The organism is Streptomyces rectiviolaceus (genome assembly GCF_039533825.1).
GTDB lineage: Bacteria > Actinomycetota > Actinomycetes > Streptomycetales > Streptomycetaceae > Streptomyces > Streptomyces rectiviolaceus.
On the sequence record NZ_BAAAUG010000038.1, the window covers coordinates 50796 to 95608 of the forward strand.

The window sequence follows — 44813 nt, forward strand, 5'->3', positions numbered from 1 at the left end:
CCCGCCCACCCGCCCGTTTACCCCGCAGCTCGCCGATGCGGGGTAAACGGGCGGGTGGGCGGGGAGGTCTGCGCGGAGCGCGGGAAGTCGCACTGCGGGGCAATCGGGTGGGTGGGCGGGAAAGATCCGCGCGGAGCGCGGCAAGGCGCACCGCGGGGTGATCGGGTGGGTGGGCGGGAAAGATCCGCGCGGAGCGCGGCAAGGCGCGCCGCGGGGTGATCGGGTGGGTGGGTGGGGGAGATCCCGCGCGGAGCGCGGGCGGAGAAGCACGGTCAGCCCCGCCCGCAGGGGCACGGCAGCCCGCCCGTAGGGGGTAACCCCAGGATCCGGCGCCCCCAGCGGGAGCTCAGGAGTGGCCGAGGTCCTCCGCCGTCCCCTCCAGGGGGACCGAGCCCGAGTCGGGGGCCGGGCGCAGCGGGAGGACGTCCACCCGGGTCTCGTCGAGGACGGGCGCGGCAGGTCGCGACGGCTTCGGCATCACGGCCGCCTCCGAGTGGCCCCCGCAGCCGTACGCGAGGGACACGACATGCCCGTCCGCCGGACCGAACTCGTTCGCGCACACACCGAACGCCTGGCCGAGCGATCCGCCGATCGGGGCGAGGAAGCCACAGCTGACGCAGGACGCGGGCGCCGCCTGGGCCATCGCCGTCTTCGCGCCGTGCGACTCCTCCCAGCGGTCGGCCGCGGCATGCAGGCCGTAGCGGGAGAGGACACGCGCCCTGCGCATGCCCAGTTCGTCGGCGATCGCGGCGATCGAGCCGCGCGCGGGCGCCGCCGGCAGCTCGGCGGGCGGACCCGCCGTCACTTCCGCGTCCTCCGCCTCGACCAGCTCCGCCATCTCCTCCGAGAACACGGAGTTCGGCGGCGGCTCCTCCTCGCCCGAGTAGCCGGGCTCCAGGCGCAGGTCCTCCGCGTCCGTGGGGAGCAGGTCCCCCGGGCCCATGTCACCGGGGCGCAGCCGCTCGCTCCACGGCACCCACTCGGGGGCAAGGAGTGCGTCGGGGCCGGGAAGCAGCACCGTCTCGTCGAGCGTGACGACCTTGGCGCGCGAGGCGCGGGCCACCGTCACGGCCCAGCGCCAGCCCCGGTAGCCGAAGTCCTTGCACTCGAACAGGTGCGTGACGACGCGGTCACCCTCGACCACGGCCTCGACATGCTCACCGACCACACCGGGCGCGGCGGCTTCTTCGGCCGCGTCCCGGGCCAGTCCCACCGCCTCGGCGCACAGGCGGTCGGGAGTACGCGGGGTACGCGGGGTACGGCTTCGCGTTGTCGCTGCGCTCACAGGTATCGCTTCTCTCCTACGCCGTCTCACGAGTGCGCCACCCATACGCGGGGGTGCGGACGGAGCGGACCGGAGGGCCGCGTCGACGTCCGCGCCCGAACGTCCTCGGGCGCACCTACGTCATCCATTCTGCGGGATGACCGAGAGGCGCGCGGCCAAGAACAACCGCCGCAGGCGCGCTACGCACGCTACCTTCTCCTGGCCCCTGGGCCTACACCGGCGTGCCCGCCCCTCTGCCTCGGGGCCGCTCCGTCGCCGCTTCGCGGCGGATTTCCCGTCCGCCCACCCGATTGCCGGGAGCTGCCCCGGAGCGGATTTTGTGCCCCCGCCCGATTGCCCCGCAGCGTATGCGCGCTAGTGCGCCCCTTTAAGGGGCACTATGACGAGGTGGCTGCCGCAAGGTCGTCGTCCCATGGGGTCAGCGGACGCAGTCCGGTACTGAACCGGGCCGCCCGCTGGGTCGGCCGCGCCCTGCACCTGCCCTTCACCGGCACGGCCCGCGGCATCCGCAAGGCCACACACGCGCACGGCGCGGGCGAGTCGGGGCTCGGCAAGCTCATCGAGCTGCACGCCGTGAACGGCGCGGGCGACGTCATGATCACCATCGCGCTCGCGTCGACCGTGTTCTTCTCCGTACCGACGGACGAGGCGCGTGGCCGCGTCGCCCTCTATCTCGCCATCACGATGGCGCCCTTCACTCTGCTCGCCCCCGTCATCGGCCCCCTCCTGGACCGCCTCCCGCACGGCCGCCGCTACGCGATGGGCGCCGCGATGCTGGCCCGCGCCCTGCTGGCCCTGCTGCTGTCCGAAGCGGTGATCACCGGGAGCCTGGAGCTCTATCCCGCCGCGCTCGGCGTCCTGGTCGCGTCCAAGGCGTACGGAGTCGTACGGAGTGCCGTGGTGCCCCGGCTGCTTCCCAAGGGCTTCTCCCTGGTCAAAGCCAATTCCAGAGTCACGCTCGGTGGGCTGCTCGCGACCGGTATCGCCGCTCCCATCGGCGCGGGGCTGCAGGCGCTCGGGCCGCGCTGGCCGCTGTACGGCGCCTTCGTGCTCTTCATCGTCGGGATGTTCCTCTCCCTCTCGCTGCCGCCCAAGGTCGACTCGGCGAAGGGCGAGCACAAGGCGCTGCTCGCGGCCGACGAGGAGCATCTGCATCTGCACGCCCGCGCCGAAGCCGCGGCGGACACGTCCAAGAAGCGGCGCCTCGGACTGCGTACGGTCGGGCCCGCCGTCACGCACGCCCTCACGGTGAACGCGTCCCTGCGGTGTCTCTCCGGCTTCCTCATCTTCTTCCTCGCCTTCCTGCTGCGCGAGGAACCGCTCGGCGGCCAGAGCGCGGCGGTGTCCCTGGGGATAGTGGGCGTCGCGGCAGGCGTGGGCAACGCGCTCGGCACGGCCGCCGGTGCCGGGCTGAAGTCACGGGCGCCCGAAGTCATCATCGTGACCGTCGTCGCCGTCGTCCTCGGCGTGGCGATCGCCGCCGCGGTGTTCTTCGGGGCGGTGGGCGTCGCCTGCCTCGGCGCGGTGGCGGGCTTCGCGCAGGCCATGTCGAAGCTGTCCCTGGACGCGCTGATCCAGCGGGACGTGCCGGAAGAGGTGCGGACCTCCGCCTTCGCCCGCTCGGAGACCATCCTTCAGATGGCGTGGGTGGTGGGCGGCGGGATCGGCATGGCCCTGCCGCTGATCGGATCACTGGGGCTCTCGGTGGCCGCGACGATCGTCGCCATCGGCTGGCTGACGACCGCGCGGGGCCTGCTCTCGGCGGCCCGGCACGGCGGGAAACGCCCACGGGTGGCGTGAACCCGACAAATCAAGGAGAGCGGCACGCCGCGACCCCCACGTGGCGGGACGGCACGGGGTGCCCGATAGCCTTCGCCCATGACCTCCCTGCTCCGCGGCGGAGCCGCACTCGTTCACAGCTCGGCGCGCCGTCGCCGTTCCGTGGCCGCCATTGGCGCTGTCTCCGCCGGACTCCTCGTCCTGTCGGCCTGCGACAAGCCGACGCCGCTCGCCACCGTCACGGTCGGCAGCAACTCGGTGAACTCCGAGGCTTCCTGCTACAACGACGGCAAGGAGCTCGAGCAGTCCCAGCTGCAGGGCTGCCTCAAGGACACGGACGTCAAGTCCATCAAGGTCGACCCCGACGAGAAGGTCCGCTTCGGCGTCGACCCCGAGGTCGCCGAGAAGGGCTGGACGCTCCTGATGAACGGTCAGCCGCTCACCGAGGCCAGCAAGAAGACGTACGTCGTCATCCCCGGCAGCGTCTTCTTCAACCAGCAGTACGGCGGCGGCGCCAACGCCACCACCGTCAGCCTCCTTGAGGGCGGCAAGGGCTCTTCGGCCAAGGCGACGGGCCTGTGGTCGTTCAAGCTCAAGAAGGACTCCTGACCGCTCCCTCGCGGTCCTCGCTCCGCGTACTGGTAGCCACCGCGGTCCCCGCCGAACGGGACGCGGTGGCTGACCTGCTGCCCCCGTACGCCGACGCCGTCGCCGTCGGTGTCGGGCCCGCCGCCGCCGGGGCGCACACGGCAGCCGCCCTCGCGCGCGGCACGTACGACCTGGTGATCTCCACCGGAATCGGCGGCGGCTTCCAGCCCGACGCGCCCATCGGTTCCCTCGTCCTCGCCGACGAGATCACCGCGGCCGATCTGGGCGCCGAGACGCCCGACGGGTTCCTGCCCGTCACCGAACTGGGGTTCGGCGCCGTCACCCACCAGCCTCCCCTTTCCCTCGTACGGGAATTGGCCGCTGCCTGTGGCGGTCTCACCGGCACCGTCCTGACCGTCTCCACCGTGACCGGCTCCGCCGAGCGCGCCGCCGAGCTGCGGCGGCGCCATCCCCGGGCGCTCGCCGAGGCCATGGAGGGGTTCGGCGTCGCCGAGGCCGCCGCCGCGTACGCACTGCCCGTCCTGGAGATACGCGCGGTCTCCAACGCCGTCGGTCCTCGGGACCGCGGAGCCTGGCGGATCGGCGAGGCGCTCGGCGCGCTGGGAGGCGCGTTCGGGAAATTCGCGCCCGTACTGGAGAGTTGGAAACGGCATGACTGAATCGCCCGCGACGCAGGACGCGAACCCGAACCCCCTGCAGATCGCTTACTCGCCCTGCCCGAACGACACGTTCGTCTTCGACGCCTGGGCGCACGGCCGGGTGCCCGGCGCCCCCGGCCTTGACGTCACGTTCGCCGACATCGACATCACCAACAGCATGGCCGAGCGCGGCGAGTTCGACATCCTGAAGGTGTCGTACGCCGTGCTGCCCTGGGTCCTCGACGAGTACGCGCTGCTGCCCTGCGGTGGGGCGCTCGGGCGCGGCTGCGGGCCGCTGGTCCTGACCCGGGAGGCCGGGGTCGACCTGACCGGCAAGACGGTCGCGGTGCCCAGCGAGAAGTCGACGGCGTACCTGCTGTTCCGGCTCTGGGCAGCGGACACCCTGAGCGGTGGCGTGGGCGAGATCGTGGTGCTGCCCTTCGACCAGATCATGCCCGCGGTGCGGGACGGCAAGGTCGACGCGGGCCTCGTCATCCACGAGGCACGCTTCACCTACCAGAACTACGGCCTCAACTGCCTTGCCGACATGGGTGAGCACTGGGAGCGCACGACGGGTCTGCCCATTCCGCTGGGCGCGATCATCGCCAAGCGGTCCCTCGGGGCCGAGCGCCTGCGGCAGCTCGCGGACACCGTCCGCACCTCGGTGCGGATGGCCTGGGACGACCCCGAGGCCTCGCGCCCCTACGTGCGGGAGCACGCCCAGGAGATGGACCCGGCCGTCGCCGACCAGCACATCGGCCTGTACGTGAACGAGTTCACGGCGGACCTCGGCGAGAACGGCTACGCGGCGATCCGCGGGTTGCTGACGCGCGCCGCGGCGGAGGGGCTCGTACCGCCCCTCGCGCCGAATGCGCTCACCTTCGACTGAGGACTACACGTCCAACTGGTCCGCCACGGCCCGGAGCAAGCCGGCGATCTTCGCGCCCGACGCCTTGTCGGGGTAGCGCCCCTTCTCCAGCATCGGCGTGATGTTTTCGAGGAGCGTCGTCAAGTCCTGGACGATGGACGCCAGTTCATCGGGCTTGCGCCGCTGGGCCGCCGCGACGGACGGCGTCGGGTCGAGGATCGTCACCGACAGGGCCTGGTCACCGCGCTGGCCCGCGACGACGCCGAACTCGACGCGCTGGCCGGGCTTGAGTGTGTCGACACCTGAGGGCAGTACGGAGGAGTGCACGAAGACGTCGCCGCCGTCATCGCGGGAGAGAAAGCCGAAGCCTTTCTCACTGTTGAACCACTTGACCTTGCCGGTAGGCACCTGAAGTCCTCGTCCTCGTACTTGTCGTCGAACGCGTCTATGCCGCGGAAAACGGCTCTGGATAGCACTACAGCGGGTCGCCCGACCCGCCGGCACCAAGACTATTGGTCCGGGGGCCGGTGACAAGACGTCCCCGGATTCTTCCTTCGCGCTGGGAACTACCCTGGTCGGGTGCGTGACAAAACCCAAGCGAATTCCGCCGGGCCGGGCGATGGCCTGGTCCGGACCGGAGCCATCGTTTTCTTCGTCGGAGCCGTGGCCACTCTGGTCACGGTGGCCCCGCTGTTCCTCGGCACCGAACCCTTCCCTTCCATCGCCTACGCGGTGTGCATGCTGATGGGCGTCGGATTCCTCATCGCCGTGGCGGGAGTGCTGCGCGGTATCGCCGTTCAGCGCCGTCAGGCGAAATCCGCGGCTACTTAGCGGCTTCTCAGCGGCTACTTGACGGCGCCGCCCGCGACGTACGCGTCGAGCCAGGCCGGGAACTCCGTCAGGTCGGTGAGCACGACATCCGCCCCCGCCGCGCGCAGTTCCGCTGCGTCGCACGGCCCGGTCGCCACCGCGACGGACTGCGCGCCCGCCGTACGCGCGCCGCGTACATCACCGGTGTGGTCACCGACGTACACCGCAGCGTCGTGCTCGCGCAGCGCATCCGCCTTCGCCTCGGCCCAGAGCCAGCCGATCACCGCGTCCGCCTCGATGCCGAGGTGCGCCAGGTGGAGCTTCGCGTTCGGCTCGTGCTTGGCAGTCACCACGATCGCCCGGCCGCCGTGGGAGCGCACGGCCGCGACCGCGTCGCGGGCGCCGTGCATGGCGAGGGTGGGGGCGATGGCGTATGTGGGATAGATCTCACGGTAGCGATCAGCCATCTCCTGGATCCGCTCCTCGGGGAACCAGTGGCGCAGCTCCTGCTCAAGCGGCGGGCCGAGGCGGGAGATCGCGAGATCGGCGTCTATGTGCGTCCCGGTCTCGGCGGACAGGGCCAGAAAGGCCTGCTTGATGCCGGGCCGGGAGTCGATCAGGGTCATGTCGAGGTCGAAGCCGACCGTCAGAACGCGTGAGGTCATGGGGCCATTGTGCCGAGGCCTCCGGCCGGGTCCGGGCGCCGAGGTGCCCCCCTTAGACTTAGCCAAGCCTTACCGCACCTGTGCCCTGCGCCCTGCTCTCTACTCCCTGCTTCCCACTCCCTGCTGCGCCTGCTCAGCCCTACCGACCCGAAACGAGCTCAGCCGATGCGTGTGCCAGCCAGACGCGCTGTCGCGATGACGGCGGCCGTCGTGGCCCTGCTGCTCGCGGTCCTGCTCAGCCTCTCCGTCGGCGCCCGCGCCATCGCGCCGTCCGCCGTCATCGACGCCCTGCTGCACGGCGGCCACAGCGACGCCGCCGAAGTCATCCGCGAGATGCGGGTGCCGCGCACCCTCATCGGCCTGATGGTCGGCGCCGCGCTCGCGCTCGCCGGCACGGTCCTGCAGGGCATCACCCGCAACCCCATCGCCGACCCCGGCATCCTCGGCATCAGCCAGGGCGCCTCGGTGGGTGTGGTCATGGCGATCGCGTTCGCGGGCGTGCACACCCTGACCGGATACGTCTGGTACGCCTTCGTCGGCGCGGGCATCGCGTCCGTCGCGGTGTACGCGATCGCCGCGAGCGGACGGGGCGGGGCGACCCCCGTGAAGCTCGCACTCGGCGGCGCCGCGATCAACGCGCTCCTGGTCTCCCTGACCACCGCGGTCCTCACCACCAGGGCATCCGCCCTGGACGAGTTCCGCTTCTGGCAGGTGGGCTCGCTCTCCGGGCGCGACGCGGAGATCGTCGGACAGATATGGCCGTTCCTGCTTGTGGGGCTCCTGCTCGTACTGTCCGTGGCGCGCGGGCTCGACGCGCTCGCCCTCGGCGAGGACGTGGCCAAGGGGCTCGGGCAGAAGGTCGCGACCGTGCGGATCGTCGGAGGGCTCGGGGCGACCGTGCTCACCGGCGCGGGGGTGGCGGCCGCCGGGCCCATCGCGTTCATCGGCCTCGCGGTCCCGCACATCGCTCGCGCGATCGTGGGCAGCGGGCATCGCTGGGTGCTTCCCATGGCCGCTGTCCTCGGGCCCGTCATGCTTCTCGTCTCCGACACCGTGGGGCGGATCGTCTTTCCGCCGAGTGAGGTTCCCGCCGGGGTGATGACCGCGCTCATCGGGGTGCCGTTCTTGGTGACCTTGGTGCGCCGGAAGGCGGTGGCGGCGTGACCTCGGTATCTCCTGAACCGCCGCTTCGCGGCGAAACTCTCCCTCCCACCCACCCGATTACCCGCATCCGACCCGCCGGGTACGCAGTGGTGCGGTTCGGGAAGGCTGCCTTCCTGCTCCACCGGCGTGCAGCCGTGGCCGCAGTCGGTCTAGCCCTGCTCCTCGCCGCGAGCTGCCTCGCGTACCTCTGCATAGGCGAAGCCTTCGTGCAGCCCGCCGAAGCCCTGAAGGTCGTCTTCGGGCAGCCGTCCCCCGACGAACTGGTCGTGGGAACGCTGCGCGAACCCCGCATGGTCGTCGGCCTCCTCGTCGGCGCCGCCTTCGGCGTCGCGGGCGGGCTCATCCAGACCGTCGCCCGCAACCCCCTGGCCAGCCCCGACATCATCGGCATCAGCCAGGGAGCGAGCGCCCTTACGGTGGGGGCGATGACCCTCGGGGTCACGTCCGCCGGCGTCCTGCCCTACCTCTCGGTGCTCGGCGGCATCGCCGCCGCCGCGCTCGTGTACGTCTTCGCCTGGCGGGGCGGCCTGCACGCCACCCGCTTCGTACTCATCGGCATCGGCTTCGCGATCGCCCTGCGGTCCATCACCACGCTCTTCATGACCAAGGGCGACTATCTCGTCGCCCAGCAGGCGCAGATCTGGATGACGGGCTCGCTCAACGGCCGCGGCTGGACGGAGGCGACGCCGCTCGCCTGGACCCTGCTCGTCCTGCTCCCGTTCGTGTTCTGGGCCGCCCGCGCCCAGCGCTCGGTGACCATGGACGACGACACGGCGACCGCGCTCGGGGTGCGCCTCGGGCACGTACGCCTCGGTCTCGTGCTGCTCGGCGTCGTCCTCGCCTCCGTGGCGACCGGCGCCGCGGGGCCCGTCGACTTCGTGGCGCTGCTCGCCCCGCAGATCGCCCGCCGGATGACCCGCACCGCGCAGATCCCGCTGCTCTGCTCGGCGCTGCTCGGCGCGCTGATCGTGGTCCTGGCGGACCTGCTTGCCCGGCGTCTCTTCTCGCCCACCGAGCTGCCGGTCGGCGTCCTCACGGCGGCCGTCGGAGCCCCGTACCTGATCTGGCTGATCGTCCGAAGCCGTTCCGTCCGCAATGGAGGCACCTCGTGACCGCCCCCGCCGCCCGCCTCAGCGCCCGCGAGCTGACCCTCGCCTACGAGGACCGCGAAGTCGTGCACGAGCTCGAACTCGCGGTCCCCGACGGCAAGGTCACGGTCATCGTCGGCCCCAACGCCTGCGGGAAGTCGACCACCCTGCGCGCGCTGGGCCGCCTCCTCAAGCCCAAGAGCGGCGCGGTCCTGCTCGACGGCGAAGCGCTCGCCAAACTCCCCACCAAGAAGATCGCCCAGCAGATCGGACTGCTCCCCCAGACGCCCGTCGCGCCCGAGGCGATCACCGTCGCCGACCTCGTCGCACGCGGACGCCAGCCGCATCAGCACTGGTGGCAGCAGTGGTCCGACGAGGACGAGCGGGCCGTGACGGAGGCGATGGAACGTACCGATGTCGCCGCGCTCGCCGAACGGTCCGTGGACGAGCTGTCGGGCGGTCAGCGGCAGCGGGTGTGGATCGCGATGGCCATCGCGCAGGAGACGGACATCCTGCTCCTGGACGAGCCGACGACGTACCTCGACATCTCGCACCAGGTCGAAGTGCTCGACCTGGTGCGCCAGTTGGCCGCCGACGGACCGGACGGTGAACGCGGCCGGACCGTGGTCGTGGTGCTGCACGACCTCAACCAGGCCGCCCGGTACGCCGACCACCTCGTCGCCATGAGGACGGGCCGGATCGTCGCCGAGGGCGCGCCCGCCGATGTCGTCACCGAGGATCTCGTGCGCGAGGTGTTCGGTCTGGAGTGTGTGGTGGTACCGGATCCGGTGACAGGGTCGCCCCTGGTCGTTCCCGGGGCCCCGTGGGCCGCCGAGCCGCGTACGCAATCCCCGTCCGACCGAAAGGTGGCCCACAAGCCATGACCACCAAGACCAGTTCCACGAACCGCCGCCGCGCGCTCGCCGCCGGGGCGCTCGCCCTCAGCGGCGCGCTCGCGCTCTCCGCCTGCGGCTCGTCGGACTCCGACAAGGACTCCGGCTCCGGCTCGGGCTCGGGCTCCGGCAAGACGCACGTCGTCAAGACCGCCATGGGTGACGTGAAGGTCCCCGTCTCCCCCAAGCGCGTCGTCGTCCTGGACACGGCCGAGCTGGACTCCGCGATCACGCTGGGCGTGAAGCCGGTCGGCTCCACGCACGTCGAGGCGTCGTCGGGCTTCCCGAGCTACCTGCCCAAGGACGAGGTCAGCGGCATCAAGGACGTCGGCGAGATGCTGAACCCGAACATGGAGGCCATCGCGGCCCTCAATCCGGACGTCATCCTCACCAGCAAGATCCGGCACGCCGCGAAGTACGACCAGCTCAAGCAGATCGCGCCGACCGTGATGACGGAGAACACCGGCTACCCCTGGAAGCAGAACTTCCAGACGCACGCCGACGCGCTCGGCAAGAAGCCCGAGGCGAAGAAGGTCGTCTCCGCCTACGACGCGCACGCCAAGAAGGTCACCACCGCCGTCGGCGGCCCGGCGAAGGCCAAGGCGACGGAGGTCAACGTCGTCCGCTTCGTGGAGGGCGCGGACATCCGCATCTACGGCGAGCAGACGTACATCGCCACGCTCCTCAAGGACGTGGGTCTGGGCCGCCCGGCCATCGCGGCGAAGGCCAAGGACGGCTTCTCGTACGACGTGTCGCCCGAGAAGATCGACCTCGCCGACGCGGATGTCATCTTCCGGTCCACGTACGGCGATCCGAAGAAGTCCAAGCAGACGCAGACCGTCGGCAGCAGCCTGTGGAAGAACATGGGCGCGGTGAAGAAGGGCAACGTCCACACCGTCGACGACGAACTGTGGATCCAGGGCATCGGCTACACGGCGGCGAACAAGATCCTGGACGAGATGCAGAAGTCCCTCACGAAGCAGTAACCCCCGTCCGGCTCAGGGCCGTTGCCGTTGCGATCTCCACAACAGGTAGAGCGCGGAGGCGACGGCCGCGCCGCGCACCACCCACGGCCAGGTCTCGGCCATCGCGTCGCTCATGTGTCCGTCGCTGATGGGATCGCCCCAGCGGCCTTCGTTCCTCCCCCACAGCCAGGTGATCCCCGCCGCCACGGAAAGCCCCGGCAGCCCGATGACGGCCCACTTCGCCTCGGCACGGCTCAGCCTGCGCGAGACGTAGGCAAGGAGCCAGCCACCGCCCAGGGCAAGCCAGTTGCCGAGGACGGCGCCGACGGTGAGGAGGGCTGCGGCGAGCAGGAGGAGGGGGTTGGTGAAGCGTGGCGCGGCGGGGTCGGCGGCTCGTGCCGCGGGGCGGGGAAAACGGATACGCCGCCGCGCCCTAAGTCCAGGCTCCTCTTCTTCCTCCCACTCCTCATCGTCATCAACTTCAGCCTCCCCCCCTTCCTCTTCCTCTACTTCTCCCTCGCGCTTCTTTGGCGGGGGCTTGAGGATTTCCGGGATCTCTACGCCGCCGGTGAAGCCCGGCACGCTGTCGGCGGGGCCGAAGGGACTGCTGTCCACTCGCCACCAGTCGGGCTCGGAGCCACTCTCACCGAGCTCGTCCGTGCCTGCGAGGTGCGGCGGGGAGGGCAGGTGATCCTCCTCGGGCAACTCCGGTTCCTCCGCCGCCGGGCGGGGTCGGGGAACCACGCGGCGCAGGCGCTTGGGGCGTTCGCGTTCCTTCGGTTCCGATGTGCGCTGGGTGGGGACGGCGGGACGTGTCGTGTCCGTGGAACCTGCGCCTGTTCCTACGCCTCCGCCCGCACCCGCCGCTTCGACCAGCTCCTCGGGAGTGCCGAGACGATCCAGGATGCGGCGTATCGCTGCCGGGCTGTCGACCGTGGTCTTCGCCCGGCTCCGGTCGATCTGGTTCCGCAGTTCTGAGACCAGGCGCATGCGGGTGCCTGACGGCAGCTGGCGCTGCTGGGCCAGGTCGCCGACGCGGCTCAGATAGTCGAAGACGAGCTGATCGCTCTCGATCCCCACGAAGTCCCCTCCGGGGCGGCCCCGTTGACGACCCGCCCTTTGTACCCGATAGGCCGACGGTATCGCGTCCCCCGCCGCCCGGGCACGAACCCTCATTCACACCACCCCCCAGCCTTCCCCCCGAACAAGCCTCTCCCACCCACCCGCCCGATCACCCCGCAGCCTCCCCTGACCGAACAAGCCTTTCCCACCCACCCACCCGATTGCCCCGCGGTGCCAGGGGGTGGGTGGGTTGTCCGTACGGATGGGGGCGGGTGGGGAAGAAACCGCCGGGGTGGGTGGGGAACGTCCAGGCTCGGGGTGGGTGGGGAACGTGCACACCGGGTGGGTGGGGAACGTGCAGACCCGGGGTGGGTGGGGAACGTCCAGGCTCCGGGGGTGGGTGGGGAACGTGCACACCGGGTGGGTGGGAAACGTACAGGTCCGGGGTGGGTGGGAAACGTACAGGCTCGGGGTGGGTGGGGAACGTCCAGGCTCGGGGTGGGTAGGGAACGACAGACCCGGCGTGGGCGGGGAAGGAGCCGCTGGGGTGGGTGGGGAACGTCCAGGCTCGGGGTCGGTGGGAACGTCCAGGCCGGGGTGGGGTGGGGCGTACAGGTTGGTGGGGTGGGGCGTGCGGGTTGGGGGCGGTTGGCGTCGGCAGGTGCGACATGCCGCCGACAGGCGCCCGGGACCCACGCACCCGCGGTCGGCATCGAGACGCGAGGGGACGTGGCGGTATGTCCGCCCGGAGCACGGTTCGCGGCGCTCCGGGGCCGAAGTAGCCCCGCGGCCACCGGACGATAGCGAGGACGGACATACCGGCGCGGCACCGCACCCACAGGCGCACGCACCCGCAGGCAACGCCGAGATCCACTAGGGTCACCGCCGTGGAGGAACCGTCTGTGAGTGTCGCGTCACGTTACGTCAAGGCCCCCGTGCCCGCGCCCGCAGCCGCCGCCCTTCTTCTCGCCATCAGCCTCGCCGCCCTCGCCACCCTCTGCCTGGCCCAACGCATCCCCATGGCCGACACCCTCGTCTACCGAGCCGAAGGCGCCGCCGTTGCCAACGGCGGCGATCTCTACGGGTTCACCGTCACCGAGTGGGACCTCCCGGCCACCTACCCACCCTTCGCCGCCATCCTCTTCGTACCCACCACCTGGCTCCCCCTCCCCGCCCTCAAGCTCACCTTCATCGCAGGGAACATCGCCCTCCTCGCGCTCCTCGTCCACCTCTCCTGCCGCCTCGCCGCACTCCCCACCCGCCTCACCCCCCTCCTCACCGCCACCGCCCTCGCCCTCTGGCTCGAGCCCGTCTTCCAGACCCTCCTCTTCGGGCAGATCAACCTCGCCCTCGCCTGCCTGATCCTCTGGGACCTCACCAGACCCCCCGGCGCCGTGGGCAAGGGCTTCGCGATCGGCATCGCCGCCGGGATCAAGCTCACACCGGCGGTCTTCATCGCGTACCTCTTCCTCACCAGGCGCGTACGCGAAGGGCTCACCGCCACCGCCGCCCTCACCGGCACCGTCGCGCTCGGCGCACTCGCGCTCCCCGCCGCCAGCGCCGACTTCTGGACCCACCGGATCTTCGAGACGGGCCGCGTGGGCAAGGCATGGATCGTCGACAACCAGTCGCTGCAGGGCCTCATCGCCCGCGTCACCCACGACCCGCACCCCGGCGGCCTCGCATGGGCCGTCCCCGCGGCCCTCACCGCCGCCACCGGCCTGTGGCTGGCGAGCCGCACGCCCAGCGAACCCCGCGGCGTCCTCCTGACGGCGGGCACCGCGCTCCTCGTCTCGCCCATCAGCTGGTCCCACCACTGGATCTGGTGCGTCCCGCTCCTGGCCCTGCTCATGGCAGAGGGCCGCCCCCGCCTGACCGCGGCGGTGGCGACCCTCTTCACGGCCCGCACCCTGTGGCTGATCCCGCACCAGGGCGACCTGGACCTGCGACTACCTCACTGGCAACAACCGCTGGCCTCGCCCTACCCCCTGCTGGCCCTGGCGGTCGCAGCCACCCTCAGTTGTCGGCCAGCAGCTCGTCCGCGTCCACGATCCGGTACGCGTACCCCTGCTCGGCAAGGAACCGCTGCCGATGCGCCGCGAAGTCCTGATCGATGGTGTCCCGAGCCACGACGGAGTAGAAGCGGGCCTCATGACCGTCGGCCTTCGGACGCAGCACACGGCCGAGCCGCTGTGCCTCCTCCTGCCGGGAGCCGAACGTTCCCGACACCTGGATCGCGACCGTAGCCTCCGGCAGGTCGATCGAGAAGTTCGCGACCTTCGAGACGACGAGAACGGAGATCTCGCCCTCCCGGAACGCGCCGAACAGCTTCTCGCGCTGCGCGTTCGTCGTCTCGCCCTTGATGACCGGCGCGTCCAGGTGCTCGCCCAGCTCGTCGAGCTGGTCGATGTACTGGCCGATGACCAGGGTCTGCTCGCCGGCGTGCTTCCTCACCAGCGCTTCCGTCACCTTCCGCTTCGTGGCGGTGGTGGCGCAGAAGCGGTACTTCTCCTCGGCCTCGGCCGTCGCGTACGCGAGGCGCTCCGAGTCCGTCAGATTGACCCGCACCTCGACACAGTCCGCGGGCGCGATGTACCCCTGCGCCTCGATCTCCTTCCACGGAGCATCGAACCGCTTGGGGCCGATGAGGGAGAAGACGTCCGACTCGCGGCCGTCCTCCCGGACCAGCGTGGCCGTCAGGCCGAGCCGCCGCCGGGCCTGAAGGTCGGCGGTGAACTTGAAGACGGGGGCGGGCAGCAGGTGCACCTCGTCGTAGACGATGAGCCCCCAGTCCCGGGAGTCGAAGAGCTCGAGGTGCGGATAGACGCCCTTACGCTTCGTCGTCAGGACCTGGTACGTGGCGATGGTGACCGGCCGGATCTCCTTGCGCGTACCGCTGTACTCGCCGATCTCCTCCTCGGTCAGCGAGGTCCGCTTGATCAGCTCGCTCTTCCACTGCCGGGCGGAGACCGTGTTGGTCACCAGGATCAGGGTCGTCGCCTTGGCCTCGGCCATGGCACCTGCCCCGACCAGCGTCTTGCCCGCGCCACAGGGCAGCACGACCACACCACTGCCGCCGTGCCAGAACCCCTCGACGGCCTGCTTCTGATACGGCCGCAGCGCCCACCCGTCCTCCGCGAGCTCGATCCGGTGCGCCTCGCCGTCGACGTACCCGGCGAGGTCCTCGGCGGGCCAGCCCAGCTTCAGGAGGGTCTGCTTGATCTGCCCGCGCTCGGAGGGGTGGACGACGACGGTGTCCGCGTCCACCCGGTCCCCGACGAGCGGCTGCACCTTCTTGGACCGCAGGATCTCTTCAAGGACCGGCCGGTCGGTGGTGGTCAGGACGAGGCCGTGCGTGGGGTGCTTCGAGAGGGTGAGCCTGCCGTAGCGCGCCATCGTCTCGGCGATGTCCACGAGCAGCGCGTGCGGCACGGGATAGCGGGAGAACTCCACAAGGGCGTCCACGACCTGCTCGGCGTCGTGCCCGGCGGCACGGGCGTTCCACAGGCCGAGCGGCGTCACGCGGTAGGTGTGGATGTGCTCGGGAGCACGCTCCAGCTCCGCGAAGGGCGCGATGACACGGCGGCAGGCGTCGGCCTGCTCGTGGTCGACCTCGAGCAGGAGAGTCTTGTCCGACTGGACGATCAGGGGACCATTCACGCGCGCACCCTTTCGGTAAGCCAAACGTCCAGTGTGCCGCATGGCGCGTGAATACGTTCCGGCCCCAGCCGGTGGCCGGGCCCGGCGGCCTCAGTCGTCGGCCAGCTCCGCGACTCCCGTCACCCGGTGCAGGGGATACGTCCTGACCTCGTCCGCGGTGTGGTCGTACGCCGTGACGAAGCCGCCCTCCACCCGGATCGGGGCGATCACGCGCTGGCTCGCGGAGCCCTCCGCGTTGACGTAGCCGATCCATACGGCCTCGCCGGTCAGGACCGCGGCCTGCATCGTGGCGAGGGTCTCCGCCGCCGTCGTGCGGGGCAGCGCGTCGCCCGCATCGGGGGTCGCCTTGCGGGGCGTGGTCGAGGCCACGTCGCCGGCGCGGATGGCGCGTACGGCCGCGCCGATCAGGGTGCTGTCGGCCAGCGGCGGGCCGTCGTGGACCGGCTCGGGCGCGGTACGGGGCGGTGAGCGGTGGGCGTGTGCCCGCGTGATCAGGACGTCGCCCTCGGCGCTCTCCGCGGCGGGCGCGAAGCCCATCGCGCGCAGGCCTTCGAGGAGCGACCCGGGGTCGGCCTGCGCGGCGAGCACGGTCGGCGCCAGGCGGCGCAGGCGCAGGCCCTGGGAGCGCTTGTCGGCGAGGATCTCGTTCAGGAGCGCCTCGTCGTCGCAGCGTACGTACGCGGATGCGGAGCCGATCCGAAGATGCCCGTGCTTACGGGCCACGTCGTCGATGAGGTAGGCGAGGGGCTGCGGGACCGGCGTGCGCGAGTGCGCGGCCAGGAAGGCGTGCAGGTCGGACGCGGACTTGCCCGCGTCGAGCGCACGCCGCACGGAGCCCGGCGTGAACCGGTACACCGTCGCCCCGCCCTTCGACTCGACGTCGGCGAGCACGGCGAGCGTCTCGGCCAGCGGGCGCTCTAGCGGGCCGGGGGCCACGGCCGTGAGGTCGGCCTGCAGCAGGACGTGGTCGAGCGGCTCGGGGAGCATCGGCGCAAGGAGCCTGGCGGCGCGTGCGCCGGAGGCGGCGAGTTCGGCGGAGGAGGGGTGGGCGGCGACCGTGGCTCCTGTTCGCGCGGAACCCTCCTCCTCGCTCTCGGAGCCCAGCAGCGCCCGGCCGTGCGCGGACAGCGCGCCGCGGCCCGTGACCCCCAGCAACTCCGCCTCGTTCAGCGTCCATTGGGCGATCCGGGCCCGCAGTTCCATGGGCGTGCTGCTGGGCGATGCAGGGGAGGACACGCCGCCGGCGGACGCGCCGCCCCCGGCCGATCCCCGCGGCGGCCGTTCCCACCGCAGGCGCGCGAGCATCGATTCGGGCGTCGGGCTCGCGCCGTCCGGCAGGGTGGTGAGGAGCGTGAGCACCCGGCGGCGGATCTCCGGCGCCGACGAGCGGTCCAGGTGCGGGCCGAGCGCCGACAGCGTGCGGTCCTTGCCGTCGCGGCCGCCGATCAGGCCCGCCGTGCGGGTCGCCGTCAGCCAGGCCGTGGCGAGGACCGACCAGCGCTCGGGGGCGGGCAGTTCCTGCCAGTCGTCGTACGCGGGTGTCGCCGCGTACCGCTCGTCGGCGTCGCCGTCCGCCGCCACGAGGCCCGCGGCGTAGGCCAGTTCGACCCAGAACGCAGCCACCGGCTCCGGTACGTCCAGGGCCACCGCCGTCCGCTTCAGGTCGCGCACGCTGAGGCCGCCCGCGCGCAGCACGGTGGGGCCGCCCTCGTCCCAGTCCTTCAGGAGCTCCTCGACCGTGTCGAGCGCCATGTACGCCTGGCTGGCCGCCGCCGCGTCCACAGCCTGTGGACGGTGTTCGCGCAGCGGCTCGACGGCCGGCGGCACCGGTTCGAGCAGCCGGTGCGCTCGGCCCGCGCGCAGGTGCAGGGCCGCTTCGCGGGGGAGCACGACGGTGCCCGGCGAGGTGGGAAGCAGGAGCCCCCGGTCCAGGAGCCAGCGCAGGTGGCGCGCCGGGTCGGCGGTGACCTGGCCGTACGGCGGGCCCCAGACGAGCCGCGACAGCACCTCGACGGACTCGGCGGGGGCCTCGTCGAGCAGGGCGGACATCCGCGTGCGGTCCGTGAAGAGTTCGGTGAGCGACTTGACCGCCGAGACCGCGTCGTGGGTGGAGGGCAGCCCGGCCGCCGCCACGATGTCCTGCATGCGGTTCGGCGACATGCCCGCGGTGGCCTCGGCGACGGTGGGGCCGAGGCCGGTGGGTGAGGGGTACTGCGGGGCGGGGGCGAGGAGTTCGCGTGCGGTGCGGACCAGGCGGATGCGGTCGTCGGAGCCCCAGGTGAGGGCCTGCTCGCGGAGGGTGGCGAGGGCGTGGCGGAGCGCGGTGTCCACCGCGGGGTCGTCCTCCTGATCCCCGGCGATCAGCGCGTGCAGCTCGGCGTACGCCGCGGGCTCAGGGGCTACGGCGAGCGCCTCGGCGACCTGCTGGGAGAACCGGTCGAGCCGCTCCAGGGCGCGGACCACGGAGGCGCGGGTGGCTGCGCGGGTGGCGAGCTGGGTGAGGTCGTTCGGGACCGGTGTGAGGAGGTCGGGGCGGGCTTGGAGCAGCGCGCCGAGGGACGCGTCGTCACGGGAGCGGAGTGCCTCGGCGAGGGACCGGGGGGTGTCCGCTGGGCGCTGGGGCTGCTCGTCGGTGCTCATCAGGCTCACGGTAGCGGGTTGGGGTGCGGCGCCGGGTGTTTGTGGGGGCGGTACCTGTGCCGGGGGGCGGTGACGGCGGGGTGTTGGACCGGTTGGGCTGGGCGGGTGCGGGGGCAGGGCAGCCGTGCCGGTATGTCCGTCCTCGGGCCTCGTTGCCGACTGCGGGTGCGTGCGGCGGCGTGGTGTGTGGGTACGGTGCCGCGCCGGTATGTCCGTCCTCGCTATCGTCCAGTGGCCGCCGGGCTACTTCGACCCCGGAGCGCCGCGAACCGTGCTCCGGGCAGACATACCGCCACGTCCCCTCGCGTGCACTGCCGACTGCGGGTGCGTGGGTCCCGTGGGTCCGTCTGCGGTACGTCGCACCTGCCGACACCCACTGACCCCAACCCGCACGCCCCACCCCACCCCAAGCTTGTACGTTGCCCACTCACCCCCTGGCACCGCGGGGCAATCGGGCGGGTGGGTGGGAAAGGCCTGTTCGGGCAGAGGCGGATGCGGGGTGAACGGGCGGGTGGGTGGGAGAGGCTTGTTCGGGGCGAGGGGGGTGCGGAGAGGGGCGGACCCCGAGGACGTGGCCCCCGCGCAGTGGGGAGTAAATCGGTGGCTCCGCCATGTAGGTGGGGCATAGGATGCCCGGTCTGCCCGCGTGCGACGCGCCCGCCGCTGGCCGGACGGCAACCGGCCAGCCCCAGATCCCGCACCCCCTGCCGGAGGCAACCGTGCACGCCCGTCCCGATCCCCTCTCCCGCGAGCGGAACCACCTCTCCGCATCCCGCTCGGCCCTCCGAGCCATGCGCGAGGATGCCGAGGCGCTGGACATCCGCGACGTCACCGCGAACTGGGTCAACGCCGCCGTCCTGCAGAGCCAGATCGACGAGCGGATCAAGTCCCTCGCCGATCTCTCCCATACCCCGCTGTTCTTCGGGCGGCTCGACTATCTCCATGCCCCCGGCGCCGATCAGGCGGAAGGCGCCGAGGGCGAGCAGTTCTACATCGGGCGGCGGCACGTCCATGACGCCGACGGCGACCCGATGGTCATCGACTGGCGCGCCCCCGTCTCGCAGCCCTTCTACCGGGCCTCCAAGAAGGCCCCGATGGACATCGCCCTGCGGCGGCGGTTCGGATACACGGGCGGTGAGCTCACCGCGTACGAGGACGAGCATCTCAGCGACGCCGACGAGGAGGAGCGGACCAGCAGGCTGCTCCAGCAGGAGATCGAGCGGCCCCGCGTCGGACCCATGCGCGACATCGTCGCCACCATCCAGCCCGAGCAGGACGAGATCGTCAGGAGTGGGCTCGGGGGGTCCGTCTGTGTGCAGGGCGGGCCCGGGACCGGGAAGACCGCCGTCGGTCTTCACCGTGTCGCCTATCTGCTGTACGCCCACCGCGAGCGCCTCGCCCGGACCGGGACCCTTGTCATCGGGCCGAACAAGTCATTCCTGCATTACATCGAGCAAGTGCTGCCTGCTCTTGGTGAGTTGGAGGTCAAGCAGGCCACCGTCGATGATCTCGTCGCTCATGTGGAGGTGCGGGGGACGGATGACGCCGCCGCTGCCGTCGTCAAGGGCGATGCCCGCATGGCCGAAGTGTTGAGGAGAGCCCTTCGGTCGCATGTGCGCATGCCCGATGAGCCTGTTGTCGTGGTGCGCGGGTCCCGGCGCTGGCGCGTACCCGCCTATGAACTGGAAGAGATCGTCCGGGAGTTGCTCGACCGCGACATTCGGTACGGAGCCGCCCGCGACGCCCTGCCGCAGCGCATCGCGCACACCGTGCTCGTGCGGATGGAGCAGGCCGGCGAGGCTCCGGACGACCGTGTGCAGGATGCCGTCGCCCGTAACCCCGCCGTGAAAGCCGCCGTCAAGGCCTCGTGGCCGCCCGTCGATCCCGCCAAGCTCGTGCTTCGGCTGCTCTCCGATGCCGATTTCCTTGCCCTGCACGCCGACGGGATCCTCGACGCCGACGAGCAGAAGCTCATCCTCTGGGCGAAGCCCGCCCGGAGCCTCAAGGCCGCCAAGTGGTCCGCCGCCGATGCCGTGTTGATTGATGAAGTGAACGATCTTGTTGCTCGGACTCATTCTCTTGGGCATGTCGTTCTTGATGAGGCGCAGGATCTCTCCCCCATGCAGTACCGCGCCGTCGGGCGGCGCTGCACCACCGGGTCCGCCACCGTCCTCGGCGACCTCGCACAGGGCACAACCCCCTGGGCCACCCGGAGTTGGGAGCAGGCCCTGGGGCACCTGGGGAAGGGCGAGGCCGTGGTGGAGGAGCTCACCGCGGGGTTCCGTGTGCCTCGGGAAGTCATCGCGTTCGCGTCCCGGCTGCTTCCGTCCATCGCGCCCGGTCTCGCCGAGGTGAAGTCCGTTCGTGAGTCGGCCGGTTCGCTCGTGGTGCGGCCCGTGGACGATCTCGACGCCGCTGCCCTGGAAGCCTGCGTCGAGTCGCTGCGGCAGGAAGGGTCCATCGGGCTCATCGCCGCCGACGCCCGCGTCCCCGCGCTCGCCGAAGCACTCGACGCCGCCGGGATGACGTACCTCTCCCCCGGCGAGGAGACCACCCCCGACACCCGGCTCACGCTCGTGCCCGCCTCCCTCGCCAAGGGACTCGAGTACGACTATGTCGTACTCGACGAACCCGCCGCCGTCGTCGACGGTGAGCCCGACGAGCGGACCGGGCTGCGGCGCCTCTACGTCGCCCTGACCCGTGCCGTCTCGGGGCTCACCGTCGTGCACTCGGCCGCGCTTCCCGAGCAGCTCACCCGCTAGGCGAGTGAGGCGCGGGTCATGACCCGCTTCCCTTGGGGCCGTCCGCCGGAGCGCCGGCGGACGGCAGATGCGTGACGATCAGCACGATGCCCGCGAGCGTCACGACGCGCGTGGCCGCGTCCAGGCCGTTCCAGTCCTCCGACTGCCACATGGCGAACCATTCGCCGCCGATCCCGATGAAGCCCGCCCCGAACAGGACGAGGACCATCAACAGGCCGATCGTGCCCGCCCGTCGGGCTCGGCGCAGCCCCTGGGGGCGGCGCAGCGCCCCGGCCCACAGGGCCGTCGCCGTGAGGAGGATCAGCGCGGCCAGGGTCTCCCAGACGATGATCCCGACGTACGCGGTGTCCTGCAGCGCCGTGGAGCCCACCGCGCGCCACATCAGGTCGTCGTCCTTGAAGGTGGTGTCCATCGCGAGGACATGGCGTACGAACTGCTGGTTGGTGTCGAAGTCGGTGATGTTCCCGAACGCGACGAGTGTGATGTAGAGCGCCACCGTCCCGGTGAGCAGCGTCGCGGCGACGGGCAGTGCCCCGGCCGCGAGCATCCGCTCCGCGGGACGCGTCTTGTCTGCTGATGTCGGCATGAAGTTCCCTCCCTGTCCGCCCAGTTGTATCGCGTCCCGCACGGAATCCGATCAGGCGTCCACCGCTGCCCGCCACCGGGCGACGGCCGCGGCACAGACCGGCGCCGACCAGCCGTCGGGGCGCGAGGCCCCGCCGATGTGGAACGCGTCGACGCCCGCGGCCTTGAGCCGCGGGAGGTGGTCGAGGCTGAGGCCGCCGCCCACCAGGATCTGCTGCTCGTAGCCGGGTTCGCCCGACCGCGCCGCCTCGGCGAGCAGCGTGGGCATGCCGTCGTCCACGCCCGCCGCCGCGCCCGCGGTGAGGTAGGTGTCCAGGCCGGGCAGGTCCGCGAGCTGCTTGCGCAGGGCGTCGCGGTCGGGGGTCCTGTCGATGGCCCGGTGGAACGTCCAGCGGCAGCCGTCGAGCGCGCCCACCACGGCCTCCACCGCGGCCAGGTCGGGGCCGCCCGTCTCGTCGAGGAAGCCCAGTACGAACTCGTCGGCGCCCGCGCCCCGCAGCTCGTGGGCGCGGCGTACGAGAGCGGTCACGTCGCCCGCGGCGAAGCCGTCCGCGAGGCGCAGCATCACGCGCAGGGAGATGTCCACGGCGGCGCGGATCTCGGCAAAGGTCTCGCGGGACGGGGTCAGGCCGTCCGCGGCCATGTCGGTGACCAGCTCGAGGCGGTCAGCGCCTCCGGCCTGGGCGGCGACGGCGTCCTCGGCGTCGAGGGCGATCACCTCCAGGACTGCACGCTTGCTCATGGATGTCTTCCTTCGGGTCCGGGGCCGCGGGGGGGGGCGGGCGACGCGGGAGTCTTCGACGCGGAAGTCTCCGTAGCCGCCACACATAGGTCTAGTCCAATTACCCAGCCTACGCGCAGATCACCCCGGCGCGACCCAAGCGCACCGGGGTGATCGTAAAGACATGTACACGTCGACCTTGCCGAAGGTTAAGGCCGGCGGCCCCTCGCCGTTCAGCTCAGCGGCTTGAACCCCCTCAGGCGCAGGCTGTTGCCGACCACGAAGACCGAGGAGAACGCCATCGCCGCGCCAGCGATCATCGGGTTCAGGAGACCGGCCGCGGCCAGCGGCAGCGCGCCCACGTTGTAGGCGAAGGCCCAGAACAGGTTCGACTTGATCGTGCCGAGCGTCTTGCGGGAGAGGCGGATGGCGTCCGCCGCCGCTCGCAGGTCTCCTCGTACGAGCGTCAGGTCGCCCGCCTCGATCGCGGCGTCCGTGCCCGTGCCCATCGCAAGACCCAGGTCGGCCTGGGCGAGCGCGGCCGCGTCGTTCACGCCGTCGCCGACCATCGCCACGCTCCGGCCCTCCGCCTGGAGCCGCTTCACCACGTCCACCTTGTCCTGCGGCATGACCTCCGCGATCACGTCATCGGGGGCGATGCCCACCTCGGCGGCCACCGACGCCGCGACCGCCTTGTTGTCGCCGGTCAGGAGTATGGGGGTGAGGCCCAGGGCACGCAGGCGGCGGATCGCCTCCGGGCTGGTGTCCTTCACCGCGTCGGCCACCTCCAGGACCGCGCGCGCCTCGCCGTCCCAGGCGACCGCGATGGCCGTACGCCCTGCCGCCTCGGCCTCCGCCTTCGCCCGCTCCAGTTCCACGGGCAGCTCGATCGCCCACTCGGCGAGCAGCTGGGTGCGGCCGACCAGGACCGCGTGGCCCTCGACGATGCCCTGGACGCCGAGACCCGCCACGTTCGCGAAGTCCTCGGGGGTGGGCAGCGTGCCGACCCGCCCGGTCGCTCCGGCGGCTACCGCCTGGGCGATGGGGTGCTCCGAGGAGTGCTCCAACGCGCCTGCCAGGCGCAGTACTTCGGCCTCGCTCGCGCCGTCCGCGACGTGCGTGGCGAGCAGGGTCATCTTGCCGGTGGTGACGGTGCCCGTCTTGTCCAGGACGATCGTGTCGACCTTGCGGGTCGTCTCCAGGACCTCCGGGCCCTTGATCAGGATGCCGAGCTGGGCGCCGCGCCCAGTGCCGACCATGAGGGCGGTCGGGGTCGCGAGCCCCAGGGCGCAGGGGCAGGCGATGATCAGCACGGCGACCGCGGCGGTGAAGGCTGCCGTCAGACCGGAGCCGCTGCCGAGCCAGAAGCCGAGGGTGGCGACGGCGAGCGCGATGACGATCGGCACGAAGACCGCCGAGATCCTGTCGGCGAGGCGCTGGGCCGCCGCCTTGCCGTTCTGCGCGTCCTCGACGAGCTTGGCCATGCGGGCGAGTTGGGTGTCCGCGCCGACGCGGGTGGCTTCGACGACCAGGCGTCCGCCCACGTTCAGCGTGGCTCCGGTGACCGCGTCGCCCTTGGCGACCTCGACCGGCACGGACTCGCCCGTGAGCATGGAGGCGTCGACGGCCGACGATCCCTCGACGACCTTGCCGTCGGTGGCGATCTTCTCGCCGGGGCGGACCAGGAAGCGGTCACCGGTCTTCAAGTCGCTTACGGGGATGGTCTCTTCACGGCCACCGCCCGCACCGTCACGGATGACCGTGACGTCCTTGGCGCCCAGCTGGAGCAGCGCCTTCAGGGCGGCGCCCGCCTTGCGCTTGGAGCGGGCCTCGAAGTACCGCCCCGCCAGGATGAAGGCCGTGACGCCCGCCGCGGCCTCCAGATAGATGTTCCCGGCGCCGTCCGTGCGGGAGATGGTCAGCTCGAAGGGGTGCGTCATGCCGGGCGTGCCGGCCGTCCCGAAGAACAGCGCCCACAGCGACCAGATGAACGCGGCCGACGTGCCGACCGAGATCAGCGTGTCCATCGTGGCCGCGCCGTGCCGGGCGTTCGTGTACGCGGCCTTGTGGAAGGGCCAGGCCGCGTACGTCACGACCGGCGCGGCCAGGGTCAGCGAGAGCCACTGCCAGTACTCGAACTGCAGGGCCGGGATCATCGCCATCGCGACGACGGGCAGGGAGAGCAGGACGGCGGTGATCAACCGCTCGCGCAGGGGCCGCAGTTCGTCGTCGGCCTGCCGCTCTTCGCCGTCCGGGTCCGGCTCCGCGCGGGCCGGGGCGGGCTCCTGCGCGGTGTAGCCGGTGGCCTCGACGGTGGCGATCAGGTCCTGGACGGCGATGTCCTCGCCGCGGTAGCTGACCTTGGCCTTCTCGGTGGCGTAGTTGACGGTCGCCTCGACGCCGTCCATGCGGTTGAGCTTCTTCTCGATCCGGGCGGCGCACGAGGCGCAGGTCATGCCACCGATGGCGAGCTCTACTTCTGCGGTGGCGGCCACCTCGGTGATGCCTGGTGTGGTGGACATGTCTGCGGGCTCCTCGTGACGGGGGCGGGACTGCCGGGGATCGAGGTACCCGGGGTGGGTACCGCTGACGAGATCCATATATACCCCTAGGGGGTACTGAACGCAAGGGGCGACCTCGGCTTGACTTCATACCCCTAGGGGGTATCGTCGGGTGCATGAGGAGCCGCCGATAGGCCCGCTCCACCCGCTTCATTCGCCTCTGGGGAGCCGTCATGAACACCGGAATGAAGATCACCGCCTTCACCGCGGCCGTCGCCGCGACCTTCGGCACCGCGTACGGAGTGGGCCAGGGCATCGGCCCCGTGACCTCGGAGAAGAAGCCCGCGAGCGAGCACGGCGTGCACGCGGGCGACGGCGAGAAGGAGAAAGGGAAGGAGAAGGAGAAGGAGAAGCCAGGAGGTGCGGAGGCCGACGGCACGGCGCAAGCGGACACCGTCCCCGGCGGCCTGCAGATCTCCGAGCGCGGCTACACCCTCGACCTCAAGACCTCCCGCATCGACGCCGAGAAGCGCGAGGAGCTGCGGTTCACGGTCGTCAAGGACGGCGCGGGCAAGGACGGCAGGGGCGAGAACGTCACGGCGTACGAGAAGGAGCACGACAAGGAGCTGCACCTCATCGTCGCCTCACAGGACTTGACGACCTACCGCCACCTGCACCCGGCCCGCGCGGCCGACGGCACCTGGTCGACACCGGTCGAGCTCCCGGAGGCGGGCGGTTACCGCGTCTTCGCCGACTTCAAGCCCGAGGGCGCGAAGGAGGGCCTGACCCTGGGGGCGGACCTCGCGGTGGCGGGGAAGTACGGGCCGAAGGCGCTTCCCGAGGCCAGCACGAAAGCGTCGGTCGACGGCTACGAGGTCAGCGTCAAGGGCGAGTTGAAGCCGGGGAAGGCCGCCGACCTGACCCTGGACGTGGAGAAGAACGGCAAGCCGGTCACCGACCTCCAGCCCTACCTCGGCTCCTACGGCCACCTGGTCGCCCTGCGCTCCGGCGACCTCGCCTACCTCCACGTGCACCCGACCGGCGAACCCGGCGACGGCAGGACGGAACCGGGCCCCGGTGTCACCTTCGCGGCGACGGCACCGAGCCAGGGTGCGTACCGCCTGTTCCTCGACTTCAAGCACGAGGGGAAGGTGCGGACGGCGGCGTTCACGGTGCATGCGGGAGGCGCGGGCGAAGCCGCCCCCGAGGACGGCGGCGGCGCCGAGTCCGGCGAGCACCAGCACTAGCGCCTACGACGCCCGTCGGCCGGTGGCCTCGGCGGAGAGCGGCTCGTAGTACTCGGTGAACAGGTTGCCCACCAGTTCACCCCGGCTGGACACGCCGAGCTTCTCGAAGATCGCCTTGATGTGGTCGCGCACGGTGTGCGGCGACAGATGGAGTTCCTCGGAGATCCCGCTGGTGGACAGGCCGCGCGCCACGCACTGCGTGACCTCCAACTCCCGCTCGGACAACTCGTACGCCTCCATGATGAGCGGCGTGACGTCGGAGATCGGAGCGCGTTCGATGATGACCGCGGAGACACCCAGCCGTCCGTCGGCTCCCCGCATGCAGGATGCGTGGCAGACCAGCTACCGGCCCGTCCGGCTGCGCATCCTGATCCGCGCGGTGTCGCCGCCGTGCTTCTCCGCGATGGCCCTGGCCCGCATCGCGGTGCCGTGCACCCACAGCGGTATGCGGATGCCGAGAGCGATGACCGATGCGGGGCCCTCGGGCATCTCCTCCAGATAGCGCCGGGCCTCGTCGTTGGCCGAGACGAGGGCACCACCGGCGTCGAAGAGCAGAAGCCCGGTGCCGGTCAGGCCGCCGTCGGAGGATCCGGGACGGTACTTGGCGAACGACCTCAGCCGGCGGGCGATCGGTGTGCCGAGCTCCTCGATGAACCTGCGCTCGCCGCTGCTGAAGGCGGCCCGCCCCTTCTCGCGGAACAGGCTGATGTAGCCGTGCGGCCGCCCGTCCACCCGCAGGACGGCCCGCAACTCGTCGTGCACCCCGCGCGGTTCCAGAAAGCCCCGGTAGAGAGCGCTGCGGTCCGGCTCGCCCCCGGTGCTCTCCCACAGGCTCGCCACCGGTACCGGAGCCCGCGCGAGGTCGCGGAACAGATTGATCTTCTCCGTGAACAGTTCGTACTGCCAGTAGACGGCGCAGCTGTGATCCTCGATGTTCTCCGCGAGGATCGGCGACGTGATCATCCCGGTCTCCGGGTCCGTGGCGCGCCAGACTGCCGCGTCGTACGGAACCGCCCTGCGCAGCTGCGTCGCGAGCGTGCTGAACATCGTGTGCGGGCTGTCCGCCCGGCCCGCACGTGAGATGAGTTCGTCGCGGCCGATCCCAGTAGGCATGCTGCGGCACTCCGTTCCGGGGGGCGTCTACGGATGATGAGGCAAGCCTTACTTGCGCCCAACCACGGCACACAGTACGTCACTTGACGGTCCACACCCTGTGACGGCGGCCACTGCGGCCGCCGTCACCACACCTCGTCCGGCAGCCACTGCGCGTGCCGCCGCACTCCGGCCAGGACGGGCCCTTCCTCGGGGAAGTCCACCCTTGGCATCTCCGGTCCGACGTAGAGCGGATCGATCCGGACGTTCTTGATGCCAAGCGGCCGGAGCAGCGCCAGGAGGGCGGGTCGGGAGAGCCGGATCCACCGCTGGGTGGAGCCCAGCGCCGCGTGGAGCCGTTCCTCGCCGGTGAAGGCGAGACCGACCCGCTCCTGCCCGGCGCCCGGATGGGCCGTCCGGACGGCGGCGAACGCACCGCCGACGGCATTGCCCCGTACCGGGACGAACAGGAGCGTGTCCACTACGTCACGTCTCGAGGCAGAACTCGTCGAGCGGGTAGCCGACGTGCCGGTCCTCCGTCGGCAGGTAGCCGAGCACCTTGTCGCCGGGCTTGAGTTCGGTGCTGTTGAGCACCGCGCCGCCCGGGCCGAGCACCCGCACGTGCCAGTCGTCCTGCAGGATCAGGTTGACCTCGCGGCCGTCCGACGAGACGGCGTTCACCGAGATCAGCGGCCTGGTCTCGATCTTGACCCGGCCGACGGTGACGAGCCGGGTACGGCCCTCGACGTCGGCGGCCACGATCTTGCTGCCGGCCTTGAGCTCGCTGAGGTAGTTGGTGCGCCCGTCCTTGGACAGCGTGTACGAGTGGATGGCTCCGGCGTTCACCCGGAACGGACGGGTCGGCATGTACGGCAGCGGGTGAGTCTCGCTGACGCACAGGATCATGCCCTTGGAGTGCGACCCGACCAGGATGCCCTCGTCCTTGCCGAAGTAGGTGCAGGTGTCGATGCAGGCCCGCTCGCCCATGCCGACGTGCTCGGTGCTGACGACCTCGAGTTCGGCCAGGGCGAGGTCGGGGGTCTCGGCGTTCACCACGGTCTTCAGGGCCGTCGCGTCGCCGACCTTGCGCGGCGCCATCATGACGCCGTCGGAGCCGTGTTCGAGCACCCCGAAGATGATCTCGGCCTCCTCGACGTCGGCCGCCACCGTGATCAGGCTGCCCCTGGCCGCGGCGGACGCCGCGATGACTATCTCCAGCGGAATCTTGGTGGGGTCGCGGAACAGCAGCAGGCTCCACCTCTCGGTGCGCGCCGACTGGCAGGCGTCCTCCAGCGTCTGGGCGTCGACGATCTCCACGAACCGGCCGAACTCCACCTCCGGGTGTTCAAGTGCCAGTTCGGCGGGGGTCGTTCCGTGGAACGCGGGGTCCACGATGACCACCGTGGCCTCGCCGAAGTCCTCCGGAAGGGACTTGCCGCGAGGGAACAGCACCTTGGTGACGGTCGGCGGCAGGCCCTCGAGTTCTGCCGGGTCCGCGGCGACGATACCGTCGAGGCGCTGGTGCAGCGCCTCCTGGACGATGGCGTTCCTGGCCTCGGCGAGGTCCCGGATGTCCAGCCAACTGAGCTTCATTGCGTAGGGCTCCTAGAGGTCCTAGAGGTCACTCACTGTGGATGAGGTCGGCCAATTTCGCGGCCATGACGCCCGGGTCGGGCGCCTCGAAGACGTTGCGTCCCATGGCCACGCCCGCGACGCCCGCGCTCAGCGCCTCGGAGACATGGGCCAGGACCTGGCCCTCGTCGTCGTTGCGCGGGCCACCGACGGTGATGACGGGGATGGGCGCGCCGGCGGTGATCTCCTTCATCTCCGCGACCGAGCCGACGTACGGGGTCTTCACCAGGTCGGCGCCGAGATCGGCGGCCAGTGTCACCGCGTGCGCCACAAGGGCCGGGTCGCGCGGATCGCTGATCTTGGGACCGCGCGGGTACACCATCGCGAGCAGCGGGACGTTCCACCGGTCGCAGGCCTCGGCGACCGCGGCCATGTCGGAGATCTGCCGCTGCTCGCCGTCCGATCCCAGATTGACGTGCACGCTCACCGCGTCCGCGCCGAGGCGCAGGCTCTCCTCGACGCCGGCCACGAGGTACTTGGCGTCCGGGTCGGTGGCGTGCACGGTGCTTGCGCTCAGGTGGACGATGAGTGCGGTACTGCCGAACCACGCGGGGTCGACGTGCCGGAGGCTGCCCTTGTGCAGGACGATCGCGTCCACCTTGTTGGTGGCCAACTGGCCCACGAGCGAGTCGAGTCCAGCGCCGCCGGTGATCGGTCCCAGGCTCACCGAATGGTCCAGCGGCACGATCAGCAGCCGATCGGAATCGTTTCGGTAGAGGCGCCGCAGGCGGAGTTGCCTGCCGAACGCGCCGTTGGAGATCATGGGATTTCCTCTTTCTCCGTGCCGGTCTTGAATCAACCCTGAAGAGCGCGGGTATCTTCGGGATCTCGTCCGGATATCACGTGCCGCGCGGCCGGATATCGACGGGAAACATCAGCCGTCAAGACTCGTGGGCAACCGGTGAGAAAGGTGTCCACAAGTGACGACCATGAAGATTGACGGGCACGACCTGAGCATTGGCCAGGCCGTGGCCGCCGCGTCCCGCGAAGGTTCGGAATTCTCCGTCTCCGACGACGCGTTGCGGGCGATGAACGCTTCCAGGGACCTGAAGCTGGAGATCCTGAAGACCGGAAAGCCCATATACGGGGTGACGACTGGTTTCGGCGACAGCGTCAACCGGCAGATCTCGCCGGAGAAGACCGCGCGGCTGCAGAACGAACTGATCCGCTACCACCTGAACGGAACCGGCCCGCTGGCCTCCGACGAGGTCGTGCGCGCCACCCTGCTGATCCGCGCCAACTGCCTCGCCCGAGGCAATTCCGGTGTCAGCATCCCCGTCGTGGAGCGGCTCCTCGACTTCATCCGGCACGACGTACTGCCGACCATCCCCGAGCGCGGTTCGGTCGGCGCAAGCGGAGACCTCGTCCCGCTCTGCTACCTCGCGTACGCGCTGACGGGCCAGGGCAAAGTGCGCCATCGGGGCGAGATACGCCAGGCCGCGGACGTGCTGTCCGAGCTGGGTCTTGAGCCCGTGATGCTGGAGGCCAAGGACGGGCTCGCCCTGATCAACGGCACCTCCTTCAGCTCCGCGTTCGCCGTCCTGAACACCGAGGCGGCCGCCGAACTCGCCGAGGTGGCCGACATCTGCACCGCGCTGGCCAGCGAGGGCATGCTCGGCAACCGGGGCCACTACGCGCCGTTCATCCACGACGAGAAGCCGCACGACGGCCAGCGCGCGAGCGCCGCGCTCATCCACGAGCTGCTCGACGGTTCCGCTCTCGCGATGACGTACGACCAGGTCGTCGACCTCAACGGCCCCCTGGAGGGCCGGCATTACCAGAAGCTGACGCGCAGCATCCAGGACCGCTATTCGCTGCGCTGCGCCCCGCACGTCACCGGCGTGCTGCGGGACATGCTCGACTGGGTACGCCCGTGGATGACGGTGGAGATCAACTCCTCAAGCGACAACCCGCTCTTCGATCCGTCCACGGGCGCCGTGTACAGCGGCGGCAACTTCTACGGCGGCCATGTCGTCACCGCGATGGACTCGCTGAAGACGGCCGTCGCCGGGGTCGCCGACCTGCTCGACCGGCAGCTCGCGCTCCTGGTGGACGAGAAGTTCAACAACGGCCTCACGCCGAACCTGATCGCCCGCGTGGACGACGACGACACCGAGGCCGGGCTCCAGCACGGCTTCAAGGGGATGCAGATCGCGAGCTCGGCGCTCACCGCCGAGGCGCTCAAGCACGCGGGCCCGGCCAGCACGTTCTCCCGCTCGACCGAGGCGCACAACCAGGACAAGGTCAGCATGGCCCCCATCGCGGCACGCGACGCCCGCAACGTCATCGAGCTGACCCGCGAGGTCGCGGCCATCCACCTCCTCGCCGCCTGCCAGGCCGTCGAGCTGCGCGGCGTCGACGAGATGAGCCCCCGTACCAAGGCCGTGTACATGCGCGTCCGCAAGGAGGTCCCCTTCGCCGCGACGGACCGTCAGATGGACGGCGACATCACCGCGGTCGTCGAGATGATCTCCTCGGGCGAGCTCACCGAGGCCGCACGGGTCGGCTGCGTCATATGACCGTCTCCCTGAACACCGAGCCGACCGGCTCCGGGCCGACCACCACCGGGACGACTGCCACCGAGCCGACCGGCAGCGGGCTGCCGGCCATCGGGGACTGGGCGACCTTCGACGAACTGCGGGCGCGCCAGGACGAGCGGATCGCACCGGCGCTCCACCACGCCCGCAACTCGCCCTTCTACGAGAAGCGCCTGGAGCCCGGGCAGACCCTCTCCACGGTCGGCCTCACCGGGAAGTCGGACCTGCGCGACAGCTACCCCTTCGGCATGCTCGGGGTGGAGCGGGAGCGTCTTGCCACGTACCACGAGTCCAGCGGCAGCACCGGCAATCCCACCCCCGCCTACTTCACCGAGGCGGAATGGGCCGATCTGGCCGACCGGTTCGTCCGCAAGACCGTCCCGCTCGGTCCCCAGGACACCCTGCTCGTACGCATCCCCTACGGGCTCGTGCTCGCCGGGCACATGGCCCACTGGGCCGCCATGCGCAGCGGCGCGACCGTCGTCCCCGGCGACTGCCGCTCACTGGCGGTCCCGTACTCGCGGGTGGTGCGCCTCCTGCGCGATCTCGAGGTGACGCTGACCTGGTCCACGCCGAGCGAGAGCCTGCTCTGGGTGGCGGCGGCCAAGGCCGCCGGGCACCCCGCGGGCTCCTTCTCCTCCCTGCGGGCGCTGTACGTGGCGGGCGAGCCGATCAGCAACGCGCGCCGCCGCCGGATCGAGGAGCTCTGGGGCGCCCCGGTCATCGAGGAGTACGGCTGCACCGAGGTCGGCCCGCTGGCCGGCGACTGCCCGTACGGCCGGATGCACTTCTGGGCCGACCGGGTGCTGCCGGAGATCTACGACCCGCAGACCGGCGACATCACCGCCGAGGGCACCGGGCAACTGGTCATCACCCCGCTGTACCGCGAGGCGATGCCGCTGCTGCGCTACAACCTCGAGGACCTGGTGGACCTGCGGTACGAGGACTGCCCGTGCGGCTGGAAGCTGCCGACCGTGCGGGTCCTCGGCCGGCTCGGCCAGGGCTACACGGTCGGCGGGAGGCGTCTGGGGCAGATCCAGGTGGAGGAGCTCGTCTACCGGCTTCCGGCCTCGTGGGGCGTGCTGTTCTGGCGTGCCAGGGCCGAGCAGGACCGCCTTGTCGTCGAGATCGAGGTGCCGGGACCGGACGGCGGGGACGCCGCCGCGCTGCTCGCCGAGTCCGTCGAGGCCGAGTTGGGGGTGCGCTGCGCCGCGAGCGCGGTCCCCGAGGGCACGCTCGTGCCGAGCGCATTGCTGGCGGAGCAGCTCGACGCCATGAAACCGCGCAAGCTTTTCGGGCCCGACGAAGACTGGGGGCAGGCAATTGTCCGGGGTTGAAACATGGTGATCGTGATGGCGCCGCAGGCCACGGCGTCCGACCTCGCGGCGGTCGTCGCGCTGGTCGAGGCGGCGGGCGGCGAGGCGTTCGTCAGCCGCGGCATGAGCCGTACCGTCGTCGGACTGGTAGGCGACATCGACCAGTTCGGCCTGCTGAACCTCGGCGCGCTGCACGGGGTCGCCCAGGTGGTGCGGATCTCGGTGCCGTACAAGCTGGTCAGCAGGCAGAGCCACCCGGAACGTTCGGTGGTCCGGGTGGGCGGGGTGCCGATCGGCCCCGGCGCCCCGACGCTGATCGCGGGGCCCTGCGCGGTGGAGACACCGCAGCAGACGCTGCGGGCCGCGCTGATGGCGCGGGCGGCGGGCGCGACCCTCCTGCGGGGCGGCGCCTTCAAACCCCGGACCTCTCCTTACGCCTTCCAGGGCCTGGGAGAGGCGGGGTTGAAGATCCTCGCCGACGTGCGCGAGGAGACCGGTCTCCCCGTCGTCACCGAGGTGGTCGACGCCCACGACGTCGCACTGGTCGCCTCCTACGCCGACATGCTGCAGATCGGCACCCGCAACGCGCAGAACTTCGCGCTGCTGCAAGCCGTCGGTGACGTGGGCAAGCCCGTCATGCTCAAGCGGGGGATGTCAGGGACCATCGAGGAGTGGCTCATGGCCGCCGAGTACGTCGCGCAGCGCGGCAACCTCGACATCGTGCTGTGCGAGCGCGGGATCCGGACGTTCGAGACCGCCACGCGCAACACCCTGGACATCGCCGCCGTGCCCATCGTCCAGGAGTTGTCGCACCTTCCCGTCATCGTCGACCCGTCCCACTCGGGCGGGCGGCGCGACCTCGTCCTGCCGCTCACCAGGGCGGCGCTCGCGGTCGGCGCCGACGGGGTGATCATCGACGTACATCCGGACCCCGGGACCGCTCTGTGCGACGGACCCCAGGCGCTCGTCCACGAGGACATGGAGGAACTCGGGGCGGTGATGCGCGGCGAATCGGTGCGGCAGGGCCGGATGTTCGACGGCTTCGTCCCCTCGCCGTGACGGGAGTTCACCTCAAGAGCAGTACCTTGCACGGCCGAGGGCCCGGCCGGGGCAGGCGTGGCGCACCAACAGCCGCGTCTCCCCGGGCCGGGCCCTGACCGCGTCCTGCCGGCCCGGCCGCCACATCCGCCTCAAACGGGGGATGGGCCCCGGTCCCCGCCGTTGGCAGAGTCCTCGCATCCCGACAATCAACCGGGTCCGGGAGGACTGAGGATGACGACAGGCAAGAGCATCGCGCGGCCGGCGATGACCGAACTCTCCGAACGGCTCCAGGGGCAGGTGCTGCGGCCGAGGGACGACGGCTTCGCGCTGGAGCTCGACGGGTTCAATCCGATCTCCGAGCACTCCCCGGACCTGATCGCGATGGTCACCGGGACCGCGGACGTGCGCGAGGCCGTCGCCTTCGCCGCCGGTCGGGGGCTGCCGATATCCGTCCAGGCCACCGGCCACGGCCCGTCCGCCGCCGCGGACGGCGGGCTCCTGATCAGCACGCGCCGGTTCCGGGGCGTGAGCATCGACCCCGTCACGAGGACCGCCAGGGTCGAGGGCGGTACCCAGTGGTACGAGGTGATCCAGGCGGCCGCGCAGTACGGCCTCGCCCCGCTCAGCGGATCCTCCCCGCTCACCGGGGTGATCGGGTACACCATCGGCGGCGGGCTCGGGCTGATGGCGCGCAGATACGGATATGCCGCGGACCGGGTGACCGCCCTCGAGATCGTCACCGCCGACGGGGAGTCGCACCGGGCCACCCCGCACCATGACACCGACCTGTTCTGGGCCGTGCGCGGCGGCAAGGGCAACTTCGGCGTCGTCACCGCCGTCGAGTTCGAGCTGATGCCGGTGTCGCGGCTCTACGGAGGCGGGCTGTTCTTCCCGGGCGAGGCGTCCGCGGACGTGCTGCACGCGTGGCGCGCGTGGACCGCTTCCGTGCCGGAGGACCTGACCTCCTCGCTGGCGCTGCTGCGGATGCCGGACATCGAGGCGATCCCGCCGTTCCTGCGCGGCAGGCTGACCGTGCACGTCCGAATCGCCTACCTGGGCTCCGCCGATGACGGGGACCGGCTGGTCGCGCCGCTGCGCGCGGCGGGTCCGCTGGTCGTCGACACCCTGGCCGAGATGCCGTACACGAGGTCCGGGGAGATCCACAACGACCCGACCGAGCCGATTCCGTACAGCGAGCGGTCGATGATGCTCCGGGTCCTTGACGAGGCCGCGGTGGACGGGCTGCTCGATCTCGCGGGGCCGGGAGCCGACTGCATCGATCTGGCCGTCGAGCTGCGGCAGTTGGGCGGCGCGGTCGGCCGGCCGCCTCAGGTGCCCAACGCCGTGGACCACCGGGACGCGGCGTTCGCGCTCTCGACCCTCTCGCTGCCCGACGACCGTCCCCCGCTGGTGGTGGACGGCATGGCGGCGTGGGGCACGGGGCGCCGCTACCTCAACTTCCTGTCCAGCCCGGACACCGCGGATCTCGCCGAGAGCGGGTACGAACCGGCCACTTACGCCCGGCTTGCCGAGATCAAGGCGGCGGCCGATCCGGCCAACCTCTTCCGGTTCAACCACAACATCGCGCCACGCCCGCTGCCCGCCTGACGGGCCTTCGCGATATCCCGCCGATACGCGCCGCTGGAAGGCTGGGCGGGGAGATTAACCACTGACCCATCAGTTGTCAATCGGGAGGACGTCAATGAAACGACGTGACGTGATGAAGGGGATGGCGGGCACCGCCGCGGTCGCGGCGGTGCCGATCGCTGTCATGCAAGCGGGCAACAGCTGGGTCGCCGCGCACGACGGCGGAGACGACCCGGCCAAGGACCAGGCGGCCGACGGGCCGCGGGATCTGTACACCGAGAAGTACAAGGGCCGCACGATCACCGTGTCCAACTCCGCGGAAACGGTGCACATAGACGACAAGCCGTTGCACCTCATGAAGTTGGGCGACGGCGCCTACCTCAGCGCGATGTGCCACTACCGCATCGAGTCCACCCCGCTGGCCGCCGGCCGCCAGGCCGTCGACGAGCTGCGCGGGGCGAACCTGCTCCCCTCCACCCACCACGCCTGATCCGGCTCCGAGAGACCGAGAGATCGAGAGAGAAGAGACCTCATGGTTCCCGTCCGGAAGAACCATCTCAACATGACCGCCACGGAGAAGAGACGCTTCATCCGCGCGGTGCGCAGGGTGAAGGAACTCGGCGTCTACGACGAGTTGGTCCGCATACACATCCAGATCAACTCGGGCGACTACCTGGACAAGGACGGCGGCGTCGGCAAACGCTGGGGCCATATGAGCCCGGGCCTTTTCCCGTGGCACCGCCAGTACCTGCTGCTCCTCGAAAGGGCGCTCCAGCAGGTCGACCCCAGCGTCACCATCCCCTACTGGGACTGGACCAAGGACCAGAGCCTGGACTCGCCGCTGTGGTCCGACACCTTCATGGGCGGCAACGGCCGGCCCGGTGACCGCAAGGTCATGACCGGCCCGTTCGCCCGCTGCAACGGGTGGAAGCTCAACGTCAGCGTGGTGCCGGTCGGCGATGAACATCCGGCGTTCAACGGCCACTACACGGCGGACGACCGGGACTACCTCGTCCGCGACATAGGCACCGTGAACCCCGCCCTGCCCACGGTCAAGGAGCTTGAGGACACCCTCGCGCTCACGACGTACGACACCCCGCCCTACAACTACACCTCCGGCTACGGGTCCGAGACGCAGTCCCTGCGCAACCACCTGGAGGGATACGCGAAGTTCCCCTGGGAGGAGAACCTCGGCAAGCTGCACGGCGCCGGCCACACGTGGATGGGCGGCCACATGCTGTACATCGGGTCGCCGAACGACCCCATCTTCTTCATGCACCACTGCTTCATAGACAGGCTCTGGTCGATCTGGCAGAAGACGCATCCGGACGTCCCGCACTACCTCCCGCTGACCGAGCACCCGGATGTCCCGTCGCTGGATACGAAGCTCGCGCCCTGGTACTCAATGTCCCCCGCGGACCTACTGGATCACACAAAGTTCTACACCTACCAATAAGAGGCCCGCAGCGCCGAAGGGTGACCTACTGTTCGAAAGTTCTGCCGCAGCACCAACGTAGTTGCCATCGACATTTGCGTGATGCCGATGGCAACTACGTTGATGTAGTAGACGTGTCTGTAGTTTATTTATGCACATCATTACTGGGGGGTAATTGAATATGCGGGATGACTACGTTTTCCGAATACTTGGCCCGCTGCTCGTGACGAACGGCGACGAGCAGATTGAAATCAACGGAATCCGAAGGCAGAAGTTACTGGCGGCGCTGCTTCTCCAGACGAACCAAGTGGTCAGTCTCAACCGGCTTGTCGACGCGATGTGGGACGAGAAACCACCCGCGTCCGCCCATGGACAGATTCGCATCTGCGTTTCCGGCCTTCGCCGGCTGCTCAGGGGGCGCGAACACGACAGCGTGATCGAGACGCACCCCTCCTGCTACCGGATCAGGGTGAGCGACGACGACGCGCTCGACCTCTTCAAGTTCGAGAAACTCGTCGCCCAGGGGCGGGCCATGGTCCGCGACAACCGCCTTGAGCGCGCCGAAGGCCTGCTGAAGTCCGCGCTCGCGCTGTGGCGCGGCCCGGTCGCGGCCGGACTCGACAGCCGTGCGCTGTCCTCGCTCGTCATCAAGCTCAACGAAGACCGGCTGACGGTGCGCGAGGAGTACTTCGACGTAGCGCTGAGGCTGGACAGGCACCAGCAGATCATCGGCGACCTGACCGGCTTCGTCGCCGAGAACCCTTTTCGCGAACACGCCTGCGCCCAGCTGATGCTGGCGCTGTACCACTCGGGTCGTCAGGCCGACGCCCTCGAGACCTTCCGCACCGTCAGGATGCGGTTCTCCGAGGACCTCGGCATCGAACCGGCGCGGGACCTGCATGTCCTGCACCAGTCGATCCTGGTCGGCGAACTCGCGCCCACCCAGCACGACCTCTCCGCGCCGTGGCCCGCTCGCTCTCACGCGCACAAGGGCCGCGCGGCCGGTGGTGCCCTGCTCTCACGGACCCCGCCGAGCACCGGCACCGTCATGCCCGACCCGTTGGAGCAACTGCGCCTGGAGAACGACCTGCTCCGGATCGAGCGCGACGGTCTCCGGAAGATCCTGTCGTTGTGGCTGAACTCGAGCGAGAGCAACCCGGGAGCCTGAGGCGCCCTTCGACGGGCCTGCCCGCCCCTCTCCCTCTCGCCCCCTCGCCCCTTCGCCACGGCGTTCACAAGACGCCTCTCACACCGCTCCCCCTGGATGTCACACAGGACAATCCAGGGGGAGCTGCCGACCGGGGCCGGTGGAGCCGGTGGAGCCGGTGGAGCCGGTGGAGCCGGTGGGCCAGTAGAACCGGTGGTGCCTGGATCAGGCTTCCTGCTGTGCCTGCGCGGGCGGGAGCAGCAGGGCGATCAGACCGGCGAGCAGCGGGAGCACCGCGACGACGGCGAGTGCGCTGGTGAGGTCCATGTGCTCGGAGAGCGTTCCCGCGGTGGCGGAGCCGATGCCGCCGCCGACGAAGAAGAGAAGGTTGAGCACCCCCATCGCGCCACCGCGCTGAGCGGGTTCGAGGCGGCTGGAGAGCACGGCGGTGGTGAGCACCTGAGTGGCCGCGAACGTCGCCATGCCCATGGACGTACCGATCAGCATCACGATGATGCCGCCCTCGACGACACCGACGATCCCGAGGAAGACCGCGGAGGTCACGGCGGCCCCGGCCAGCAGCAGGCTGCCGCCCTTGCTGGTGGTGAGCTTGCTGGCCAGCCGCGCGAACACCGCGCCGACGACCGCGCCGGGCAGGAGCCAGGCCCCGATCTCGAACACGTCCCAGCCGTACTTCATGGTGAGGATCTGCGGCACCGCGTACATCGACGCGAACATCCCGGCGTAACCGCCGAGCCCGACCAGAGCCGCGATCAGGAAGGTGCGGTCGGTGGCGAGTTGCCGCGGTACGAAGCCGTCGGGCCGCTTGCCGATGTGCATCACAAGGCCCACCGCCGACAGCACCAGAAGCGCCGCCAACCCGATCACGAGCGGGGTGGCGAGGTCGAGTGAGGATGCCTGGATGAGCAGCAGGATCGAGGTCGCGCCCGTGCCGAGGAGGATCCCGCCGTACAGGTCGACGGCCTTGCCGAAGCCGGGGCGGGTGGCCGCGAGTTCCAGGCAGAAGGGCACCACCAGGAGCGAGAGCGCCGGCAGCACGAGGGTGAGCCGCCAGTGCATCCAGTCCGTCACCATCCCTCCCATGAGGGTGGCGGTGGAGGAGAAGAGCGCCATGGACGCCCCGAAGATCCCGAGGATCTTGGCGCGTTGGGCGGGCGCCGCCGCGGACGCGAGCGTGAGTGCGCTGGACGTGATGGCGCCCGATCCCGCCGCCTGGACGAACCGGCCCGCGATCAGGGTGCCGAAGTTGGGGGCGATCAGGCACAGCACCGCACCGACGGCCAGGAACATGGACCCGGCGAGGAGCGTGTTGCGCACACCCCACTTCTCCGAGAGCCGCCCGAAGAAGGCGGTGCCGACGCCGAGCGCCAGGGCGTGCGCCGTCAGCACCCAGCCCGCGACGGCCGGACGTACCTCCATCGCCTGGGCGACATCGGGCAACGCCACGCCCGCTGCCGTCACTCCGAAGATCACGGGGCCGAAGAGCGCCCCTAGCCTGAGCCCGGTCAAACCCGCACCGGATGCGTTCTGCGGCGGGGCGAGCACCGCGCTGTTGGTCGTCATCGAGACGTTTCCCTTCCAGATTCTGTTGTGTGCCGGATCGGCTTCTTCGGGGGGTCAGGAGCTCTTCACGCGCGGCGGAATGTTGTGGTTGAACCGGAAGAGGTTCTCGGGGTCGTACCGGGCCTTGATCTCGCCGAGACGCGCGTAGGTGGCGGGGGTGTAGCCCCGCTCGGCCGACCGGGCCGTCTCAGGACCGGCGAGGAAGTTGAGATAGCTGCGGCCCGTCCCCCAGGGCGCCATTCCGTCCACGACGTGGTCCGGGCGTCCGCCGGGCAGCCCGAGCGTGGACAGGCAGAACGCGGCCTCACGGTGGTCGACCGCGCTCGCCACCGAAGGCGGTCGGCTGAGCGCACCGCCCATGTGCCGCAGCTCGACCATGATGTCCGTGCAGTCGCTTCCTGGGCCCGCGAGGGAAAGCAGGTCATCGGCGGCGCCCTGGCCCAACTCGCGCAGCATGGTGGAGCGTTCGTCGTAAGGGATGGGGAAGGTCGGGTCGTTGTGGATGTCCGCGAAACGCGTGTACGGCATCTCCGCGAGCGTGTCCACGAGCGTCGGCGCGATCTTCCGCAGCGGGCCTGCCAGCCGTTCCCCTTCGTCGCCCGGTCCCAGGTGAGCGATGCGGACGTGCACCACCAGCTTGCCCCGCAGGAACGCGGGGATCGGCTCCATGTCCGGCATCCGCAGCAGCGCGAGCGAGGAGGCCGTCCGCTCCGGAACCGACTCGGTCCACGACCGCCAGGCGTGCAGGACATCGGCGGCCGACTCACCGGGGAAGAACAGCCCGCCGCCGTAGAACCGGGTCACCGGAACGAGCCCGAACTCGATGGCGGTGACCACTCCGAAGTTGCCCTTGCCGCCGCGCAGCGCCCAGAAGAGGTCCGGGTTCTGCTGCGCGGTGGCGGTGCGCGAGCATCCGTCGGGCGTGACGACTTCCACCGCGGTGACGTGGTCGGCGGCGAAACCGTACGCACGGGACAGCAGCGCGAGACCGCCGCCCAGGGTGTAGCCGACCACCCCCACCAGCGGCGATGAGCCGTTGAGCGGGGCGAGCCCGTGACCGGCGGCCGCCTCGACGACCTGCTGCCACTGCACGCCGGCTTCCGCCCGTGCGGTCCTGGCGACGGGGTCGATCGTCACGCCGGTCATCCGGCGGGTGTTGATGAGCAGTCCGGCGCCATCGGCGGCGCGCGAGGGGCCGTGGCCGGTCGCCTGGACCGCGGTCGGCATTCCGGTCTCTGCGGCGAAGGTGACGGCCTTGCGCACCTCCGCCGCGTCCCGGACGCCGACGACTATCGCGGGCCGGTGCTGCACGACCTGGTTGAACCCCGCGACCTCGGCCGCGTATCCGTCGTCCGCGGGCCCCAGTGCCGGGCCGGACAGACGTCCGGCGAGCTCCCGCACCGTTGCGGATCTGTACATGTGTCAGCCCTCCAAGACGAACCCACTCGGGTCGCTGATGACACTTCCAGCGGCGGTCCCGGGGGCCCATCCCTCTATTGAGGGGAGGTGAGCCTTAGTTGAGGGGAGACGGGGGTCAGCGGCCCGGACCCTCGGATTCCGGCCGCTGCACCGTCATGTCGCCCAAGACACGGAGCATCTCGACCAGTTGCCGCAGCCGGCGCTCGCCCAGCAGGTCCTCCACCCGCGCGTGCAGCTGACCGGCCTCGTCGACCGCCGCGGTCAGATCCCGGCGGCCGGTGTCGGTGAGGGCCACGATGCGGCGCCTGCGATTCGCCGGGTCCATCTCCTTGGTCACCAGGCCACGCGCCTCCAGGCGGTCGAGCAGCACCGTGAGCGTGGAACGGTCGACCGCGGCCAGGGCTCCCAGCGCGGACTGGTCCAGGCTGCCGTGGTCGTCCAGGGCGAGCAGCACGGCGAACTGAGGACTGGTCAGGTCGGGCAGCCGCTGCTGCCACAGCGCCGTCCATGCCTGCCCGGCTCGGCGCAGCTGATGTGGCAGCGCCTCTTCCAGTTGTGGCCGTGGACGGGGGCTTGTGTTCGTCATGACGGTCAGTATATTCAGTACTCAGATATTCCGTACACGGAAGGTTAGGGGTGGGGCTCGATGCGGCTGATCGTGGGAATGACCGGCGCCACAGGCGCGGTACTTGGCGTTCGACTGCTCACCGAGCTGCGCGGCAACCCGCAGGTGGAGACGCACTTGGTGCTCAGCCGCTGGGCGCGCGCCACGGTGGAGCTCGAGACCGGGCTGAGCGCGCGCGAGGTGGCCGCCCTCGCGGATGTCAGCTACTCGCCCGACGACCAGGGAGCGGCGATCTCCTCCGGCTCCTTCCCCGTCGACGGCATGGTCATCGTCCCGTGCAGCATGAAGACGCTGGCCGGCATCCGGACCGGGTACGCGGACGGGCTCCTTGCCCGCGCCGCCGACGTCACGCTCAAGGAGCGGCGCCGATTGGTCCTGGTGCCACGGGAAACCCCGCTCAGCGAGATCCATCTGGAGAACATGCTGGCCCTCGCGCGCATGGGCGCCTCGATCGTGCCGCCGATGCCCGCCTTCTACAACCGGCCCGGCTCGGTCGACGACATCGTCGACCACATCGTCGCCCGGGTCCTCGACCAGTTGGGGATCGAGGTCGCGGGAGCCCGGCGCTGGGACGGCTTTCCGCGGCCCGCGACCGCCGGCCCGCCCGGCCCGCCCGGCCCCGCGACCGACGCCCCACCGGTACGCCACAACGGCACGAAGCAGAGGAGCACCCGTTCATGACCGGCCCCGCACCCACCACCGAGCCCAGCGCCACACCCACCCCCGCGACCCGGTTCAACGACCTCCGCGGCTACATCGACGCGCTGGAGGCCTTGGGCGACCTCAAGCGCGTCAAGCGGACGGTGAGCGCCGACCTGGAGGCCGCCGCGGTGAGCCGCCTCTCCTGCGAACTCCAGTCACCGGCCCCGCTGTTCGAGAGCGTGGCGGGCGTCGCACCCGGTTTCCGGCTGTTCGGCGCGCCCGCGGCGCTCAGCGCCGCCGCCGGCAAGCCGCTGGCCCGCGTCGCCATGTCCGTCGGGCTGCCCGCGGGGGCCACCGCGGCCGAGCTGGTCGAGCACCTGGCCCGCACCCGCCACGCGGCGCCCGTGCCACCCCGGCTCGTCACCCGCGACGAAGCCCCCTGCAAGCAGAACGTGCTCCTCGGCGACGACGCCACCCTCGACCGTTTCCCGGTGCCCCAGGTCCACGAGTTCGACGGCGGACGCTATGCCAACACCTGGGGGATCATCGTCGCCAGAACCCCCGACGGCCGGTGGACCAACTGGTCCATCGCCCGGATCATGCTGATCGACGGCAAGCACATGACCGGCCTGGTGATACCGGCACAGCACATCGGCATGATCTGGCAGGAATGGGTCAAGATCGGCAAGCCGATGCCGTACGCGCTGGTCCAGGGCGGGGACCCGGCGGTCCCGTTCGTCGGGGGCATTCCGCTGCCGCCGGGAGTCGACGAGGCCGGTTACGTCGGGGCGCTGTACGGCGAGCCGGTCGACGTCGTGCGCTGCGAGACGGTGGACCTTGAGGTGCCCGCCGGCGCGGAGATCGTCATAGAGGGGCACCTGTCCGTCGGCCGCGACGCGCGGGAAGGCCCCTTCGGCGAGTTCGCCGGCTACGCCTCCACCGAGACCTCGATGCAGCCGGTGTACACGGTCGAGGCCATCACCCACCGGGACGACCCCATCTGGCCGCTGGTGGCCGAGGGCAGGCCGGTGGACGAGTTCCACACCGTCACCGGCGTCGGCCAGGCGGCCGAGGTCCTCGCGGAGCTGCGCGATGCCGGTCTGCCGGTCACCACCGCCTGGTCACCGCTGCGCGCCGCGTCGCACTGGATGGTGGTCACCGTCCCGCAGGACTGGCGGGAGCGGCTGCCCGGAGTCGAATCGGCCGAACTCACCCACCGGATCGGCGAAGTGCTCGCCGCATCCCACTCGGGCCGTGCCACGGCGGCCACCTTCGTCCTGGACGACGACATCGACCCGGCCGACGACACCGACCTGTTGTGGGCGCTTGCCACCCGGATCCACCCCCTGGACCGCGCGGAGGCGTCGTACGGCTTCGTCCACCCCCTGCTGAACTGCTACACCCACGAGGAGCGCGCCGCCCAGTCCGGCCCCATCGTCTTCCACGACGGGCTCCTGCCCGCCCAGGACGAAGGCCGCCTCCTGCACAGCTCCTTCGCCCAGGCCTACCCGGAGCGGATCCGCCGCCAGGTCCTCGACCACTGGGACGACTGACGCGGGCCCGGCGGACCTCGACCGGGAACCACCACCCGTACACCGACGGCCCCGCAGGCAGGGCCCTCCACACCTGGACGGAGCACGTGAACACTGAGCAGCAGTACGACGGGCATGACGCCATACCCCACGTCGTCCGCGAGGAAGTCGCCCGGTGAGGACGGCCCTTGTCATAGGAGCAGGCCTGATCGGCACATCAGCGGCCCTGACCCTCGCCGGACGCGGCATCACCGTCCATCTGGCCGACCACGACCCGGACAGGGCGCGGACGGCGGCGGCCCTTGGCGCGGGCAGTGACGAGCCGCCGCCCGGCCGCGTCGACCTCGCGATCGTCGCCGTACCGCCCGCGCACACCGCCCCCGTGCTCGCCGACGCCATGCGCGCGGGGATCGCGCGCGGCTATCTCGACGTCGCGAGCGTCAAGGCCGGCCCCCGGCGCGATCTTGAGGACCTGGGCATCGACCTCAGCTCGTACATCGGTACGCACCCGATGGCGGGCAAGGAGAGTTCGGGCCCGCTCGCGGCGACCGCCGATCTCTTCGAGGGCCGCCCCTGGGTGCTCACCCCGGCGCCGGACACCGACACCGGTGTACTGAATCTCGCCCTCGAACTGGTCGCGCTCTGCCGCGCCGTGCCCGTGGTCATGGACGCCGCCGCCCACGACCTGGCCGTCGCCCTCGTCTCGCACACCCCCCAACTGATCTCATCCATGGTCGCCGCACGCCTTGAGGACGCCGACGAGACGGTCGTACGGCTCTGTGGCCAGGGCATCCGCGACGTCACCCGGATCGCGGCGTCCGACCCCAGGATGTGGACCGAGATCCTGTCGGCGAACCCGGGCCCCGTCGCCGACGTGCTCGAGGGCGTGGCCACCGACCTCGACGAGACCGTCGCCTCGCTGCGGGCCCTCCAGTCCGCCGACGAGGCCAAGCGGCGCGGCGGCGCGGCGGGCATCGCGGACGTCCTGCGCCGGGGCAACACGGGCCGGGTGCGGGTGCCCGGCAAACACGGCGAGGCCCCCGCCGCGTACGAGACGGTGGCGGTCCTCATCAGCGACCAGCCGGGAGAACTGGCACGGATCTTCGCGGACGCCGGACGTGCGGGGGTCAACATCGAGGACGTACGGATCGACCACGCGACCGGGCAGCAGGCGGGCCTCGTGCAGCTCATGGTGGGGCCCACGGCGGCCACCGCCCTGAGCGCCGCCCTCAGCGAACGCGGCTGGTCGATCCGCCGGTGACGACGGGCCGCGCCGCGGCGG

General features: G+C 70.8%; 38 protein-coding genes and 1 pseudogene. 22 read left to right on the plus strand and 17 right to left on the minus strand.

All coding sequences use genetic code 11. The annotated features are described in order from the left end of the window. Positions 1 to 346 precede the first annotated feature (346 nt). Positions 347 to 1285, minus strand: coding sequence for a DUF3027 domain-containing protein (locus ABD378_RS12765; protein ID WP_344520791.1), 939 nt, complete (start codon positions 1283 to 1285; stop codon positions 347 to 349). Positions 1286 to 1723: 438 nt separating this feature from the next. On the opposite strand from ABD378_RS12765, the gene ABD378_RS12770 reads away from it, so the two are divergent. The 4 genes from ABD378_RS12770 to ABD378_RS12785 all read left to right on the plus strand — a co-directional run bounded on the left by ABD378_RS12770 (position 1724) and on the right by ABD378_RS12785 (position 5200). Continuing rightward, on the plus strand, positions 1724 to 3085 hold the full coding sequence (locus ABD378_RS12770; RefSeq protein ID WP_344520865.1) for an MFS transporter: 1362 nt from the start codon (positions 1724 to 1726) through the stop codon (positions 3083 to 3085). Between the two features lie 78 nt (positions 3086 to 3163). Next, positions 3164 to 3673: a DUF2771 domain-containing protein gene (locus tag ABD378_RS12775; protein ID WP_344520792.1), complete on the plus strand. Its 510-nt coding sequence runs from the start codon at positions 3164 to 3166 to the stop codon at positions 3671 to 3673. Further along, entirely contained in the window at positions 3643 to 4332 is a 690-nt protein-coding gene (locus tag ABD378_RS12780) for a futalosine hydrolase (protein ID WP_344520793.1), read from the plus strand. Before ABD378_RS12775 ends, ABD378_RS12780 begins: the two co-directional genes overlap by 31 nt. Continuing rightward, complete coding sequence (locus ABD378_RS12785) at positions 4325 to 5200, plus strand: 1,4-dihydroxy-6-naphtoate synthase (protein ID WP_344520794.1); 876 nt, start codon at positions 4325 to 4327, stop codon at positions 5198 to 5200. The genes ABD378_RS12780 and ABD378_RS12785 overlap by 8 nt, the downstream gene beginning before the upstream one ends. Positions 5201 to 5203: 3 nt before the next feature. Here ABD378_RS12785 and ABD378_RS12790 read toward each other — a convergent pair whose 3' ends face one another. Then, positions 5204 to 5587: a cold shock domain-containing protein gene (locus ABD378_RS12790; protein WP_160505725.1), complete on the minus strand. Its 384-nt coding sequence runs from the start codon at positions 5585 to 5587 to the stop codon at positions 5204 to 5206. A 171-nt stretch (positions 5588 to 5758) separates the two neighbouring features. Here ABD378_RS12790 and ABD378_RS12795 point away from each other — a divergent pair, with 171 nt between their 5' ends. Beyond that, positions 5759 to 6010 (plus strand): hypothetical protein, encoded by a 252-nt coding sequence (locus ABD378_RS12795; RefSeq protein WP_344520795.1) that lies wholly within the window; start codon positions 5759 to 5761, stop codon positions 6008 to 6010. Positions 6011 to 6024: 14 nt separating this feature from the next. On the opposite strand, the gene ABD378_RS12800 is transcribed toward ABD378_RS12795, so the two are convergent. Beyond that, a complete protein-coding gene (locus ABD378_RS12800) occupies positions 6025 to 6654 on the minus strand; it encodes an HAD family hydrolase (RefSeq protein WP_344520796.1) in 630 nt (209 codons plus the stop codon). Positions 6655 to 6819: 165 nt separating this feature from the next. On the opposite strand from ABD378_RS12800, the gene ABD378_RS12805 reads away from it, so the two are divergent. Genes ABD378_RS12805 through ABD378_RS12820 form a run of 4 tightly spaced genes read left to right on the plus strand, consistent with a single transcriptional unit; the run spans position 6820 to position 10785 of the window. Continuing rightward, a complete protein-coding gene (locus ABD378_RS12805) occupies positions 6820 to 7818 on the plus strand; it encodes a FecCD family ABC transporter permease (protein WP_344520797.1) in 999 nt (332 codons plus the stop codon). A gap of 56 nt (positions 7819 to 7874) precedes the next feature. Next, on the plus strand, positions 7875 to 8930 hold the full coding sequence (locus ABD378_RS12810) for a FecCD family ABC transporter permease (protein ID WP_344520866.1): 1056 nt from the start codon (positions 7875 to 7877) through the stop codon (positions 8928 to 8930). Further along, the gene (locus tag ABD378_RS12815) at positions 8927 to 9790 is read left to right on the plus strand and encodes an ABC transporter ATP-binding protein (RefSeq protein WP_344520798.1); all 864 of its coding nucleotides are present in this window, start codon (positions 8927 to 8929) and stop codon (positions 9788 to 9790) included. The genes ABD378_RS12810 and ABD378_RS12815 overlap by 4 nt, the downstream gene beginning before the upstream one ends. Next, positions 9787 to 10785, plus strand: coding sequence for an ABC transporter substrate-binding protein (locus tag ABD378_RS12820; RefSeq protein WP_344520799.1), 999 nt, complete (start codon positions 9787 to 9789; stop codon positions 10783 to 10785). The genes ABD378_RS12815 and ABD378_RS12820 overlap by 4 nt, the downstream gene beginning before the upstream one ends. 12 nt (positions 10786 to 10797) lie before the next feature. Here the strand turns inward: ABD378_RS12820 and ABD378_RS12825 are convergent, their stop codons facing one another. Continuing rightward, the gene (locus tag ABD378_RS12825; protein ID WP_344520800.1) at positions 10798 to 11844 is read right to left on the minus strand and encodes a hypothetical protein; all 1047 of its coding nucleotides are present in this window, start codon (positions 11842 to 11844) and stop codon (positions 10798 to 10800) included. A gap of 884 nt (positions 11845 to 12728) precedes the next feature. Between ABD378_RS12825 and ABD378_RS12830 the strand changes: the two are divergent. Then, positions 12729 to 13901: pseudogene (locus ABD378_RS12830) on the plus strand (glycosyltransferase 87 family protein); the annotation flags it as partial. On the opposite strand, the gene ABD378_RS12835 reads toward ABD378_RS12830, so the two are convergent. Beyond that, a complete protein-coding gene (locus tag ABD378_RS12835) occupies positions 13843 to 15486 on the minus strand; it encodes a DNA repair helicase XPB (RefSeq protein WP_344520801.1) in 1644 nt (547 codons plus the stop codon). The pseudogene ABD378_RS12830 and the gene ABD378_RS12835 overlap by 59 nt on opposite strands. 90 nt (positions 15487 to 15576) lie before the next feature. Beyond that, positions 15577 to 18126, minus strand: coding sequence for a helicase-associated domain-containing protein (locus ABD378_RS12840; protein ID WP_344520802.1), 2550 nt, complete (start codon positions 18124 to 18126; stop codon positions 15577 to 15579). 629 nt (positions 18127 to 18755) lie between these two features. On the opposite strand from ABD378_RS12840, the gene ABD378_RS12845 reads away from it, so the two are divergent. Beyond that, positions 18756 to 20888, plus strand: a complete 2133-nt coding sequence (locus ABD378_RS12845; protein WP_386544700.1) for a HelD family protein — start codon at positions 18756 to 18758, stop codon at positions 20886 to 20888. Between the two features lie 16 nt (positions 20889 to 20904). On the opposite strand, the gene ABD378_RS12850 is transcribed toward ABD378_RS12845, so the two are convergent. From ABD378_RS12850 to ABD378_RS12860, 3 genes are all read right to left on the minus strand, one after another. Beyond that, on the minus strand, positions 20905 to 21474 hold the full coding sequence (locus ABD378_RS12850; RefSeq protein WP_386544697.1) for a DUF2165 domain-containing protein: 570 nt from the start codon (positions 21472 to 21474) through the stop codon (positions 20905 to 20907). A gap of 51 nt (positions 21475 to 21525) precedes the next feature. Beyond that, on the minus strand, positions 21526 to 22215 hold the full coding sequence (locus ABD378_RS12855; RefSeq protein ID WP_344520804.1) for a copper homeostasis protein CutC: 690 nt from the start codon (positions 22213 to 22215) through the stop codon (positions 21526 to 21528). Between the two features lie 212 nt (positions 22216 to 22427). Next, positions 22428 to 24716: a heavy metal translocating P-type ATPase gene (locus ABD378_RS12860; protein ID WP_344520805.1), complete on the minus strand. Its 2289-nt coding sequence runs from the start codon at positions 24714 to 24716 to the stop codon at positions 22428 to 22430. Between the two features lie 212 nt (positions 24717 to 24928). On the opposite strand from ABD378_RS12860, the gene ABD378_RS12865 reads away from it, so the two are divergent. Next, positions 24929 to 25942: a hypothetical protein gene (locus ABD378_RS12865; protein WP_344520806.1), complete on the plus strand. Its 1014-nt coding sequence runs from the start codon at positions 24929 to 24931 to the stop codon at positions 25940 to 25942. A 3-nt stretch (positions 25943 to 25945) separates the two neighbouring features. Here the strand turns inward: ABD378_RS12865 and ABD378_RS12870 are convergent, their stop codons facing one another. From ABD378_RS12870 to bagB, 5 genes are all read right to left on the minus strand, one after another. Beyond that, positions 25946 to 26263 (minus strand): response regulator transcription factor, encoded by a 318-nt coding sequence (locus ABD378_RS12870; protein WP_344520808.1) that lies wholly within the window; start codon positions 26261 to 26263, stop codon positions 25946 to 25948. A 21-nt stretch (positions 26264 to 26284) separates the two neighbouring features. Beyond that, entirely contained in the window at positions 26285 to 27055 is a 771-nt protein-coding gene (locus ABD378_RS12875; RefSeq protein ID WP_344520809.1) for a hypothetical protein, read from the minus strand. Positions 27056 to 27180: 125 nt separating this feature from the next. Then, positions 27181 to 27516: an SAV_915 family protein gene (locus ABD378_RS12880; protein WP_344520811.1), complete on the minus strand. Its 336-nt coding sequence runs from the start codon at positions 27514 to 27516 to the stop codon at positions 27181 to 27183. A 4-nt stretch (positions 27517 to 27520) separates the two neighbouring features. Then, positions 27521 to 28627 carry a bagremycin/ferroverdin biosynthesis 3,4-AHBA synthase BagC/FevH gene (gene bagC, locus ABD378_RS12885; RefSeq protein ID WP_344520812.1) on the minus strand — a complete coding sequence of 369 codons (1107 nt, stop codon included), beginning with the start codon at positions 28625 to 28627 and terminating at the stop codon, positions 27521 to 27523. Positions 28628 to 28655: 28 nt separating this feature from the next. Next, positions 28656 to 29429: a bagremycin/ferroverdin biosynthesis DhnA-type aldolase BagB/FevI gene (gene bagB, locus ABD378_RS12890; RefSeq protein ID WP_344520814.1), complete on the minus strand. Its 774-nt coding sequence runs from the start codon at positions 29427 to 29429 to the stop codon at positions 28656 to 28658. A gap of 166 nt (positions 29430 to 29595) precedes the next feature. On the opposite strand from bagB, the gene bagA reads away from it, so the two are divergent. From bagA to bagI, 7 genes are all read left to right on the plus strand, one after another. After that, positions 29596 to 31185, plus strand: coding sequence for a bagremycin/ferroverdin biosynthesis tyrosine ammonia-lyase BagA/FevW (gene bagA / locus ABD378_RS12895; RefSeq protein WP_344520870.1), 1590 nt, complete (start codon positions 29596 to 29598; stop codon positions 31183 to 31185). Next, entirely contained in the window at positions 31182 to 32540 is a 1359-nt protein-coding gene (bagE, locus tag ABD378_RS12900) for a bagremycin/ferroverdin synthetase BagE/FevW (RefSeq protein WP_344520816.1), read from the plus strand. Before bagA ends, bagE begins: the two co-directional genes overlap by 4 nt. Positions 32541 to 32543: 3 nt before the next feature. Beyond that, a complete protein-coding gene (bagF, locus tag ABD378_RS12905; protein ID WP_344520818.1) occupies positions 32544 to 33578 on the plus strand; it encodes a phospho-2-dehydro-3-deoxyheptonate aldolase BagF/FevY in 1035 nt (344 codons plus the stop codon). A 213-nt stretch (positions 33579 to 33791) separates the two neighbouring features. Beyond that, on the plus strand, positions 33792 to 35168 hold the full coding sequence (bagG, locus tag ABD378_RS12910; RefSeq protein ID WP_344520820.1) for a bagremycin/ferroverdin biosynthesis FAD-dependent oxygenase BagG/FevA2: 1377 nt from the start codon (positions 33792 to 33794) through the stop codon (positions 35166 to 35168). Positions 35169 to 35262: 94 nt separating this feature from the next. Then, a complete protein-coding gene (bagZ, locus tag ABD378_RS12915; protein WP_344520822.1) occupies positions 35263 to 35637 on the plus strand; it encodes a bagremycin/ferroverdin biosynthesis copper chaperon BagZ/FevE in 375 nt (124 codons plus the stop codon). Positions 35638 to 35679: 42 nt separating this feature from the next. Next, entirely contained in the window at positions 35680 to 36603 is a 924-nt protein-coding gene (bagH, locus tag ABD378_RS12920; protein ID WP_344520823.1) for a bagremycin/ferroverdin biosynthesis o-aminophenol oxidase BagH/FevF, read from the plus strand. A gap of 160 nt (positions 36604 to 36763) precedes the next feature. Further along, entirely contained in the window at positions 36764 to 37750 is a 987-nt protein-coding gene (bagI, locus tag ABD378_RS12925; RefSeq protein ID WP_344520824.1) for an AfsR/SARP family transcriptional regulator BagI/FevR, read from the plus strand. Positions 37751 to 37954: 204 nt separating this feature from the next. On the opposite strand, the gene bagJ is transcribed toward bagI, so the two are convergent. The 3 genes from bagJ to bagL all read right to left on the minus strand — a co-directional run bounded on the left by bagJ (position 37955) and on the right by bagL (position 41318). Then, a complete protein-coding gene (gene bagJ, locus ABD378_RS12930; RefSeq protein ID WP_344520826.1) occupies positions 37955 to 39313 on the minus strand; it encodes a bagremycin/ferroverdin transporter BagJ/FevB in 1359 nt (452 codons plus the stop codon). 54 nt (positions 39314 to 39367) lie between these two features. Further along, entirely contained in the window at positions 39368 to 40732 is a 1365-nt protein-coding gene (bagK, locus tag ABD378_RS12935) for a bagremycin/ferroverdin biosynthesis FAD-dependent oxygenase BagK/FevA1 (RefSeq protein WP_344520827.1), read from the minus strand. 115 nt (positions 40733 to 40847) lie between these two features. Further along, positions 40848 to 41318 carry a MarR family transcriptional regulator BagL/FevM gene (gene bagL, locus ABD378_RS12940; protein WP_344520828.1) on the minus strand — a complete coding sequence of 157 codons (471 nt, stop codon included), beginning with the start codon at positions 41316 to 41318 and terminating at the stop codon, positions 40848 to 40850. A 60-nt stretch (positions 41319 to 41378) separates the two neighbouring features. Here bagL and bagM point away from each other — a divergent pair, with 60 nt between their 5' ends. The 3 genes from bagM (at position 41379) to ABD378_RS12955 (ending at position 44792) form a co-directional block, all read left to right on the plus strand. Further along, positions 41379 to 42038: a bagremycin/ferroverdin biosynthesis UbiX family decarboxylase BagM/FevK gene (bagM, locus tag ABD378_RS12945; protein ID WP_344520830.1), complete on the plus strand. Its 660-nt coding sequence runs from the start codon at positions 41379 to 41381 to the stop codon at positions 42036 to 42038. Next, positions 42035 to 43552 (plus strand): bagremycin/ferroverdin biosynthesis UbiD family decarboxylase BagN/FevL, encoded by a 1518-nt coding sequence (gene bagN / locus ABD378_RS12950; protein ID WP_344520831.1) that lies wholly within the window; start codon positions 42035 to 42037, stop codon positions 43550 to 43552. The genes bagM and bagN overlap by 4 nt, the downstream gene beginning before the upstream one ends. A gap of 154 nt (positions 43553 to 43706) precedes the next feature. Next, positions 43707 to 44792, plus strand: a complete 1086-nt coding sequence (locus tag ABD378_RS12955; RefSeq protein ID WP_344520832.1) for a prephenate dehydrogenase — start codon at positions 43707 to 43709, stop codon at positions 44790 to 44792. The last annotated feature ends 21 nt before the right edge of the window (positions 44793 to 44813 follow it).

What these genes read in the sequence shown, in the direction of transcription:
- ABD378_RS12775 (WP_344520792.1), top strand. Translation starts at nt 3,164, where the DNA reads ATGACCTCCCTGCTCCGCGGCGGAGCCGCACTCGTTCACAGCTCGGCG.
- ABD378_RS12785 (WP_344520794.1), top strand. Translation starts at nt 4,325, where the DNA reads ATGACTGAATCGCCCGCGACGCAGGACGCGAACCCGAACCCCCTGCAG.
- ABD378_RS12800 (WP_344520796.1), bottom strand. Translation starts at nt 6,654, where the DNA reads ATGACCTCACGCGTTCTGACGGTCGGCTTCGACCTCGACATGACCCTG.
- ABD378_RS12805 (WP_344520797.1), top strand. Translation starts at nt 6,820, where the DNA reads ATGCGTGTGCCAGCCAGACGCGCTGTCGCGATGACGGCGGCCGTCGTG.
- ABD378_RS12820 (WP_344520799.1), top strand. Translation starts at nt 9,787, where the DNA reads ATGACCACCAAGACCAGTTCCACGAACCGCCGCCGCGCGCTCGCCGCC.
- ABD378_RS12840 (WP_344520802.1), bottom strand. Translation starts at nt 18,126, where the DNA reads ATGAGCACCGACGAGCAGCCCCAGCGCCCAGCGGACACCCCCCGGTCC.
- ABD378_RS12845 (WP_386544700.1), top strand. Translation starts at nt 18,756, where the DNA reads ATGCCCGGTCTGCCCGCGTGCGACGCGCCCGCCGCTGGCCGGACGGCA.
- ABD378_RS12850 (WP_386544697.1), bottom strand. Translation starts at nt 21,474, where the DNA reads ATGCCGACATCAGCAGACAAGACGCGTCCCGCGGAGCGGATGCTCGCG.
- ABD378_RS12855 (WP_344520804.1), bottom strand. Translation starts at nt 22,215, where the DNA reads ATGAGCAAGCGTGCAGTCCTGGAGGTGATCGCCCTCGACGCCGAGGAC.
- ABD378_RS12860 (WP_344520805.1), bottom strand. Translation starts at nt 24,716, where the DNA reads ATGTCCACCACACCAGGCATCACCGAGGTGGCCGCCACCGCAGAAGTA.
- ABD378_RS12865 (WP_344520806.1), top strand. Translation starts at nt 24,929, where the DNA reads ATGAACACCGGAATGAAGATCACCGCCTTCACCGCGGCCGTCGCCGCG.
- ABD378_RS12870 (WP_344520808.1), bottom strand. Translation starts at nt 26,263, where the DNA reads ATGCGGGGAGCCGACGGACGGCTGGGTGTCTCCGCGGTCATCATCGAA.
- ABD378_RS12875 (WP_344520809.1), bottom strand. Translation starts at nt 27,055, where the DNA reads ATGCCTACTGGGATCGGCCGCGACGAACTCATCTCACGTGCGGGCCGG.
- bagC (WP_344520812.1), bottom strand. Translation starts at nt 28,627, where the DNA reads ATGAAGCTCAGTTGGCTGGACATCCGGGACCTCGCCGAGGCCAGGAAC.
- bagB (WP_344520814.1), bottom strand. Translation starts at nt 29,429, where the DNA reads ATGATCTCCAACGGCGCGTTCGGCAGGCAACTCCGCCTGCGGCGCCTC.
- bagA (WP_344520870.1), top strand. Translation starts at nt 29,596, where the DNA reads ATGAAGATTGACGGGCACGACCTGAGCATTGGCCAGGCCGTGGCCGCC.
- bagE (WP_344520816.1), top strand. Translation starts at nt 31,182, where the DNA reads ATGACCGTCTCCCTGAACACCGAGCCGACCGGCTCCGGGCCGACCACC.
- bagF (WP_344520818.1), top strand. Translation starts at nt 32,544, where the DNA reads ATGGTGATCGTGATGGCGCCGCAGGCCACGGCGTCCGACCTCGCGGCG.
- bagG (WP_344520820.1), top strand. Translation starts at nt 33,792, where the DNA reads ATGACGACAGGCAAGAGCATCGCGCGGCCGGCGATGACCGAACTCTCC.
- bagZ (WP_344520822.1), top strand. Translation starts at nt 35,263, where the DNA reads ATGAAACGACGTGACGTGATGAAGGGGATGGCGGGCACCGCCGCGGTC.
- bagH (WP_344520823.1), top strand. Translation starts at nt 35,680, where the DNA reads ATGGTTCCCGTCCGGAAGAACCATCTCAACATGACCGCCACGGAGAAG.
- bagI (WP_344520824.1), top strand. Translation starts at nt 36,764, where the DNA reads ATGCGGGATGACTACGTTTTCCGAATACTTGGCCCGCTGCTCGTGACG.
- bagJ (WP_344520826.1), bottom strand. Translation starts at nt 39,313, where the DNA reads ATGACGACCAACAGCGCGGTGCTCGCCCCGCCGCAGAACGCATCCGGT.
- bagK (WP_344520827.1), bottom strand. Translation starts at nt 40,732, where the DNA reads ATGTACAGATCCGCAACGGTGCGGGAGCTCGCCGGACGTCTGTCCGGC.
- bagL (WP_344520828.1), bottom strand. Translation starts at nt 41,318, where the DNA reads ATGACGAACACAAGCCCCCGTCCACGGCCACAACTGGAAGAGGCGCTG.
- bagM (WP_344520830.1), top strand. Translation starts at nt 41,379, where the DNA reads ATGCGGCTGATCGTGGGAATGACCGGCGCCACAGGCGCGGTACTTGGC.
- bagN (WP_344520831.1), top strand. Translation starts at nt 42,035, where the DNA reads ATGACCGGCCCCGCACCCACCACCGAGCCCAGCGCCACACCCACCCCC.